At 68.6% G+C, this 42988-nt stretch carries 44 protein-coding genes, 1 pseudogene and 1 riboswitch (1 of these 46 cut by a window edge); of the genes and pseudogenes, 26 read left to right on the top strand and 19 right to left on the bottom strand.

What is annotated here, in order from left to right:
- Positions 1–208: 208 nt before the first annotated feature.
- Genes Pth03_RS31625 through Pth03_RS31605 form a run of 5 tightly spaced genes read right to left on the bottom strand, consistent with a single transcriptional unit; the run spans position 209 to position 4676 of the window.
- A complete protein-coding gene (locus Pth03_RS31625) occupies positions 209–970 on the bottom strand; it encodes a class I SAM-dependent methyltransferase (RefSeq protein ID WP_203948091.1) in 762 nt (253 codons plus the stop codon).
- A gap of 52 nt (positions 971–1022) precedes the next feature.
- The gene (locus tag Pth03_RS31620) at positions 1023–1613 is read right to left on the bottom strand and encodes a GTP-binding protein (RefSeq protein ID WP_203948090.1); all 591 of its coding nucleotides are present in this window, start codon (positions 1611–1613) and stop codon (positions 1023–1025) included.
- Complete coding sequence (locus Pth03_RS31615) at positions 1594–1944, bottom strand: DUF742 domain-containing protein (RefSeq protein ID WP_203948089.1); 351 nt, start codon at positions 1942–1944, stop codon at positions 1594–1596. The genes Pth03_RS31620 and Pth03_RS31615 overlap by 20 nt, the downstream gene beginning before the upstream one ends.
- Positions 1934–2365: a roadblock/LC7 domain-containing protein gene (locus Pth03_RS31610; protein ID WP_203948088.1), complete on the bottom strand. Its 432-nt coding sequence runs from the start codon at positions 2363–2365 to the stop codon at positions 1934–1936. The genes Pth03_RS31615 and Pth03_RS31610 overlap by 11 nt, the downstream gene beginning before the upstream one ends.
- On the bottom strand, positions 2346–4676 hold the full coding sequence (locus Pth03_RS31605; RefSeq protein WP_203948087.1) for a sensor histidine kinase: 2331 nt from the start codon (positions 4674–4676) through the stop codon (positions 2346–2348). Before Pth03_RS31605 ends, Pth03_RS31610 begins: the two co-directional genes overlap by 20 nt.
- A gap of 684 nt (positions 4677–5360) precedes the next feature.
- On the opposite strand from Pth03_RS31605, the gene Pth03_RS31600 reads away from it, so the two are divergent.
- The 6 genes from Pth03_RS31600 (at position 5361) to Pth03_RS31575 (ending at position 11510) form a co-directional block, all read left to right on the top strand.
- Positions 5361–5954, top strand: coding sequence for a hypothetical protein (locus tag Pth03_RS31600; RefSeq protein WP_239119506.1), 594 nt, complete (start codon positions 5361–5363; stop codon positions 5952–5954).
- A 38-nt stretch (positions 5955–5992) separates the two neighbouring features.
- Positions 5993–7147, top strand: coding sequence for a sensor histidine kinase (locus Pth03_RS31595; RefSeq protein WP_239119505.1), 1155 nt, complete (start codon positions 5993–5995; stop codon positions 7145–7147).
- Positions 7144–7812 (top strand): response regulator, encoded by a 669-nt coding sequence (locus Pth03_RS31590; protein ID WP_203948085.1) that lies wholly within the window; start codon positions 7144–7146, stop codon positions 7810–7812. The genes Pth03_RS31595 and Pth03_RS31590 overlap by 4 nt, the downstream gene beginning before the upstream one ends.
- A 34-nt stretch (positions 7813–7846) precedes the next feature.
- On the top strand, positions 7847–8491 hold the full coding sequence (locus tag Pth03_RS31585) for a class I SAM-dependent DNA methyltransferase (protein WP_203948084.1): 645 nt from the start codon (positions 7847–7849) through the stop codon (positions 8489–8491).
- 44 nt (positions 8492–8535) lie between these two features.
- Positions 8536–9168: a LysE family translocator gene (locus Pth03_RS31580; RefSeq protein WP_203948083.1), complete on the top strand. Its 633-nt coding sequence runs from the start codon at positions 8536–8538 to the stop codon at positions 9166–9168.
- Positions 9169–9338: 170 nt separating this feature from the next.
- Positions 9339–11510, top strand: coding sequence for a transglycosylase domain-containing protein (locus Pth03_RS31575; RefSeq protein WP_308442396.1), 2172 nt, complete (start codon positions 9339–9341; stop codon positions 11508–11510).
- Positions 11511–11591: 81 nt separating this feature from the next.
- On the opposite strand, the gene Pth03_RS31570 is transcribed toward Pth03_RS31575, so the two are convergent.
- From Pth03_RS31570 to Pth03_RS31560, 3 genes are read right to left on the bottom strand one after another with little or no spacing between them, the layout of a single operon-like run.
- Positions 11592–12248, bottom strand: coding sequence for a response regulator (locus Pth03_RS31570; RefSeq protein ID WP_203948081.1), 657 nt, complete (start codon positions 12246–12248; stop codon positions 11592–11594).
- Complete coding sequence (locus Pth03_RS31565) at positions 12245–13393, bottom strand: sensor histidine kinase (RefSeq protein ID WP_239119504.1); 1149 nt, start codon at positions 13391–13393, stop codon at positions 12245–12247. The genes Pth03_RS31570 and Pth03_RS31565 overlap by 4 nt, the downstream gene beginning before the upstream one ends.
- 59 nt (positions 13394–13452) lie before the next feature.
- Positions 13453–13638, bottom strand: a complete 186-nt coding sequence (locus Pth03_RS31560) for a hypothetical protein (protein WP_203948080.1) — start codon at positions 13636–13638, stop codon at positions 13453–13455.
- A 171-nt stretch (positions 13639–13809) separates the two neighbouring features.
- On the opposite strand from Pth03_RS31560, the gene Pth03_RS31555 reads away from it, so the two are divergent.
- The gene (locus tag Pth03_RS31555; RefSeq protein WP_203948079.1) at positions 13810–14094 is read left to right on the top strand and encodes a hypothetical protein; all 285 of its coding nucleotides are present in this window, start codon (positions 13810–13812) and stop codon (positions 14092–14094) included.
- A 61-nt stretch (positions 14095–14155) separates the two neighbouring features.
- On the opposite strand, the gene Pth03_RS31550 is transcribed toward Pth03_RS31555, so the two are convergent.
- Positions 14156–15019: a DUF72 domain-containing protein gene (locus tag Pth03_RS31550; RefSeq protein ID WP_239119503.1), complete on the bottom strand. Its 864-nt coding sequence runs from the start codon at positions 15017–15019 to the stop codon at positions 14156–14158.
- 72 nt (positions 15020–15091) lie between these two features.
- Positions 15092–15180, top strand: a riboswitch (SAM riboswitch).
- 11 nt (positions 15181–15191) lie between these two features.
- On the opposite strand from Pth03_RS31550, the gene Pth03_RS31545 reads away from it, so the two are divergent.
- From Pth03_RS31545 to Pth03_RS31530, 4 genes are all read left to right on the top strand, one after another.
- Positions 15192–15806, top strand: coding sequence for a GNAT family N-acetyltransferase (locus Pth03_RS31545; protein ID WP_203948078.1), 615 nt, complete (start codon positions 15192–15194; stop codon positions 15804–15806).
- An 87-nt stretch (positions 15807–15893) separates the two neighbouring features.
- The gene (locus Pth03_RS31540; RefSeq protein ID WP_203948077.1) at positions 15894–16820 is read left to right on the top strand and encodes an SPFH domain-containing protein; all 927 of its coding nucleotides are present in this window, start codon (positions 15894–15896) and stop codon (positions 16818–16820) included.
- 2 nt (positions 16821–16822) lie between these two features.
- Positions 16823–17077 (top strand): type II toxin-antitoxin system antitoxin, encoded by a 255-nt coding sequence (locus Pth03_RS31535; protein ID WP_203948076.1) that lies wholly within the window; start codon positions 16823–16825, stop codon positions 17075–17077.
- 14 nt (positions 17078–17091) lie between these two features.
- Positions 17092–17736 carry a GOLPH3/VPS74 family protein gene (locus Pth03_RS31530; protein WP_203948075.1) on the top strand — a complete coding sequence of 215 codons (645 nt, stop codon included), beginning with the start codon at positions 17092–17094 and terminating at the stop codon, positions 17734–17736.
- A gap of 6 nt (positions 17737–17742) precedes the next feature.
- Here Pth03_RS31530 and Pth03_RS31525 read toward each other — a convergent pair whose 3' ends face one another.
- Entirely contained in the window at positions 17743–18039 is a 297-nt protein-coding gene (locus tag Pth03_RS31525) for a nucleotidyltransferase family protein (protein ID WP_203948074.1), read from the bottom strand.
- 201 nt (positions 18040–18240) lie between these two features.
- Entirely contained in the window at positions 18241–18846 is a 606-nt protein-coding gene (locus Pth03_RS31520) for a TetR family transcriptional regulator (RefSeq protein WP_203948073.1), read from the bottom strand.
- A gap of 88 nt (positions 18847–18934) precedes the next feature.
- Here Pth03_RS31520 and Pth03_RS31515 point away from each other — a divergent pair, with 88 nt between their 5' ends.
- Positions 18935–19792: an oxidoreductase gene (locus Pth03_RS31515; RefSeq protein WP_203948072.1), complete on the top strand. Its 858-nt coding sequence runs from the start codon at positions 18935–18937 to the stop codon at positions 19790–19792.
- A 37-nt stretch (positions 19793–19829) separates the two neighbouring features.
- On the opposite strand, the gene Pth03_RS31510 is transcribed toward Pth03_RS31515, so the two are convergent.
- Positions 19830–20771: an SDR family NAD(P)-dependent oxidoreductase gene (locus Pth03_RS31510; RefSeq protein ID WP_203948071.1), complete on the bottom strand. Its 942-nt coding sequence runs from the start codon at positions 20769–20771 to the stop codon at positions 19830–19832.
- Positions 20772–21028: 257 nt separating this feature from the next.
- On the opposite strand from Pth03_RS31510, the gene Pth03_RS31505 reads away from it, so the two are divergent.
- Positions 21029–21601, top strand: a complete 573-nt coding sequence (locus tag Pth03_RS31505; RefSeq protein WP_203948070.1) for a TetR/AcrR family transcriptional regulator — start codon at positions 21029–21031, stop codon at positions 21599–21601.
- Between the two features lie 49 nt (positions 21602–21650).
- Here Pth03_RS31505 and Pth03_RS31500 read toward each other — a convergent pair whose 3' ends face one another.
- Complete coding sequence (locus Pth03_RS31500; protein WP_203948069.1) at positions 21651–22211, bottom strand: hypothetical protein; 561 nt, start codon at positions 22209–22211, stop codon at positions 21651–21653.
- A gap of 312 nt (positions 22212–22523) precedes the next feature.
- Positions 22524–23642 carry an aldo/keto reductase gene (locus Pth03_RS31495; protein WP_239119502.1) on the bottom strand — a complete coding sequence of 373 codons (1119 nt, stop codon included), beginning with the start codon at positions 23640–23642 and terminating at the stop codon, positions 22524–22526.
- 103 nt (positions 23643–23745) lie between these two features.
- On the opposite strand from Pth03_RS31495, the gene Pth03_RS31490 reads away from it, so the two are divergent.
- The 3 genes from Pth03_RS31490 to katG all read left to right on the top strand — a co-directional run bounded on the left by Pth03_RS31490 (position 23746) and on the right by katG (position 27523).
- Positions 23746–24678 carry an AraC family transcriptional regulator gene (locus Pth03_RS31490; protein WP_203948068.1) on the top strand — a complete coding sequence of 311 codons (933 nt, stop codon included), beginning with the start codon at positions 23746–23748 and terminating at the stop codon, positions 24676–24678.
- Positions 24679–24820: 142 nt separating this feature from the next.
- Entirely contained in the window at positions 24821–25258 is a 438-nt protein-coding gene (locus tag Pth03_RS31485; RefSeq protein WP_203948067.1) for a Fur family transcriptional regulator, read from the top strand.
- 33 nt (positions 25259–25291) lie between these two features.
- The gene (gene katG / locus Pth03_RS31480) at positions 25292–27523 is read left to right on the top strand and encodes a catalase/peroxidase HPI (protein ID WP_203948066.1); all 2232 of its coding nucleotides are present in this window, start codon (positions 25292–25294) and stop codon (positions 27521–27523) included.
- 50 nt (positions 27524–27573) lie between these two features.
- Here katG and Pth03_RS31475 read toward each other — a convergent pair whose 3' ends face one another.
- Positions 27574–28413, bottom strand: a complete 840-nt coding sequence (locus tag Pth03_RS31475; protein ID WP_239119501.1) for a helix-turn-helix transcriptional regulator — start codon at positions 28411–28413, stop codon at positions 27574–27576.
- A 66-nt stretch (positions 28414–28479) separates the two neighbouring features.
- Here Pth03_RS31475 and Pth03_RS31470 point away from each other — a divergent pair, with 66 nt between their 5' ends.
- Entirely contained in the window at positions 28480–28617 is a 138-nt protein-coding gene (locus Pth03_RS31470) for a hypothetical protein (RefSeq protein WP_203948065.1), read from the top strand.
- A gap of 62 nt (positions 28618–28679) precedes the next feature.
- Complete coding sequence (locus Pth03_RS31465) at positions 28680–30830, top strand: hypothetical protein (protein ID WP_203948064.1); 2151 nt, start codon at positions 28680–28682, stop codon at positions 30828–30830.
- A gap of 11 nt (positions 30831–30841) precedes the next feature.
- On the opposite strand, the gene Pth03_RS31460 is transcribed toward Pth03_RS31465, so the two are convergent.
- Positions 30842–31429, bottom strand: a complete 588-nt coding sequence (locus Pth03_RS31460; RefSeq protein WP_203948063.1) for a hypothetical protein — start codon at positions 31427–31429, stop codon at positions 30842–30844.
- A 172-nt stretch (positions 31430–31601) separates the two neighbouring features.
- On the opposite strand from Pth03_RS31460, the gene Pth03_RS31455 reads away from it, so the two are divergent.
- Together Pth03_RS31455 and Pth03_RS31450 are read left to right on the top strand one after the other, a co-directional pair.
- Positions 31602–32750, top strand: coding sequence for a sensor histidine kinase (locus Pth03_RS31455; RefSeq protein WP_203948062.1), 1149 nt, complete (start codon positions 31602–31604; stop codon positions 32748–32750).
- Complete coding sequence (locus Pth03_RS31450) at positions 32747–33427, top strand: response regulator (protein WP_203948061.1); 681 nt, start codon at positions 32747–32749, stop codon at positions 33425–33427. Before Pth03_RS31455 ends, Pth03_RS31450 begins: the two co-directional genes overlap by 4 nt.
- A gap of 64 nt (positions 33428–33491) precedes the next feature.
- Here the strand turns inward: Pth03_RS31450 and Pth03_RS31445 are convergent, their stop codons facing one another.
- Entirely contained in the window at positions 33492–34670 is a 1179-nt protein-coding gene (locus Pth03_RS31445; protein WP_203948060.1) for a right-handed parallel beta-helix repeat-containing protein, read from the bottom strand.
- A 412-nt stretch (positions 34671–35082) separates the two neighbouring features.
- Here Pth03_RS31445 and Pth03_RS31440 point away from each other — a divergent pair, with 412 nt between their 5' ends.
- On the top strand, positions 35083–36198 hold the full coding sequence (locus tag Pth03_RS31440) for a VanZ family protein (RefSeq protein ID WP_203948059.1): 1116 nt from the start codon (positions 35083–35085) through the stop codon (positions 36196–36198).
- 101 nt (positions 36199–36299) lie between these two features.
- On the opposite strand, the gene Pth03_RS31435 is transcribed toward Pth03_RS31440, so the two are convergent.
- On the bottom strand, positions 36300–36752 hold the full coding sequence (locus Pth03_RS31435) for a hypothetical protein (RefSeq protein WP_203948058.1): 453 nt from the start codon (positions 36750–36752) through the stop codon (positions 36300–36302).
- A gap of 738 nt (positions 36753–37490) precedes the next feature.
- Here Pth03_RS31435 and Pth03_RS31430 point away from each other — a divergent pair.
- Entirely contained in the window at positions 37491–37724 is a 234-nt protein-coding gene (locus Pth03_RS31430) for a hypothetical protein (protein WP_203948057.1), read from the top strand.
- A 204-nt stretch (positions 37725–37928) separates the two neighbouring features.
- Positions 37929–38994, top strand: a pseudogene (locus Pth03_RS31425) (IS630 family transposase).
- A gap of 83 nt (positions 38995–39077) precedes the next feature.
- Here the strand turns inward: Pth03_RS31425 and Pth03_RS31420 are convergent.
- Positions 39078–39662 carry a dihydrofolate reductase family protein gene (locus Pth03_RS31420; RefSeq protein WP_203948056.1) on the bottom strand — a complete coding sequence of 195 codons (585 nt, stop codon included), beginning with the start codon at positions 39660–39662 and terminating at the stop codon, positions 39078–39080.
- Between the two features lie 147 nt (positions 39663–39809).
- Between Pth03_RS31420 and Pth03_RS31415 the strand changes: the two genes are divergently transcribed.
- The 3 genes from Pth03_RS31415 to Pth03_RS31405 all read left to right on the top strand — a co-directional run.
- On the top strand, positions 39810–40862 hold the full coding sequence (locus Pth03_RS31415; protein WP_239119499.1) for a sigma-70 family RNA polymerase sigma factor: 1053 nt from the start codon (positions 39810–39812) through the stop codon (positions 40860–40862).
- Between the two features lie 116 nt (positions 40863–40978).
- Positions 40979–41512, top strand: a complete 534-nt coding sequence (locus Pth03_RS31410; protein ID WP_203948055.1) for a GNAT family N-acetyltransferase — start codon at positions 40979–40981, stop codon at positions 41510–41512.
- Positions 41513–42051: 539 nt separating this feature from the next.
- Positions 42052–42988, top strand: the 5' portion of a protein-coding gene (locus tag Pth03_RS31405; RefSeq protein ID WP_203948054.1) for a serine hydrolase domain-containing protein. It continues 191 nt past the right edge of the window; the window shows 937 of its 1128 coding nt (coding positions 1–937); it begins with the start codon at positions 42052–42054; its stop codon lies beyond the right edge, outside the window.

Genomic DNA, 42988 nt, shown 5'->3' with positions numbered 1-42988 from the left:
GACGCCGCCGAACACCCACCACCGGAACGACCACCACCGGACCGCCCCACAGCGGAGACCCACCCTCATAACAAGGCGGAATACGGGCGAACGGCCCGTAAAAGGTCCTTGGCTGCCGCCCCACCGCCCATCAGGAAGCCGACCCGGCTACCTCGTCAGGGCTGCGCGACGGACCGCTTAGGTGCGGCGGGCAGGCGCGACGGGCCACCTAGGCGCGGCGGGCGAAGATGGCATACGCCTCGCCGCGGGTGTGGACGGCCCCGCCGAACACCTCGATCGTCTCCCGCAACGCCTGGTTGAGCACGGCGAGACGATCGGGCCCGAGCCGCTGGTGGTCGCTGAACGTGCCCGCCAATCCCACCCATTCGTCGGCGGTCAGCGTGCGCTCCCAGTGGTATGTCCGCGTCTCGACCGAGGAGAACTCCTGGCTCTCGGCGAAGGGGTCGTCTCCGTCGATCTTCTTGTCGGGGCCGTGGGCGTGGGTGGACGCCGTCGGAGCGTGTTCCTTGTAGACGGTCTCCAGTGCGGAGGCGAAGGGCTCGTCCACGAAGTTGTAGGTCCAGAACCGGACGATCGTGCCGCCGGAACGCAGGAGCCTGGCGGCCTTGGCGACGCCTGGAAGGGGGTCGATCCAGTGCCACGCGCTCCCGCACGTGATCAGGTCGAATCGCCGGCCGGCGTCTTCCCAGCTCTCGAAAGGCGCGATCTCCACCGGGATCCCGTGACTCCTGGCCACGCCGGCCATGCGCTCATCCACCTCGACGCCGAGCACGGACAGCCCCCGCTCGGTGAGGGGGACGGCGACCTTGCCGGTGCCGCACGCGACGTCGAGCACGTCCGCCGGGCGTAACGCGACGAGATCGTCGACCAGAGCAGCGGGGCATCGCGGGCGATAGCGGTCGTACTCCTCGACCACCGAGCCGAACGACAAGGCGCGGACGCGATCGAGATAAAGCTTTTCCGAGGTCACCCCAGCGATGCTAGGCGCTGGGCCGTACGCGCTCTCACCCGGCCGGGGCCCCTCAGACGGTGACCACGCCCTCCACCGCGTAGGTGACGAGCGTCGTCAGCACCTCCTTGACCGAGGCGCGGTCCCGCACGTCGGTCAGCAGGACCGGGGTCGCCGTGCCAAGGCCGAGGGCTCGCCGCACCTTCTCCGGCTCGTGCCGCTTGGCCCCGTCGAAGCAGTTGACCGCGACGACGAAGGGAATGCCGCGTTGCTCGAAATAGTCCACGGCCGGGAAGCAGTCCTGTAAGCGCCGGGTGTCGGCGAGCACGACCGCACCCAGGGCGCCGACGGACAGTTCGTCCCACATGAACCAGAACCGGTCCTGCCCCGGGGTGCCGAACAGGTACAGCCACAGGCCGTCGCGGATGGTGATGCGACCGAAGTCCAGGGCGACGGTCGTCGTGGTCTTCGACTCCACTCCGGACGTGTCGTCCACGCCGATGCCGCGGTCGCTCAGCAGCTCCTCGGTGTGCAGCGGCCGGATCTCGCTGATCGCTCCGACCATGGTCGTCTTGCCGACCCCGAAGCCGCCCGCGATGAGGATCTTGATCGCCAGCGCCGAAGCGGCTTCGCCCGTCGCGGCCTCAAAGGCTGCGTAGCCCATGCAGCACTTCCCTGTAGATGCGTTCGTCGATCGTCTGTGCCGCCGGTTTCGGGCGGTCGATGGCCACGAAGCCGTCCCGGCGCAGATCTCCGAGGATCACGCGGGTGATGTTGAGCGGCAGCTTGAGGTGGACCGCAACGTCGGCCACGGGAGTGGGCCTGCGGCACAACGTCAGCACGGCGAGGTGCTCGGGGATCAGTTCCGCCGGCTCGAACGGCATGCCGATGGTCGTCACGATGGCCACCAGGTCGAAGGCCTCTCCCTGCGGGCGCGCGCGGCCACCGGTCAGCCCGAAGAGTCTGATCAGAGGCCCGGGGTCCTCACTTGTCACGGCCCGGGCCGTTCCAGGCGGGTGAGGGAGCCGACCCCCTCGGCTGCGTGGACAGGTGCTCGCCCACCCTCTTGACGAGGAGGGCCATCTCGTAGGTGACCATGCCGAGTTCGGCGTCGCCCGCGGCCAGTACGGCCAGGCGTGCGCCCTGCCCCGCCGCGGTGACGAACAGGAAGCCGCCCTCCAACTCGATGATCGTCTGCCGTACGCCGCCGAGCCCGAAGTGCCGCCCGGCTCCCTGCGCCAGGCTGTGGCTGCCCGCCGAGATGGCCGACAGGTGCTCGGCGTCCTCCCGGGTCAGCCCACGCGAGCCGCCCATGGCCAGCCCGTCGGAGGACAACACGATCGCGTGCCGGATGGCGGGGATGCGCTGGGTCAGGTCGTCGAGCAGCCAGTTCAGTTCATTTCTGGAGTCGGGCATCGGGGTGTCCGTCCTTTCGGTTCGCCGCGTCTTGACCTTGCTCCACCTGGCTACGGCCGTGCTGCCAGCCTCGTTGCATGGCCGACATCAGCTTCATGAGCTCTTCTGGAGATCGTGAGGAGACGTCCTGCTGGTCGCGTGAGCGCACACCGCGGAGCTGGGGAGCCAGGTTGGCCTGAGGAATCCGCATGGGCAGGCCGTCCAGGTCGTCGTCGCCGGGCACGGACGGGTTCCACTCCTTCTGCTCCTGAGTGACGGAGGCGCGGACCGGCGGATGTTCGGGCGCCGCGCTGAGCGCCCGCGCAGGCCGGCTGTCGTCGGGCAGCGTGCTCCGCGCCACCGTCTGACGCGACCACATGTCATACGACGTCGTGCTATGCGAGGTCCTGGCGTGCGACGTCGTGGTGTGCGAGGCCGTACGCGATCCAATCGGGTGCGCCGTCTGCGTGAACGAGACGGGCTCCTGCGGTCTGGTCGCGGCGGACGGCGAGTCGGGGGAGGCGAGCAGGCTCAACGGCAGCAACACGATCGCGGTGGTGCCGTCGTACGGCGACGGCCGCAGCACGATCTTGATGCCGTGGCGGGCCGCCAGCCGGGACACCACGAAGAGGCCGAGCCGGTCGCTGTCGGCCAGGTCGAACTCGGGCGGCTCGACCAGCCGGGCGTTGAGCCGTTCGAGGGTGGCCTGGCTGATCCCGAGTCCCCGGTCCTCGACCTCCAGGGCGAACCCGTTGGCGGCCAGCGTGCTGCGGATCTGGATGGTCGTGTCGGGCGGCGAGAAGACCGTGGCGTTCTCCACCAGCTCGGCGATGAGGTGGATCACGTCGGTGACCGCCGCACCCACGAGGAGCGGGGCGTTCTGCATGGGGGCCACGGTGACGCGGGTGTAGTCCTCGACCTCGAGTACGGCGCTGCGCACGACGTCGAACAACGGGACCGGGTCGCGCCACATGCGGGCGGGGGCCGAGTCGGACAAGATGATCAGGTTTTCGGCGTGCCGCCGCATGCGCGTGGTCAGGTGGTCGAGCTTGAAGAGGTCTTCCAGAGTCTCCGGCTCGTCGACCCGGCGCTCCATCGTGTCGAGGAGGCTCAGCTGACGGTGCAGCAGCGCCTGGTTGCGCCGGGCGAGGTTGAGGAAGACCTGGCCGACGCCCTTGCGGAGCGTGGCCTGGCCGACGGCCGCCTCGACGGCGGTGCGCCGTACGGCGGAGAAGGCGTGCACGACCCTGTCGACCTCGGCGGTGTCGGAGGGGGCCAGGTCGGGCGCCTCGGTGGCGGGATCGACGTCGTCGCCTCTGCGCAGCCGTTCGACCAGGCGGGGCAGACGTTCCTCGGCGAGCTCCACCGCCGAGCTCTGAAGCCGCCGCAGCTCCCCGATCATCGACCGGCCGAACCGGTAGGACAGTGCGAGCGACAGAAGCACCGCGACCAGCCCGAGAACGAGGACCAGGCCGATCCGCCAGTACGCCGACGTCTTCTGCGCCTGCTGCTCCGCGGCCGCCCGGGTCAGCTCACGCTGGGTGTCCGCGTTGATCGTGTTGAGGACGTACTCGGCGTCGCTCTTCCACTCGACGGGGTCCACCGGCGGCGCGCCGTTGGTGTCCCACACGAAGAGCCGGTCCTCCACGGACACGAGCCGCTGGTAGGAGTCGCTCTGCATGAGCGTCTGGTAGTGCGTGCGCAGGTCGGGGCTCATGTCACGGTCGGCGTTGGCCAGGATGAGCCTGCGGCTGGTCATCGCGGCCACGAACGAGGCCCGGTCGGTGGGGGTCATCTTGTGCCGCACCAGCGTGCTGGTCAGCACGGCATGCTCGCGCCCGAGGTATTCGGCGGTGGCGCTGTAGGCGGACATGCCGCGCACTGCGCGGTAGGACGACACGTCGCTCAGCGCGTCGCGGTCGCTGAACTGCTGGTTGGCGAGGCTGATGAGGTTGTTGTACCCCTCGATGATCTTGATCGGAGGGTTGAGCCTGCCGTCGTCGGCGGACTCGCGCAGGTAATGCACTCCGTCCAGCGCTCCCACCAGGGTGCGCACCGCGTCAGGGGTCTCGACGGAGCCGTCCTCGGTGACCGTTCCGATCACCTGGCGCAGGCGCTCCACCTTGCCGTCGGTGACCCGGCGCTGCTCCGCCAGGGCCTGGTCGGCACCGGTGCCGTGGGGCGCGGCAGCGGAGAGCTGACGCTCCCGCTGAAGCTCGACGATCAACTGCAGCACCGGCGATCCGATGGCCTCCCAGCGGTCCTGGGTCTGCGAGACGTCGGCGATCTCCTGGACGCTGGAGTAAGCGACGAATCCCCACAATATGATCATGGAGATCAACGGAAGCAGGAGGATTCTCAGGAGCTTTGTGCGAATCGGCGAAGGCGAGGTCATCAATCAGGTCCAATTCCGCGCACATCAGTACGCCGTAAACCGGCCATGATCTTGGCCGCCCCCCTGGTAATGCATGCCACTGCTGATGCGCCTGTGGTTGGTCCACTATGCCCAGGCGACAGGGGGACTTCAAGCATCAGATACGAATAAATCTGCTCAGATTGATCGAGGCGAGCCCTTGCCAAGCCCGCCTCGACCAGGCCGCCCGATCGTGTTCACGGAGCCACCGGTCAAGGTGTGATGAGCGTGCTGGTCAACCATGTTTCCCGATGTGGAGGGAATTCCACCGGCTGAGTCAGTCGTCCCGCGGAAGGCGATTCGAGCGGGCGATATGCCGTTTTGCGAATATTGAGCCTATTTCGGCCTTTTAGAGCGGAAACGTGCCACTCAGACCCTCGGCGAGCGGCGTAGGACGTGGCCGCCGTGCCGGCCTCGGCACTGCCGACTCCCTGCGGCAGCACTTCAGCCGCAAGGTGGGCGTGACGCCGAGCGCCTATCGCGCCACCTGGAGACGCGACCGGGCAAGCACCGCAGACGGCCGCGCACTCCCTCGTGAGAGCGAGGCCGGAGTTCACTCCTTCCGGCGATTTCTTCAGGGCCGGAAAAATCCAGCATTGAGGCATGAGCGAAACCTCCCTGAACTCGCGCGTCGCGTTCGTCGCCGCGCCCCTGCTCGTGCTGGCGTACGGAGTGATCCGGATCCTCGACGGGCTCGACGGCAGCCGAGGCCCCGGCCTCGCCTGGACCACCGGTCACCTCGCCTTCGTGGCGGCCATGCTCCTGTTCGTGTCCACCTTCGTGCAGATGCGGCGGATGGCGGGCCGTACCACCCTGTCCACGGTCAGCGCCACGGCCGGGATCCTCGGCATCGCCGCTCTGATCACGCAGTTCACCATCGACATGGTCGTCGGTTTCATGTCGCCCGACCACGCGCACATGGGCGAGCTCTTCGAGCGGATCCAGTCGGTGCCCGGCGTCCTGATCCTCGTCTACACCGGCGTTCCGCTGCTGTTCTACGTGGGCCAGCTCGCCATCGTCGTGCAGCTCGCCGCCCAGGGCCGGGTCAAGGCGTGGACGCCCCTGCTGGTCCTGCTCGACCTCGTGCTGCCCTTGGTCGACAAGGACCTCATCCCGATCGGCGCCCTGTGCCTGCTCGCCTCCTTCGCGCCCCTCGCCGGACAGGTCTCCCGTACGGCCAGGCCCGTCTCCGTCTGATGGCCGGCGGACGAGGAAGATAGGCTGCCGTGTCCGTCATGCCGCTTCTCGCTCCGGTTCGCAGCCGGTTGCGAACCGTGCCGCCGCTCTGGCTGGACACGGCACTGGCCGTACTCGTCATGGTCGTGCAGTTGTGGCCGCTCGTCTCCCGCACGAATCTCGACGGCGGACCGTGGAGCCCCTGGGCCTACGTGATCGTCGTCGCCTCCGCCCTGCCGCTGGTCTGGCGGCGACGGGCGCCGGTGACCACGTTGCTGGTCACCCTCAGCGCGACCGCCCTCTACGACTACGTCGGCCAGGTCGCCGCGCAGCCGATCTGGTACGGCGGGCTCGTCGCGACCTACACCGTCGCCGTCTACTCGCCGCGGGTGCGCGGCCTGGTGATGCTCGTCGTCACCATCGCCGGTGGCCTGCTCCTGGTCGGCTCGTCCGACACCGCGTTGCGCGGCGTCGTGCTGTTCGTCGCCGCCTACGCGATCGGCCGCGCCACCGCCACATCGCGTGCGTACGCCGTCGCACTCGAGGAACGCGCCGCCCGGCTGGAACAGGAACGCCACGTCGAGGCCGAGCGGGCCGCCGAACGCGAACGGGCCAGAATCGCCCGCGACATGCACGACATACTCGCCCACGCCGTCAGCCTCATGGTGGTGCAGGCCGAGGCGGGCCCCGTCGTGGTCAGGACCGACCCGGCGCGTGCCGAGCGGGCCTTCGACGCGATCGCCACCGCCGGGCGCGACGCCATGGTCCAGCTCCGCCGCACCCTCAGCGTCCTGAAGGAGGACGCGGGAACGCGCGCGCCCCGCCCCACCCTCGACGACCTGGCCACGCTGGCGGCCCAGGCCTCCGGCAACGGGCTCGACGTGGTCTTGTCCGCCTCGGGCGAGCCCCGGCCGCTTCTTCCCGACATCGAGGTCGCCGCCTATCGGGTGGCGCAGGAAGCGCTCACCAACGTGGTGAAGCACTCCGGCGCCGCCCGCGCCGACCTCCGGCTCACCTGGCAGGACGACAATTTGATGATCAGCGTCACCGACGACGGCCGCGGCTCGGGCGCGGCCTTCCCCTCCGGCGAGAACGGGCTCATCGGCATCCGCGAGCGGGCCGCCGCCCTGGGCGGCTCCGCGACCGCAGGGCCGCGCGCCGACGGTCCAGGCTTCCAGGTGCTCGTACGGCTCCCGCTGGCGGGGTCGGCATGACCGTGCGAATCGTCGTCGCCGACGACCAGGAGCTGGTCCGCGCCGGTTTCACCATGATCCTGGAGGCCCAGCCCGGTTTCGAGGTCGTCGCCGAGGCGGCCGACGGGGCAGAGGCGGTCGCGGCCGTCCGCGAACACCGGCCCGACGTGCTGCTCCTCGACATCCGCATGCCCACCATGGACGGCATCGAGGCCGCGGGGATCGTGTGCGCGGAAAGCGACTGCCGGGTGCTCATGCTCACGACGTTCGACCTGGACCACTACGTCTTCGACGCGTTGCGCGCGGGCGCGAGCGGGTTCCTGCTCAAGGACGTGCGCCGCGACGACCTCGTGCATGCGGTGCGGGTGGTCGCGGCCGGCGAATCGCTGCTCGCGCCCACGGTCACCAGGAAGCTGATCGCCGAGTTCACCGCCATGGCGGCCGGCCGGCCCGCGGTGCCGCCCTCCGAACGCCTGGCCGTACTGACCGGGCGGGAGCAGGAGACGCTGCGGATGATCGCGCGCGGGCTGTCGAACGCGGAGATCGCCGCAGCCATGGTGGTCAGCGAGCACACCGTCAAGACGCACGTCAGCAACGTCCTGACGAAGCTCGGGCTGCGCGACCGCGTGCAGGCGGTCATCACCGCCTACGAGACCGGCCTCACAGTGCCCGGCGGATCGGGATAGTGCGCCTGACGCGCTGGGCGTACTGTGCTCGGTCATGACCGAAGCCGCCTATCTGCAGACCACCCGCGCGTTCTATGACGCCATCGCCGTCGACTACGCCGAGCTCTTCAAGGACGCCCTCCCCAAGCCGCTGGACCGTGCGATGATCGCCGCGTTCGCCGAGCACGTGCTGGCCGGCGGGGCCGGTCGGGTGGCCGACCTCGGCTGCGGCCCCGGCCGGGTGACCGCCCATCTGCACGCCCTCGGGCTGGACGTCTTCGGCGTCGACCTGTCGCCCGCGATGGTCGAACTGGCCCGCCGTACGCAGCCGGGCCTGCGGTTCGACGAGGGTTCGATCACCGACCTGGACGTGCAGGACGCGACTCTGGCCGGCGCCGTCGCATGGTATTCGATCATCCACACGCCCCAGGAACGACTTCCCGCCGTGCTCACCGAGTTTCACCGGGTGCTCGCACCGGGTGGGCACCTGCTGCTCGCCTTCCAGGTGGGAGACGAGCCCCTGCACCTGGACCGGCCGTTCGGCCACGCGGTGTCGCTCGACTTCCGCCGCCTGTCCCCCGACCTGATCTCCGAGTTGCTCAGAGATGCCGGTTTCACCGTCTTCGCCAGCCTGCTGCGAGAGCCCGGCGAGGACGAGAAGGTTCCGCAGGCCTATCTCCTGGCCCGCAAGACAGCCTGACCCGTCATGCCGCATTCGGGTGGGTTCGGCTACGGTAGCCGTACGTGGATGTCTACGCGTCGATCGCTTCATTCGCCCTGGTTGTGGGCCTGCTCACGATAACGCCTGGTCTCGACACGGCGCTGATTCTCCGTACGTCACTGCTCGCCGGCCGCAGGGCCGCCTGGGGCGTCGTGCTCGGCATCCAGATCGGAACGCTGACCTGGGGCCTGCTGACGTCGGTCGGCCTGTCGGCCCTGCTCGCCGCCTCGCACCTCGCCTACGAGGTGCTGCGCTGGGCTGGCGTCGCCTACCTCGTCTGGATGGGCGTCCAGATGCTCCGCACAAAGCGCGACGCGGACGACGACGCCCCACAGCCGGAGAGCCCGGAAGGAGGGAGGTGGTGGCCGGCGTTCCGCCGCGGCCTGCTGACCAACCTGCTGAACCCGAAGGTGGGCGTCTTCTATGTCGCGATGCTTCCGCAGTTCATGCCGGACGGCGTGCCGCACGCCGCGATGGGTCTCCTGCTGGCGGGCGTGCACGTCTGCGAGGGACTGGTGTGGAGCACCCTGCTCATCGGCTTCGCCGGCCTGGTCCGCGGCTGGTTGCGCAAGCCGTCCGTGAAGCGGGGCCTCGACCGCCTCACGGGAGTGATCGTGATCGGATTCGGCCTGCGGCTCGCCGTGGAGCAGTCGTGACGCACAGCGTGCCAATGTGATTACTCACAGAGGACGTTCAGGCGAGATAGTCACATAAGCCACTCAAGCCCAATAACCTGGAGTGCATGCCAACACGGGGGACAATTGGGTTAAGAGTTGGTCGAGCCATCGCGCTTCTTCTGACACTCGGGATCGCCGCGGGCATCGTCGTGGCAGCGATATCGCTGCCCGCGGTGGGCGGTGCAGGGGTCGGAATCCTCACCGCGTCCAACGACCTGAACATCAAGCCGGAGGACCTCCAGGAGCCTCCGCTGCCTGAGCGGTCCACCGTGCTGGACGCGAACGGCCACCAGATCGCCCAGTTCTACGACCAATACCGGGTGAGTGTGCCGCTCGACAAGGTCGCCGACGTCATGAAGACGGCGATCATCTCGATCGAGGACTACCGCTTCTACGACCACGGGCCGATCGACATCGAGGGGACGATCCGCGCCTTCGTCAAGAACGCGACCTCGGGCGGGGTGGCCCAGGGCGGCTCCAGCATCACGCAGCAGTACGTCAAGCAGGTGCTGCTCAACAAGGCCACGACGAAGGCCGAGCAGGATGAGGCGCTCGCGCCCAGCTATAGCCGCAAGCTCAACGAGCTGCGGTACGCGATGGGCATGGAGCAGAAGTACACCAAGGACCAGATCCTGGGGAAGTACCTGAACATCGCCTACTTCGGGGCGGGGGCCAACGGAGTGCAGGCGGCGGCCAAGCGGTTCTTCGGGGTGTCGGCCGAAAAGCTCAACCTGGCCCAGGCGGCCACGCTCGCCGGGGCCGTGCAGCAGCCGAACAACACCGACCCCTCGGCGGGCAAGGCCAGTCAGAAGCGGCTGCTGGAGCGGCGCAACACCGTGCTCGACCGCATGGCGGAGCTCAAGAAGATCACGCCGCAGCAGGCCGCGGCGGCCAAGGCCAAGCCGCTCGGCTTCAAGAACACCCCGCTGCCCGGCGGGTGCGAGGCCAGCAAGTACCCCTACTTCTGCATGTACGTGCGGGATGACATCCTCACCAACCCCGTTTTCAGTGCGTTCGGCAAGACGGCCGATCAGCGCGACCAGTTCCTTAAGCGCGGCGGCCTGACCATCAGGACGACGATCGACCCGAAGATGCAGGCAGCGGCCGACAAGGCCATCAAGGCGCGTGTCTTCGCCACCGACAACCCGGTCGCGTCCGAAGCGCTCATCCAGCCGGGCACCGGGCAGATCAAGGCGATGGCGGCCAGCCGCAAGTACGGCACCAGCACGAAGAAGAAGGAGATCTCCTACAACGTCGTCGCCAACTCCGCACACGGCGGCGGCACGGGCTTCCAGGCCGGTTCGACGTTCAAGGTGTTCACTCTGCTCACCGCCCTCAAGCAGGGCTGGAAGCTCAACGACGGCATCCAGAGCCCCGCCGGATACCAGGCGCCCAGCTATTCGGCCTTCAAGAACTGCCAGGACCAGAGCGTCGGCGACCCGAGCCACACCGTCATGAACGACGAGGGATCGGGCGGGTTCAAGACGCTGCAGACGGGCACCTGGCAGTCGGTCAACACCTTCTTCGTGTCGCTGGAGCAGAAGGTCGGCCTCTGCAACGTGGTCAAGACCGCCAGGTCGCTGGGCATCCAGCGCGCCGACGGCGGGGATCTGCAGCAAGTCGAGACCTTCACGCTCGGCGTCAACGAGATGGACCCGGTGACGGTCGCCGCCGCCTACGCCACCATCGCCGCGCGGGGTCAGTACTGCCCGCCGCAGGCCATCACCTCGGTCACCGACCGCAACGGCAAGACCACGACGTACCAGCCGAAGTGCAAGGCGGCCCTCGACCCGGCGGTCGCCGACGCCGCCGCGAACATCCTGACGGGCGTCTTCGGCCCGCAGGGCACGATGAGCGCGGTCGGAGGCATCGGCCGTGACGCGGCGGGCAAGACCGGCACCAGCGACGACTTCTTCTCGGCGTGGTTCGCCGGGTTCACCCCCGACCTCGCCGGCGCGGTCAGCCTCGGCGACCCTCGCGGTGCGACCAAGCACAGGCTGGCGGGCGTGACCATCGGCGGCCACTACTACGGCGAGGTCTTCGGAGCCGACATCTCCGGCCGCATCTGGAAAGACACCATGGTCAAGGCCTTGAAGGACACTCCGGAGTCGCAGTTCCATCCGATCGACAGCGCGCGCTTCGGCGGTTGCGGCACCGGGTGCGCCCCCCAGCAGAACACCCCGCCGGTCGGCGACGGCGCCGGCAACGGGCAGGACAACGGCCAGGGCAACGGCCAAGGAACGGGTCAGGGCACGGGTCAGAACCCTGGGCAGAACCCCAAGCCGGGCGGCCTGAGGAACGACGTCCCCGGCACCCACTGAGCCAATCAGGAAGCCCAGGCCACCGATCGTGGCCTGGGCTTTCGCATGTCCGCCGACGTCGATCAGACGGCCAGGCCGCCGTCAGGCGGGCCCCACGATGCGGTTCTCCCAGGCCCACGCGGCGATCTCAACCCGGTTGCGCACGCCGAGCTTGGCCTGGATGCCGGACAGGTGGCTTTTGACCGTGCTCAGCGAGATGAACAGCTCGGCGGCGATCTCCTGGTTGGTACGGCCTCTGGCGATGGCCCGCACGACTTCGATCTCCCGTTCCGACAGCGGGCGCGTCTGGGCGCCTGGGGCCGGTGCTCCGGCGAAGGCCAGGCGGCGCAGCAGCCGCAGGGTGACCGACGGCGAGATCAGGGCGTCTCCCGCGGTCGCCGCCCGCACCGCCTCCACGAGCAGCCCGGGGCCGGCGTCTTTCAGGATGAAGCCGACCGCACCGCCGCGGAGCGCGCCGTAGACGTATTCGTCGAGGTCGAACGTGGTGACGACGACCACCCGAAGCGGATCGGGCACGCCCGGGCCGGCAAGGGCGCGGGTGACCTCGATGCCGTCGAGCCGGGGCATGCGGATGTCCACGAGGCATACGTCGGGGCGAAGCCGGCGCGCGAGGTCGACCGCCTCGGCGCCGTCGGCGGCCTCCGCGACCACCTCGATGTCGGGCTGGTCTTCCAGAATCAGCCGCAGGCCTCCGCGCACCATCGCCTGGTCGTCGGCCAGCAACACCCTTATGGTCACCGGCGCTCCCGTGTGATGACGGGCAGCGTGGCGAGCACGGCCCAGCCTGCCTCCGCGCGTGGTCCCGCGCTCAACGTGCCGCCGAGCGCCTCGACGCGTTCGCGCATCCCGGCCAGGCCGTACCCGCCGCGATGGTGACCGCGGGCGGGGACCGGCGGCGCGTCGTCGGCGACCTCGACCGTGACGGCCTGGCCGTCGCGGGCGACGGCGACCGTGACCAAACGGGCGTGCCGGGCATGGCGGGAAACGTTGGTCAGCGACTCCTGGACGACCCGGTAGACGGTGCTGGTCACCTCCGGAGGCCACGACGATTCGTCCTCGTCGCCGGGCTGGCTCAGGCGCACCTCGGGGCCGTGGCCGCGGAAACGTTCGACCAGGTCTGCGAGCCGTTCGGGGCCCGCCGTCACGGAGGCCGCGTCGTCCGCGTCGCGTAGCAGGCCGACGACGCGGCGCATCGCCGACAACGCGTCCGACCCCGCGGCCTCGATGCCCGCCAGGGACTCCGCCAGCTTCTCGGGGTGTCTGCGGGCGACGATCTGGGCGGCCTGTGCCTGGACGACGATGCCGGTGACGTGGTGGGCGACGACGTCGTGCAGTTCCCTGGCCAGTGCCAGGCGCTCATCGCGGCGCACCTTCTCGGCGGTCGTACGGCGGTGCGCGTCGAGTAGCCGCAGAAGCAGCCCTGCTGTGAGGGCGGCGAGCCACCCCGTGACGTTCAGCTCCATCACGGCAGGGACTCCAGCAGACCACGAGTGGGCGGTGAGCAGGCTGCCCGCCGCCACCACGACCCCTCCGGCGGCGACGGCCACGGCCGAGCGGCCGGGAAGCACTCTGACCGCGGAGCCGACGAGCACCGACAGGCCGAGGGCCATGGCGGGGCCGGGCTCCCCGGGCAGATGGGCAAGCCAGGCGACGACGACGGAGGCGGCCGCCACGACCAGACCGGCGGCCGCCGCCAGCCTGCGGTCGCGCCGCCGTACGAGTGCGAGTGCCCCGACCACCAGCCCGGCCGCGAAGTCGAAGCCCCAGTACCTGCCGCCCCAGCTGTCGGCGATCAGGAACGCCCAGAAGGCGAGCACCACCGCCAGCGCGACGCCGAGCCCCGCGTCGGCCGCGATCGCGGTCCGCCCAGCGCGAACATTCACACGGATCAGGCTACGAGGTGCGCGCTCGCACCGGACCAGCCGAAAGTACGGTCGGCACGCTAGGCCACGTCTTTGCGGACCGCCCGCCACACGCCCGCTGCCATCGGCGCGACGATCGACAGGAGCGCAGACACGGCGAGCCGGACGGCGTCGCCGCCGGTCATGTGCCCGGCGGCCGGCGGCGCGGCGGCGGTCACACGGATCTTCGCAAAGCTGGGAACCGACAACCGGGTACTGGTCGCCATGAAGGTGCGTTGACGCCGGTCTGCTGTGACCGCGTTGTTGGAGCTCCCACCTTTGTGGTGCTGCGCGGAGTTCCGGCGAACAGTGCCGGGAATATCGCATATGACCGTTTCGGACTGGCCATGCCGCCATCCAACGATCATGCGGGTGGCCCCCGTTCGGGAGGAGACCCAATGCGTAACACTGCGCGATTCATGCTGCTCGGAGCGGCGCTCATCTCCGTCGTCGGCCTCGGAGCCGTCGAGACGGCGCAGGCCTCGACTCCGTCCTCGATCACTGCGCCCGACCCGTACCACCAGGGATATCGCGAGGGCTACACCCAGGGGATGCGGGACGGCCGCACCGACTGCCGCCACGGCTACGCCCCCCGCAAGCATCTTCGGCGGGCGGTACCCACCCAGTTCGCGAGCGGCTGGATGACCGGCTACGACAGAGGGTTCCATCGCATGTGCAGGTGAGCCGGCCTGACAGCCGGTACGGCCCCGCCCCGCGCGAGCCGGGCGGGGCCCCCACGCGCGGCTAGAAGAGGGTGAGCTCGGACGATTCGGGCTCGGCGGACATGGGCTCGGGCAGCGGCTCCAGCTCCGGCAGTAGTGCACGTACCTCGTCGTGGAAACGGCGGGCGAGCATCAGCGCGTCGGCGTTGTCGGGGGTGTGGACGAACACCGTCGGCGAGCGGCCCTCGCGCAGCCACCCGGCAGCCACGTCGACCCAGTGCCGCCAGCCTTCGACCGTGCGCTCCACGGAGTCCCGGCCGAGGTAGCGGATGATCGGACGGTCGGTGAGCGCGGACGACCGGCGCGGCACGCGCGGTTTCTTCGTCCACGCGTCTCGTTCGGCGTCGCTGGTCGGAGGGCTCTCGAAGAGGGTGACCGTGTCGAACGGAATCCACTCGGCGCCGACGCCGGCGAGAACCCTTTCGAGGAGTCCCGCGGCTCGCGGGTCGTCGAAGAACGCGCGATGGCGCACCTCGACGGCGTACCGGTGCGACCGGGGGAGCCCCCGGAGGAATCCCGCCAGCGCGCCCAGGTCGGCAGGGCCGAACGATCCGGGCAGCTGGATCCACAGGGCGTGCGTGCGCGGCCCGAGCGGTTCGACCGTCTCCAGGAACGATCGGAGTTGGTCGTCCGCGCCCGAAAGACGGCGCTCATGCGTGATCGGCTTGGGCAGCTTGAGCACGAACCGGAACTCAGGGCCGGTCTGCCCCGCCCACGACTCCACGGTGCTCTTCGCCGGCGTCGCGTAGAACGTCGTGTTGCCCTCGACGGCGTTGCACCAGGTCGCGTACGCCCGCAGACGCTCACCGGGAGGAAGCGGATGGGGCAGGAAACGCCCCTGCCACGGCGTGTGCGTCCACATCGCGCATCCCACATGAAGCCGCATGGCCTCGACGTTATCGGCCCCGGCTGACCGTTTGACGCCGATCTTCGGGCCGCGGGAGGATCACTGCTCCGAGTTTCATCCAGAGGATCCGAGGGACCTGGCCCGGCGACGGTCCGGCAACCTGCCCACGGGCAAGGTGCCAACGCCAGGAACGATGAGAAGGAGTCCCCCCATGGCCGCCTCGCTTGATGTGCCCGTGCTCACCGGATCACTCGTCCGGCTGGAGCCGCTCGCGATGCGTCACGCGCAGGATCTGGCCAGGGCCGCGGAGGAGGACCGTTCCTCCTACGCCTTCACCCTCGTCCCCCGTGCCGACGAGATCGAGGCGTACATCGAAGGCCAGTTCGCTCGTAGAAGCGCAGGGCTGACGCCGTTCGCCCAGGTGCGGGTCCGGGACGGGATGGCGGTGGGCTGCACCGCGTTCTGGGATCCGCGCACATGGCCGGGCCGGGACGACCTGTGCGCCATCGAGATCGGCTGGACCTGGCTCGCGGCGTCGGCCCAGGGCACCGGAATCAACGCCGAGGCCAAGTTCCTTCTCTTCACGTACGCGTTCGAGACGCTCGGCGTAGCCCGGGTCGACCTGAAGACGGACGCCCGCAACATGCGGTCACGCCGCGCGATCGAACGGCTCGGCACACGATTCGAAGGCGTTCTGCACAGTTGGTCGCCTTCGTGGATGCCCGGCGAAGAGGGCACGTTGCGCGACTCTGCGATGTTCTCCGTGGTCGCCGCAGACTGGCCGGCCGTGAAGTCGGCGATGCACGCCCGCGTCTCCAGCAGGTAAGACAACCCTCCTTCTCACAGCGACGGGGCTCCTCTGGCAAAAGTGATATCACTTTGCTAGATTCTCGATAGACCCTGAGGAGGAGTCATGACAGATACACAAATCTCCGTCGACATGCCGACCCCGAAGATCGACGAGCGGACGGCACGGGCGGCCGCGGGATGGCCGATGCTGACGCTGGTCCTGGTGAGCCTGCTGGCCTTCATCGTGTTGATCCCGGTGGGGATCATCGTCACGGTCCAGCACAGCAGCGGCGCCGGGGTCGCCCTGCTGGTCGTTGCGGTGCTGCTCTTCCTGGCGGCCTGCGTCCTCGCCTCCGGGCTCACCGCGGTCGCGCCCGGCGAGGCGCGGGTGGTCCAGCTGCTCGGCCGCTACATGGGTACGGTCCGCACCCCCGGCCTGCGGTTCGTGGTCCCCTTCACGCAGAAGCGCCGGGTCTCGACCCGGATCCGCAACCACGAGACCGACGTAGCCAAGGTCAACGACGCCGACGGCAACCCGATCGAGATGGCCGCAGTGGTGGTGTGGCAGGTCGAGGACACGGCCAAGGCCGTCTTCGAAGTCGACGACTTCGTGGAGTTCGTCGCGTTCCAGACGGAGACCGCGGTCCGGCACATCGCCGGCAGCTACCCGTACGACGCACACGACGACATGCTCTCCTTGCGCCAGAACGCCGACGAGATCACCGCACGCCTGTCGGCCGAGATCCAGACCAGGGTGGCGTCGGCCGGCGTCAAGGTCATCGAGTCGCGCATCACCCGCCTGGCGTACGCCCCCGAGATCGCGCAGGCGATGTTGCGGCGTCAGCAGGCGGGAGCGGTCGTCGCCGCCCGCCAGCGGATCGTGGACGGCGCCGTCGGCATGGTGGAGGCCGCCCTTGCCCGGCTCGACGAGCACGACGTGATCGAACTGGACGAGGAGCGCAAGGCCACGATGGTCAGCAACCTGCTCGTCGTCCTCTGCGGTGACCGCGACGTGCAGCCAGTGGTCAACACCGGCTCCCTCTACCGCTGACCGTGGCGACCGAACGCAAGAGCATCCTGCTCCGCCTGGATCCTGCGGTGCACGACGCGCTGGCCCGCTGGGCCGGTGACGAACTGCGCAGCACCAACGCACAGATCGAGTTCCTGCTCCGCCGGGCGCTGGCGGACGCGGGAAGGCTCCCCGGCGGCGCCGGCCGTATCCCCAGACGTGGCCGGCCGCCGAAGACCGAGGTCCAGACTTCTGAGACACCGGAATCCGAGACCGGAGCGCCATCCAACGGCGATTGAGAGGAAGGCAACCCGTGGACGTTCCCCGCTCCCTGCCGGCGCAGCTGTACCTGTTGAGCTACGACTTCCGCAAACAACGGGTGATCACGCGCACCCGGTTCCCCTACCTCCTGCGCGCCGCGGCGCTCACCGATCTGCTGCTCGACGGACGGATCGCCGACGACAGGGGCAAGGTGCGCGTCGTGAGGGACGAAAGCTTCGGTGATCCGATGCTGGACGGCCTGCTGCGCCAGCTCGCCGCGTCGCGACCCCGGACATGGCAGCACTGGATCGGCAAGGACCACCGTGCGACGGCTCAGGCCGTACGGGACGAACTGGAGACCGGGCGGTGGATCCGGGTGGAGCTGAACCAGCCGTTCCTGATCTTCAACAGGACTTACGTGCGGGTACGGGACACCCGCGTGGTCAAGCGGCTCTCGTCGCAGGTCTCCACCGCCCTGACCGGCCCGATCTCCCGTGTCGGGGCACGGGACGCGGCACTCGTGGCGTTGGCGGCCGCGGGAGAGGTCGGAACGGTGCTCCCCAGGGCCAAGCGAACGGCGTACAAGCAGCGCATCAATCAGCTCACCGACCAGGGCGGGCCGGCCGCGCCGGAGTTGCGCAAGGTCATCCGGCAGCTCCGCGCGGCCTCCATGGCCGCGGCGAGCGCCGGCGGCTGAGCGGCGTCACGCTGCATACAGCACCTGAGCATCGTGGAGGACTTGGTCTCGGATGACCCAGTGGAGACCTTCCTTGGAGACCACATCGACCTTACGGCCAAGCAGATCCTCCAATTCCTCCTGGAAACCGAAGAACTCAATCCCGATGTCGTTGCCCGGTTTCAAAACGTAGAGGAGGTCGATGTCACTCTGATCTTCGTCTTCGCCACGCGCGACTGAGCCGAAGACAGCCAACTCGGCAACGCCGTACTTCTCACATAGTCTGACCAGCTGCGTGTAGACGGTTGTGAAGTCAACGCTCATGAGACCTCCCACCTTTCCGTGCTGTCACGTCAGCCGTGTTGCCGCACGAGATCGTTCCGCATGACCACCCGCCGGACGGTGGGCCGACTGACCTCCTCGTCCCGGCCGGCCCACGGGACGCGAGAGGTGCGCAACTTGGGGTACGCCGCACGCGGCTCGACCGCGACCCAGGCGACCTCGAGCGAAGGCCTCGCTCCGGATTCAGCTCGGGTCGGTGATGCGCCGTACGGCTTCGGCGAGTGCGGCGCGGTGCTCGGCCAGCCGCTCACCGGCCAGCGGATCGTCGCCTGCGGCGGCGTGCAACCCGGGCGGTGCGCTCAGCCAGCTCTCCGTCAGCCGGAGCACCATCGCGAACAGGTCCAGCGCCGGGATGCGGTCGCTGACCTTGCCGGCGCGCTGGGCCGCCGCGACGGCATCGACCTTCACCTGATAGCTCGCTCGTTCGGCAGCCGTCGGGTCCGCACGCTCGAACGTGCGCCACGCCGCCAGGCGTCGCGTCTGCGGGTTGGCCAGCATGTAGTCGAACCTCGCCACGGCGAACGCGCCGAGGTCCTCCGGCGTGAGCGGGACCGCCTCGGCCAGCGCGGCGATCTGACGCTCCAGGACGGCTCCGAAGAACTTGTCCTTGTCGCCGAAGTACACGTAGATCATCCGCTTGTTGGTGTCCGCCCGCTGCGAGATGCGGTCGATGCGCGCGCCGGCGAAGCCGTACTCGGAGAACTCCTCTGTCCCCGCGGCGAGAAGAAGTTCCCTTGTCGCCGCAGCGTCCCGGGGGCGGCCCTTCTTGGCTTCACTCGTCACGGCCATAGGTCGAGGGTAACAGAAGTAACCAGTCGTTGACTTATCTCGGAGAGTGTGTAACTATACGGTTACTTACTTATCGAGAAGGAGCATCATGCCTCTCCAGACCATCACCCTTGCCGAGGACCTGACGATCACCCGCATGGGCTACGGCGCCATGCAGCTCGCGGGCCCGAACGTCTTCGGGGAGCCCCGTGACCGCGCGGAGGCCCTCGCCGTACTCCGCGAAGCGGTCGAGTCAGGTGTCACCCACATCGACACGGCCGACTTCTACGGTCCCGTGATCACGAACCGGCTCATTGAAGAGGCACTCCACCCCTACGACGGCATCACGATCGCGACGAAGGTCGGAGCCCGCCGTGGCGAGGACGGCGCCTGGATTTCGTCGCTCGACCCCAAGGACCTCCAGGCGCAGGTGCACGACAACCTCGACCACCTCGGCGTGGACGCCCTCGACCTCGTCTACCTGCGGCTCGGCTCCCACGACGGCACGACGGAGGACTCCCTCGAAGCCGAGTTCACCGCGCTCGCCGAGTTGCGGCAGAAGGGCCTCATCAAGCACCTCGGTCTGAGCGGCGTCTCGTCGGTTCAGCTGACGGAGGCTCAGGGCATCGCCCCGGTGGTCGCGATCCAGAACCTGTACAACCTCGTCAACCGCCAGGACGACGAACTGGTCGCCCGTGCCGCCCGCGAGAACATAGCGTTCGCGTCGTTCTTCCCCCTCGGCGGGTTCAGCCCGCTGCAGTCGGACGTCCTGCATTCGGTCGCGGCCCGACTCGGGGCGTCACCCCAGCAGGTCGCGCTCGCGTGGCTGCTGCAGCGGTCGAGCACGTCGGTCGTGATCCCGGGCACCTCGTCCCGCGGGCACCTGCGCGAGAACATCGCCGCGGCAGACCTGGTGCTGCCGGCTGACGCCGTCGCCGAGTTGGACGCCATCGGCACCCAGGCCTGAGCGGCGGCATCACCCACCCGGGAGCCGGGGCCGCCGCTCAGCGCAGAAGTGCGATCGATACGTCCCAGAGGCGCGCGGCGTCGCCGACGTCGAGGGCGTGGGGACGCACGCCCGTCTCGGGGCCGGGATCCGTTGTGAGTTCGGCCTCATTGCAGTCCTCGAAGTAGCGGCCCGTCACACCCTCCACGAGTGGCGAGGCCGCCAGGAGGACGGACGTCGCCGCACCCTGTTCCATGGTCTTCCAGGGGTAGTTGTCGAAGATCTCCTGGATCTCGGGGGTGATGTTCTCCAGCTGATGACGCTGGAGATTGGTGCGGATGCCGCCCGGCATGAGGGCGTTCGCAGTGATGCCGTCGCCTGCCCACCGCTTGGCCGCTTCGACGGCGAACAGCACGTTGGCGGTCTTGGACTGCCCGTAGGCGAGCCAGGGCTCGTAGGCGCGGCGTTCGAAGTGGATGTCGTCGAAGACGATGGGCGACGTGCGGTGGCCGTTGGAGCTGACCGCGACGACGCGTGCGCCGCCGGCCTCGGCGAGAGCGCGGTGGAGGCCGAGGGCGAGATCGAAATGGCCGAGGTGGTTGGTGGCGAACTGCAGTTCCCAGCCTTCGGCGGTCCGGTGCAACTCGGGGAGGGCCATGATGCCGGCGTTGTTCACGAGGATGTGCAGCGGGCCCTGCCACCTACCGACGAACTCGGTGACGGACCTGCGGTCGGTGAGCTCGAGCGCCGCGGCGGCGACCCCGGTGTTGCCGGTCTGGGCGGTGATGCGCTCGGCGACCTGCCGGCCCGCGTCGGCGTTGCGGACCGCGAGGGTGACCTCTGCGCCTGCGGCGGCGAGCGCGCGGGCGGTCTCGGCGCCGATCCCGGAGGCTCCGCCGGTGATGACGGCGCGCTTGCCGGTCAGGTCGACGCCGTCGACGATCTCGGTGCTCGTGCTCTCGAAGCCGTACGGCGTCGTGAAGCGAGCGTGGTTGTCCATGTGTGCTGATTCCGTTCGCGTCTGCGCTCTGTGCTCGGCCGGGAGCGGTCGCGCGCAGAGCAGTACGATCTAACCGGAATGGATTCCGGTTCTTCAACATTAAGCGGAATCAATTCCGGTTGTCCACCGCGCCCGGCGGAACCCCTGGACACGGGCCGGGCCTGACCAGGGGCGCACGGCCGGTGTCGCGGGTTCACCGTATGATGACAACCGGAACCGATTCCGGATAAAACCTGTGCCGACCTGGAGGCCGAGTCGTGAGCGAACGCGCAGGACGCGGGCCACGCGCCGATGCGCTGCGCAACCGCGCGCGACTGCTCGCGGCCGCGTCGAACCTTTTCGTCGAGCGCGGGCCGGACGTTCCGTACATCGACATCGCAAAAGAGGCCGGGGTCGGCGTCGGGACGATCTATCGGCATTTCCCGACGCGGGAGGCCCTCATCGAGGCCGCCTACCGCTCCGAACTGGATGCGGTGTGCGAGGCGGCTCCCGAACTGCTCGGCTCCCTGCCGCCCGAACAGGCGCTGCGCACGTGGATGGACCGCTTCATCGACTACATGACCACGAAGATCGGCATGGGCGAGGCGATCCGAGCGGTCATGACGGCGGGAGGCAACCCCTATGCCCAGAGCAGGGACCGCCTCGACGCCGCGCTGGAGACCTTGCTCGCCGCAACTGTCGAAGCCGGCCGCACGCGCATCGAGATCGAGGCGGACGACGTGCTCATGTCACTCAGCGGCATAGCCATGGCAGCCGGCGCCCCCGACCAGCGCGAACAGGCGTCGCGAATGATCGATCTGCTCTTCGAGGGACTCCGCCGGCACGACTGACAATCCGGACAGTGGGAAGTTTGGGCTTATTCGCCCGGGAGCATCGTCCTCACTGGTTCGCGGACGCCAGCCGGGCGGCTCGTTTCGCCATGGACGGCTGGAGCTTCAACACGAGTCGATAGAGACCCCGCATCTGTGGAGGGTGTTCCTCCCAGTAGCTGAGGGCGTGACGAACCATCTCTTCTCCGCAGACCTTCGCCACCCTGCGGTCCAGCCCGTACATCCGCTGTCTCAAGGCGTACGGACTCATCACGACGACGACTGCCACAACTGCGATGAGAAGCGGAATGAACGAGTCGTACAGAATGACGAACGGGGCCACCAGGGTGCCGATCACAAGACCTATGACAAGGGCGCGCCTCATTGACACGCCGTCCTTACGGACGTGTTTGGCATCGGAGGCCGCGACAACCCACGCGATATCCGCATCCTGCAGACGCTCCGGCAACGCGTCGAAGGTGTCTCCGACGACGATCAACGAGTACTTCCCGCGTCTTTTCAGAATGCAGTCCGCTCCCTCTGGCGGCTCGCCATGGATGACGGCAGGGGGCTTGACACCGAACAGCCGGGACATCTCCTCAACGCGAAGACGAATCTTGTCCATATCCACCAGGCCATCTTCGAGGCCGCAGATCACGCTGCGATCGCGGCCTATCGACGGCACGCGAAACCGAGCGCCCGCCCGGGTCCATCCGATCGTGCCGACATCCGGACGTTGGTCCCGCCCGAAGGGGAGTTCGGACCCGGGCGCCACGGTGTCCCGCTGATCGTGCTGGCTGTGGCCTACGCACGCCACACCTGGGGACCTGGGCGGCTGTGGGTGCGGCTCCCATTCGTGCAGCGGCACCGCTGGATGATCTGACTTACCGCACTCGGCCACGCGAACAGGATCGGCGGACTGCGGTCCGCCGATCCTGTCTGCTCAGTAGCGGACGTCGCTCTGCAGCAGTGGCGGATACACGGTGGAGGTCTCGCCGTCGACGGTGGTCCCGGCGAACTGCAGCATCGCCCGCAGCGCGCCGTGCATCGGTGCCGGGTAGCTCAAGGTGGGGGCCGATACCTCGTCCAACATCCGCAGGTGTTCCGGGCTGAGGGTCACCTCCAGGCCGGCGAGGTTGTCCTCCAGATGGTCCACGCGCCGGGCACCCAGGATCGGTACGACGGTGCCTTCGCGGGCGCGCAGCCACGCCAGCGACACCGCCGCCGAGGTGGTCCCGAGTTCGTCGGCGACCGCGGCGACGGCGTCGATGACGGTGTACTCGGCCTCGCTGGGGCCGCCCACGTACGCCGTACGGACGGAGTCGGCGACCTCGGTGCCGCGCCGATATTTGCCCGACAGGAAGCCGTTCTTCAGCGGGCTCCACGGAACCAGCGCCATGCCCTGATCGAGCGCGAGCGGGGCGAGTTCGCCCTCGACGGTACGGGCGAGCAGCGAGTACTCGACCTGCAGCGCGATGAGCGGGGTCCAGCCCTTCAACAGCGCCATGGTCTGGGCCTGGGCGGTCACCCAGGCGGGTGTGTTGGAGAACCCGATGTAGCGGATCTTGCCCGCTCGGACGAGATCGTCGAGAGTGCGCAGGGTTTCCTCGATCGGGGTGTGACGGTCCCAATTGTGCAACCAGTACAGGTCCAGGTAGTCGGTCCGCAGTCGGCGCAGGGTCTCGTCGAGCTGGGCGATGATCGAACCGCGGCCCGCGCCACCCCCGTTGGGGTCCCCGGGGAAGAGGTTGAAGAAGAACTTCGACGCCAGCACGACGTGCTCACGCCGTCCGGGATGGGCGGCGAACCAGTCGCCGAGGATCTTCTCCGAGTGCCCGTTCGTGTAGAAGTTGGCGGTGTCGATGAAGTTCCCGCCGAGGTCCAGATAGGTCGAAAGGATCTTCTCCGACTCCTCGACGCTGCATCCGGCGCCTCCGGGATCCTCACCGAAGGTCATGGCGCCGAGGGCGAACGGACTGACCCGCAGCCCGGATCGGCCGAGGGTGACATAGTGGTCGAGCGGCATGATCGTGCTCCCGTGCGTGTCGGAATTCGTCACCATCATGCAAGCGTGAGCCGGGTGACCCCCGGTAGACCGATACACGCCAGGTCTTGCACAATCCTCTTCGCTTTGTGCCGATCGGGCTTGCCTTGCGTCGTCGCTGATGCTTCCGTGGAGTGTGCGCACCGCCCCCGACCTCCTGGACGAGATCCGCGGCCTCATCACGGCCCATGTCCGACCGGATCTGCAGACGCCGATCGACGGGTTGCTGTTGTCGAAAGTCGAGACGGCGCCGTCGGACCATTCGCTCACCGAGCCGCTGCTGGTCGTCATGGCCCAGGGCGGCAAACGGCTCCTGCTGGGCGACCAGGTGTACGAGTACCAGGCGGGCCAGATCCTGCTGGTCACCGCCACCCTGCCCGTCACCGGCCACTACATCGACACCAGCGCACAGACCCCGTCGTTGGGCATGGGCCTGGTGCTCCGGCCGGCCGCCATCGCCCCGCTGATGCTGGAGGTCCCGGCCGGACGATGGTCCCGCACCACGGCCGGCCCACCCGCGATCGCGACCGGCGATGCCGGCCCCGACCTGCTCGACGCCGCGGCCCGAATGCTGCGACTGCTCGACCACCCCGAAGACGCCCCCATACTCGCTCCGATGATCGAGCGAGAGCTCCTCTGGCGGCTGCTCACCGGCCCTCACGGCGGCGTGATCCGCCAGATCGGCCTGGCCGACAGCGGTCTGTCCCACGTCAACGGGGCGATCCGCTGGATCCGCGACAACTACGCCGAGCCAATGCGGATCTCCGACCTCGCCCGGTTGGCCGGAATGAGCCCGTCGGCGTTTCACCGGCACTTCCGCGCCATCACGGCCATGAGCCCACTGCAGTTCCAGAAACGCATCCGGCTCCAAGAAGCCCGCTCGTTGCTGGCCGCCCGTCCCGGCGATGTCGCCGGCGTCGGACATCTCGTCGGCTATGACAGCCCCTCGCAGTTCAACCGCGAGTACCGCCGCCTGTTCGGAGCCCCACCCGGCCAGGACTCCGCACGTCTCCGCGCGGACACCGTCCCGCACGACATCCGGCACCTGCCCTGACCCCTGGGCTCAGACACACACGCATCTCGTAGAAGACCGGGAACGCAGGTCACATCGGGCTAACGTCGTCCGACACATCACACAAACTTGGACCATTCATTGTCTTGGATGGTTCGTGTTTATGGCTGTAGTGTTTGGCGCCATGACCGCACCCACGTCTTCGACCGTCGCCGAGGAACTGCGCGGGGCGGGCCTGCGGGTGACGGCTGCCCGCGTCGCCCTGCTCGAGACCGTCCGCGACGGTGCCCACCTCGACGTCGAGGCGATCGCCTCCGGGGTGCGCGATCGCGTCGGCCATGTCTCCCTTCAAGCCGTGTACGAGGCCCTTCATGCGCTCACCGCGGCGGGACTCGTACGCCGCATCGAACCGGCCGGCAGCCCGGCCAGGTTCGAGGGGCGCGTCGGGGACAACCACCACCACGTCATATGCCGGTCGTGCGGTGCCGTCGCCGACGTCGACTGCGCTGTCGGCCACGCTCCCTGCCTGACTGCCTCCGACGACCACGGTTTCTCGATCGACGAGGCCGAGGTCGTCTACTGGGGCCTGTGCCCCGACTGTTCCACCGCCCGCAGTTCCTGAGCACCGTGATCCGCAGAGTTTGGAAGGATTCCCATGTCTGAGAACCATGATGAGATCGTCGTAGAGGCGAAGACGGAGGGCGAAGGCGGCTGCCCCGTCGCGCACGGGCGCGCCTCGCACCCGACTCAGGGCGGCGGAAACCGCCAGTGGTGGCCGGAGCGGCTCAACCTGAAGATCCTCGCCAAGAACCCCGCCGTGGCCAACCCCCTCGGCGAGGAGTTCGACTACGCCGAGGCCTTCAACTCCCTCGACCTCGCGGCCGTGAAGCAGGACATCCTGGAGGTGCTGACGACCTCGCAGGACTGGTGGCCGGCCGACTTCGGCCACTACGGCCCGTTCATGATCCGTATGGCGTGGCACAGCGCGGGCACCTACCGGATCAGTGACGGCCGCGGCGGCGCCGGTGCCGGTCAGCAGCGGTTCGCCCCCCTCAACAGCTGGCCGGACAACGGCAACCTCGACAAGGCCCGCCGTCTGCTGTGGCCGGTCAAGAAGAAGTACGGCCAGAAGATCTCGTGGGCCGACCTCATGATCCTCACCGGCAACGTCGCCCTGGAGTCGATGGGCTTCAAGACCTTCGGCTTCGCCGGCGGTCGTGCGGACGTCTGGGAGCCCGAGGAGGACGTCTACTGGGGCCCCGAGACCACGTGGCTCGGCGACGAGCGTTACACCGGCGACCGCGAGCTGGAGAGCCCCCTCGGCGCGGTCCAGATGGGCCTCATCTACGTCAACCCGGAGGGCCCCAACGGCAACCCGGACCCGATCGCCTCGGCCCGTGACATCCGTGAGACGTTCCACCGGATGGCGATGAACGACGAGGAGACCGTCGCCCTGATCGCGGGTGGCCACACTTTCGGCAAGACCCACGGCGCGGGCCCGGCGGACCACGTCGGCGTCGCTCCCGAGGGCGGCGCGATCGAGGATCAGGGCCTCGGCTGGAAGAGCAGCTACGGCACCGGTAAGGGCGCCGACGCGATCACCAGTGGCCTCGAGGTCACGTGGACCAGCACGCCGACCCAGTGGGGCAACGGCTTCTTCCACAACCTGTTCGCCTATGAGTGGGAGCTGACCAAGAGCCCCGCCGGTGCGAACCAGTGGGTGGCGAAGGCCGGCGCCGGCGCCGGCACCATCCCCGACGCCTACGACGCGTCGAAGAGCCACGCCCCGACGATGCTGACGACCGACCTCGCCCTGCGGTTCGACCCGGTCTACGAGCAGATCTCGCGCCGCTTCTACGAGAACCCCGACGAGTTCGCGGACGTCTTCGCCCGTGCGTGGTTCAAGCTGACCCACCGCGACATGGGCCCGGTCGTGCGCTACCTGGGCTCGGAGGTTCCGTCCGAGACGCTGCTGTGGCAGGACCCCCTCCCCACGGTGACGCACGAGCTCGTCGACGCCGAGGACGTCGCCGCCCTCAAGGGCCAGATCCTCGCCTCGGGCCTGTCGGTGTCTCAGCTCGTGTCCACCGCGTGGGCGTCTGCCTCGTCCTTCCGCGGCAGCGACAAGCGCGGCGGCGCCAACGGTGCGCGCATCCGCCTGGAGCCGCAGCGCGGCTGGGAGGTCAACAACCCCGACCAGCTCGCCACGGTGCTGCGCACTCTGGAGGGCATCCAGGAGTCGTTCAACGCGTCCCAGTCCGGGGGCAAGCAGATCTCGCTGGCCGACCTGATCGTGCTGGCCGGTGCCGCTGCCGTCGAGCAGGCCGCCAAGAACGCCGGTTACGACGTCGAGGTCCCCTTCACGGCGGGCCGCGTGGACGCGTCGCAGGAGCAGACCGACGTGGAGTCGTTCGCCGCGCTCGAGCCGGCCGCCGACGGGTTCCGCAACTACCTCGGCAAGGCCAACCGCCTGCCCGCCGAGTACCTGCTGATCGACCGGGCGAACCTGCTGACCCTGAGCGCCCCCGAGACGACGGTCCTCGTCGGTGGCCTGCGCGTCCTGGGCGCGAACTCCCAGCAGTCGCAGGTCGGCGTCTTCACCGCGACCCCCGGGTCCCTGACCAACGACTTCTTCGTCAACCTGCTCGACCTGGGCACGACGTGGAAGGCGACGTCCGAGGACCAGACCACGTTCGAGGGCCGCGACGCCGCCACGGGCGAGGTCAAGTGGACCGGCAGCCGCGCCGACCTCGTCTTCGGTTCGAACTCCGAGCTGCGTGCGCTCGCGGAGGTCTACGCGAGCGATGACGCGAAGGAGAAGTTCGTGCACGACTTCGTCGCGGCGTGGACCAAGGTGATGGACCTCGACCGGTTCGACCTGGTCTGATCATGTGACGTCCAGGTCGGCCCGTACCGGCCGACCTGGACGTCCCTCCGCTAGTGGTTGACCTTGCTCAGTTCGGCCAGTGCGCGCTCGGACGGGGTGCCGGGCTCCGCCTGGCCGACGATGAGTTTCTGGCCGGGGACGCTGTTGATGTCGAATACCTCGAACTGAAGAGTGATCAGACCGACTTCAGGGTGACGGAAGCGTACGGCCGGGTTGGTCTTGGTCTCCACATCGTGGCGAGCCCATATCCGGCGAAACTCCGGGCTCTCGGCCGAAAGTTCTTCGATCAACTCTCGAATGGACGCGTCGTCCAAGTCCGGCCCGGCCACTGCCCGCAAATGTGCCACCTTGGCACAGGCCTCTTGTTCCCAGTCGGGATAGAACTCGCGTGACGCGGGGTTGAGGAATTGCATCCGTATCAGGTTGTCGCCGTGAACCAACCCTGCGTAGAGGGCGACCGCCAGCGGATTTCTGGCCAGCACGTCCCACCGGCGATTCACCACGAACGCCAGCACGTGATCGGACCCCTCCATCAACTGCAACATGTCCGGACGGATGCGATCCGCCTCGCCGGACGGCCCGTGGTGGTGTTCCCGGGGGCGAGCGAGATCATGGAGATGCGCGGCGGCCTCAGGGCCGAGCCGCAGGACTCTCGCCAGGGCGTCGATCACCTGATCGGACGGCTTGCGTTCTCTTCCCTGTTCCAGCCGGACGTAGTAGTCGATGCTGACCCCGGCCAGCATGGCCACCTCTTCGCGGCGTAGCCCTGGCGTCCGGCTGCGTTCGTCAAAACGTGTAAGCCCCACCTGATCAGGCGTCGTGACCTTGCGCCGAGCGCGGAGGAACTCACCGAGTGGGCTTCCCCCCATGGTGACAAAGTACGTCGTCACGACTCAGGGAAGCCTGGGTGCGCTACACCCAGGGTGTACGGACTACCAGTCCCAGGACCGAGCTCGATGAAGGGCCGGCCGGTCAGCATGCCGATCTTCCTCGGCCTGCGTTCTTGCGCCCTTTTCGCCCAAGCCGGATGGCGCCGGTCCACGACCTACCCTGTGGGCGGCGGCTACTCCGCCATGGAGCTCACCGCCGTCTGACGCCATCGTCAGGGCTAGGCTGACCCCCGATCACGCCGGATGACGGGGAAGGACGACGACGGATGACGGTGGCCGCCCTCGACGGCATTGACGACATCGACTGGTCCTCCCTCGGTCACGCGTACGGCTCGGCCGCGGACGTGCCGCAGACATTGCGGGACGCCGTCGGCCAGGACGAGGAACTGGCCGGGGAGGCCACCGAGCACCTGTTCGGCAGCATCTACCACCAGGGCACGCTGTACTCGGCGACACCATGGGCCGTGCCCTTCGTCGCCCGGCTTGCCGCTGATCCCGGCACCCCGAGGCGCGAGGGCCTGGTGTTCCTGCTCGGTTCGATCGCCACGACGGGTGACGCCGCCCCGCAGGTGCTCGCGGACGTGCGTACGGCCCTGGCCCGCGAGACCCGGCGGTTGCTGCCGCTGCTGGACGACCCGGATGTCAAGATTCGGCACGTCGCCACCTACCTGCTCGGCAACCTTCCCCCTGAGTCCGCGGCCGAGGTGGTGCCCGCGCTACGGACGCGGCGGAGGCGCGAGAGGTCGTCACGCGTGCTGGCGGGCCTGCTGGCCGCGGCCGGCCGTCTCGACCCTCCAGGCAGCGCCGCGTGGTTGGCCGACGAGTTGTCACCGGACAAGCCGTCCGCCGTCCGAGCCGGCGCGCTGTGGGCGATCGCCGACGCCGCGCTCCCGTGGTCGGACGCGGCTGCCGAGGCGGTCGTCGACTGCTGGCTGAACGGCGAGCCGCTGAAGAACTGGGTCTGGTCGGACGACCCCTTCAGGGACATCGTCGCGCGGATCGGCAACGTGCCGTTCTCCGATTTATGCCGCACGCTGTTCGAGCGGGGAACGGCCGAATCCGCCCGGGCAGCGATCGACGCGACCTACGAGCGATGTGTGCGGTCGCGCTCCGCCCGCGAGGAGTCGGGCCCACTGCTGGCCCTGGGGATCGACCACCCCGACCTCGCCGTCCGTGTCGCCGCCGCCAGGGCGATAAGGGACGTGCCCGCGGCTGCTCCGGCGGCCGCCGATTCCCTCGCGGCCTATGTCGCCGACCCGCCACCCGCAGCCGTCGAGGAAGTGAACTCGAACGAGGCGCGGTTGTTCGGCGCGGGCCTGGAGATCCTCATTGCCCTCGGCGATCCGCGCTGGCGCGAGCCGCTCACGACCGCGCTCACCGCGGGCCGGATCGCCCCCGACGTCCTGGGACTGCTCATCGACACAGGCGTGACCTGCGACCCCGGCCTGCTCACAGCGGTGCGGCGACGTCTGGCGACGCTGCCTCCGGAGTGGTCGGCGCAGGGTGGGGGCTACAACGCGCTGCTCGCCAGGAACCGGTGGCACAACGAGCTGAACAATCTGACCCGGCTGCTGCGCCACTGGGGTCCGGACGCGGCCGACGCCGTGCCGGAACTCATCCCGCTCATCCCGTACGACCAGTGGTGGACCGTCCAGGCGCTCACCGCGATCGGCCCCGCGTCCGCGGCGGCGGTGCCCGCGCTGACCCGGGTCCGCGACGACCCGGAGGCGTCCTGGCGGCGTCGCCTCCAATGCGCAGAGGCGCTCGCCGCGGTCACCGGGGACATCGGCCAGATGAGCGCCTGCGTCGCCGAGGCCGCCTCCGGCGGCGAACCCGTGGCGGCGGCGCGGACGGCGCTGCGTCACGGACTGCCCCTGGACGGTCTTCTTCCCGCGTTGCGCGACATCGCCGCCACCCCAGCAGGCGACGACGCGTCCGTCGTCCAGGTCCGGATCGAGGCGGCCCGGCTGCTGCTGGACGCCGGTGAGACCCACGCGCCCCTCCGTGCTGCAGCCGACGCGCTCGACAGCGGCAGACACGTGGCGGATGCGGCCGTACTCGCCGGCCTGATCGGACCGGCCGCCGCGGATCTCGTTCCGCGGCTGCGGGACCTGCTCGACGACCGTCACGACTTCGCCGACGCCGCGCTGGCGATCCGCCGCGTGACCGGCGAGGCCGCACCGCTCGTCGATGCCGTACGGCGGCGCCTCGCGTGGACAGGAGCCGGGAAATGGGTTGTCGAGTCGCTACGGGAACTGGGGGAGGACGCCGCCCCGCTCCTGCCCGAGCTGCGTGAGCTGGCCCACGGCGATGCCCGGATACCAGGCGGCGGCGTCTACGGCCGGCAGGCCCGCCAGGACGATGAGGAACGCCGGCAGCTCCTCACCGTCTTGGCAGAACTGGCCCCGATCTCCTAGCCGCTCACGGGTCAGCGGCGGCGGGCCAGCACGGAGATCGCGATCGCCAGCAGCACGAACCTGGCCGGTAGCGGGGCCAGCATCAGGACCCCGCCGATGATCGTGAGGATGGAGCCGAACCGGCCCGCGCCGGCTCGGCGCAGGGCGATGCCCAGCAGAATGCCGCCGGCGGCCAGCACCAGGAATGATGCGATGTAGCCGGCCTGAACGGTGTCGATGCCGGTGACAAGTTCGGGCGCCACACGAGCCAAGCCGGGCAGGGCGAAGAGTTGCGTCCACTGCCCGCCCGCCACCAGCGCCGTGCCGGTCGCCGCCGCGAACCACGCCACGAGTCCGAAGCCACGCCTCAGCGCTGGATACCGTATGGCGAGGCTCATCAGCCCGAAGCCCATGAGAACGAGCGCCACCAGTCCCGCGAGGGTCGAACCGAGCCCAGCCGGCGAGGTGGCCATCTTAAGATCGTCGCCGCCGGTCATGGCGATCGCGACGGCGAAGAGTATGACGCCCACGGCGCCTGCCGGGCCCGCCCAGAGCGATGCCGTACGCCAGCGGTCTTCCACCGGCGTGACCTGCTGCGGCGTTGTCAGCGCGTCAGTCATCGCATGTCTCCTTCCTGCACCGCGGCGCCGTGCCGCGGTCGTGGGTCGGAACGTATGCGGCGCGTCGCGCGCCAGACGTCCTGCGGCGGAGGTGAACATCTACTCCGCGAGGAGGAGGCGGATCCGCCGCGCGGAGGCGGCGGCGGGAACAGTACAGGTCTAGCCTGCGATCATGGCTGATGAGGTGTTGGATCGCTCCCGCCGGTGGACGCGCTACGCCTATCCACTCGCCGGTTTCGCACTGGGCGGGATCGGCGTGGTGCAGTTGATGGCCGAAGCGTCCAGCTTTCCATGGCTGGGTCTGAACCTGATCGCCGCGCTCGTCAACGGGTGCTCGGTGGCGCTGCTCCGGCGCCAGACCCTCGTCGGCACGCTCGGCGTGAGCGGCGTCATCGCGGTCATGGCCGTGACGCGTGGCGTGCCGGTCTTCGCGTCGTTCGTCGGCGCGGTTTTCACCGCGCTCACCATCGCCCGGTACGGCAGCGCACGATCGGCGCTGGTCGGCTATCCCGCGCTCGTCGCCGCCACCGCCGTGGTGGCTGTTCGCGAGGTGACCGCGGGGACGGACAGCCTGTTCAACGTCGTCTACCCCATCGTGTACTTCGGTGGTGCCGGGCTTCTTGGATGGCTGGCGCGGCAACGGGCCGCACAGGTGCGCGCGGCGGCCGAGTACGCCGCGGCGCTCGAACGTGAGCGGGTCTACCTGGCCGAGATCGCCGCGGCACAGGAACGCACCAAGATCGCACGAGATCTGCACGACGTCATATCCCACGGCGTGAGCCTCATGGTGGTGCAGGCCGAGGCGGCCCGTGAGGTCCTGGCCACCGGTCCGGAGCACGTGGGACCGGCGTTGGACGCGATCTCGGCGGCCGGTCGTGCGGCGATCGGGGATCTGGGCCAGATGCTCGGCGTCCTGCGGCGCACCGGCGACGGCGCACACATCGCGACCCTGCTGGCGCCGGTACGGGCGGCAGGCATCACGGTGGATCTCGTTGAGACCGGGACTCCTCCAGATGACCAGGCCGTACGGACAGTCGCGTACCGGATAGTCCAGGAGGCCCTGACCAACACGATGAAGCACGGGCGCGCTACCCATGTCACCGTGCGAGTCGAGTATGGGCGCCAGATCGTTCTAGTGGAGGTTCTCGACGACGGGGTGGCCGGCGGGACACCTGACGGTGGCGGGGTCGGCCTGGTCGGAATGCGAGAACGCGCGGAAGCTCTCGGTGGTGACGTCGAGGCGGGGCCTCGTACCGACGGACCCGGGTTCCGGGTCCAGGCCCGCCTCCCCGTGCCGGCATCCGGAATGGTGACCGCGTGATCCGGGTGGTCCTCGCCGACGACCAGGAGCTGGTCCGGGCCGGTTTCCGGATGATCCTGGAGGCACAACCGGACATCGAGGTCGTCGCCGATGTCGAGGACGGCGATGCGGCCGTACGGGAAACGCTGCACCACCGACCGGACGTCGTGCTTCTGGACGTGCAGATGCCCGGAACGGGGGGTCTCGAAGCAGCACGACGGATTCTCGCCAACCCGCGCGTGGAGACCCGGGTCGTCATGCTGACCACCTTCGACCTCGATGAATACCTGTACGCGGCGCTCAGTGCCGGTGCGAGCGGATTCCTGCTGAAGTCGTCGCCGCGTGCGCATCTCCTGCACGCGGTCCGCACGGCGGCGACCGGCGGAGCCCTGCTCGACCCGTCGTTGACCCGGCGGCTGGTCGAGCGGTACGTCCACCGTCCGCCGGCAGCCGTCTCCGGCGGAGTTCCGGCTCCGTTGGCCGCCCTCACCGCCCGCGAGCTGGACGTCTTCCGCGGGCTCGTCCGGGGACGGTCCAACGCCGAGATCGCGGCAGAGCTCTTCCTCGCGGAGACGACCGTCAAGACGCATGTCGCAGCCGCGCTGCGGAAGCTGAACCTCCGCGATCGCGTGCAGGCGGTGATCGTCGGCTACGAGTCGGGCTTCATCCAGCCAGGCGACCCTGCCGACCCGGCCTGAGCGGCTCCGATAGGGCCGGGTCCCTGGCGGGGCCGCTCCTGCTAGAGGCGAGTTCTGCGTGTCGTCAGTTGGCGGACACGTGGACGGCGACGCCCGGGAAGACGTTCTTCCGGCCGCTCACCAGCTTGACCGGGCCGGCGGTGTAGATGCCGAAGTGGTCCTTGCTGATCACGTTGCCACTGATCTCGATCGACAGCGGCGCGGCGGTGCCGACGAGGACACCGGTGGTCTGGGTGTCGGCGGGGGTGACGTCCGTGTCGCCCTTGACGTTGTTGATGCCGATCTTGTTGCCGCGGATCACGTTGCCGTTGAGGTCCTGGCCGGGCACGTGACTGTGCACGGTCACGCCGGACATGCCGTTGCCGCTGATGGAGTTGCCCTCGACGGTGTTGTCGTACACCGCGCCGCCCGGAAGGGGGGTGGCGATCACCACACCGGCACCTCCGCCGTTGGCGCCGTTGCCGGTGATCCGGTTGCCGGAGACGACATTGCCGTAGACGCCGGCCACGGACGGGGCGGGCTTGCCGCCCGGCGCGGCCGCCGGGTTGTGACCGACGACGGTGACGCCGCAGGCGTAGAGGTTGTCCGTGACGACGTTGCCCGCGATGCGGTTGTACGCGGCCGGGCCCGTCTCGTCACTGATCAGAATGCCGCCGCTGTTGTCGGTGCTGACGTTGTCCTTGAGGGTGGAGTGGGAGCTGCCCATCAGGTGGATGCCCTCACCGCAGTCTCCGGGGACGCCGCCCTGCGCGGCGCACGCCGGGTAGTCGTTCGGAACGGCGCCCGTCGGCAGCCCGCCCAGGTCGTTGTGGGAGACGACGTTGTCCTTCAGCGTGACGTAGTCGGCGCCGTTGACGAGGATGCCTTCCCCGATGGCGTTCTTGACGGTGAAACCGCTCACCGTCACGTGGTCGGCGGTGACCGTGATGCCGTTGATCACCTTGGTGGCGTCGATGGTGGCCTTCGACCTGCCCTGCAGCGTCAGCGGCTTCGTGACGGCGACGTCCTCGTTGTAGGTGCCGCCGCAGACCACGACCGTGCCGCCGCTCGCGACCGCGGCGATCGCCGCGTTGATCGTCCGGAAGGCCGCCGGCCCGCAGTCCTTGGCGTGCCCACTCGCATTCGCCGAGACGTACACCGTGTGAGGCGCGGCCGTCTGCGCCTGGGCCGCGGTCGCGACGAGCGGAACGGCCAAGAAGGCGGTCCCGAGAGCGAGAGTGGCCAGTCGTCCAGTTGTACCCATGTGATGTTCCCCCTGTGCGATGCCGCACTGCTGGATGGATGTATCCGAGGGGGGCGCCCCGATGCTTGACGTTTCAAGTAAACATCGGTCGTGACGCTAACTCTCAAGTCACACAAGTAGGCATATACCTCACGAACCACGGCCTAACGCTGGACAAACGGACGTATCGGGATAAAGCGCACATAAGGGCGTGGTCCGCTCGTGGCCACGTGTAGCGGGTGCCCCCGCCTCCAGCCCTCATCCGGCCATGGGCAGCCGAGCGGAACAGCGGTCGTGACGTCGGCCGACACCGGCCCCCGGAACCTCGCATCAAAGCCGCGAAACGGGATGAACTAGATTGCACGATCGATACGGCCCGGCGATCAGGCCTGTTCGGGACAGACCGCAAACAAGTTCGAAACGGAGTCGATCGTTGTCCGACCGGCTGTTGCCCGCCGTACCCGCGCTGATCGGCGGGACACTGCTCGCCGTCGTCCTGCTCGTGCCGTTCGTCTTCCACAGCTACCGGCGGCGCGGCGAGGTGGGATTCGGTCCGGCGCTGCTCGCGTTCGGCTTCCTGATTTACGGACTCGCGCTGGTCGCCTACACGTTGCTCCCGGTGCCGCGGATCGACGGTGCCTGGTGTGCCGCGCACACGGCGACGAGTCACCCGCAGCTCGACCCGCTGCGGTTCCTCGACGACATCGCGCGGGAGCAGCGGACACCGGGACTGCGCGGGCTGCCGGCGAATCCGGCGGTGCAGCAGGTCGTGTTCAACGTGGCGTTGTTCGTCCCGCTCGGCGCGTACGTCCGCCACCACTACCGGCGAGGTGTGGTCGCCACAGTGCTGACGGGAACCGCGGTATCGCTGCTGATCGAGGTCACCCAGTTCACCGGGGACTGGTTCCTCTTCCCATGCCCCTATCGGCTGTTCGACGTGGACGACCTGCTTGCCAACAGCCTCGGCGCGGCGGTCGGCGTCATGTTCTCGCCACTGCTGCACCTGGTCTACGGACGGCATGCCGCCCTCCCCGCGAACGTCGCGCGTCCGCTCACCGCCGGGCGGCGGTTACTGGGGATGCTGGTGGACCTCGTCGCGGTCTTCCTGCTCGGCGGAGTCCTCGCCAGGGCTTTCGATCTGATCGTCCGCTACGGCTTCGGCGTCCAGGTGGCAGATCAGCCGTGGGGCGCCCTGGCGAACTCCGCGCTGAACCCCTGGTTGCCTGCGGTGCTCCTGCTCGCCCTCCCCTCACTGGGGACGGACGGCGCAACCCTGGGTCAACATGCCGTACGGCTACGCCGGACCCGCAAAGACGGCATCCGGCCCGGTGTCCGGATCGTCCCCGCGCTGCTGTTCGGAGGTTTCGGCTACTGCCTCCTCGTCGGGCTCGCCCCTTTCGTCCCGGCGGCGGGCGGGTCAGCCAATCTGCTGCTGCTGACCTGCCTGGTGCTCGCCCTGCCGCGGCCACACCGGGGGTTGTCCGGGCTGGTCTCCGGGCTGACCGTCACGGACTCACGCCGCCACGGCAAGAGGCCTGGGGGCTCCTGATTCCCACGCGCAAAGCCGGGTGGGCGACCGCTGCAAGGCGAAATCGCCCCGCGAACGGCCGCCCACGCCTGACCTTGGGTCAGTCAGAGGGGGCTACCCTCCTAGTCCTCCTCCTCTCCGAACCGCTCGTGGATGGTGACCCGCTCGCGCGGACGCTCCTGCATCACCCGCTCGCGAATCGGACGCTCCTCCATGAGTCGCTCGCGGACCGGACGCTGCTCCATGAACCGCTCGCGCATGGGGCGCTGCTCGATCAGCCGCTCGCGGACCGGACGCCCTTCCGAGAACCGCTCGCGGAGCGGACGCTCCTCCATGAACCGCTCGCGCATCGGACGCTCTTCTCTGAACCGCTCGCGGAACGGACGCTCCTCGCGGAACCGCTCGCGCTCACGGAACGGGCGCTCCTCGCGGAACCGCTCGCGGAGCCGCCGGTCCTCCCGGAACCGCTCGTGCATGCGGCGCTCTCGGTACCGCTCGCGGTAGCGCCGGTCCTCGCCGTACCGCCTGTGCTCCCTGGCACGGTCAGGGCGTGGCGGGGGCTGCACCGGCGTCACCGAAGCCGCCTTTGCCGTGCTGAGCGTCGTTGTCGTGTACATCGAGTTCGCGCTGGCTGAGCTGGCCGGCGCCTGAGTAAGCCCAAGCGCCAGGGCCCCGAGCACTGCAGCGCCTAACGGCACCAACAAACGGTTTTTGGGCATGATGCCTCCTCCCCGCATCGCCTTGACCTGCAGCGATTGCGGATCTACATCAATCGTGGGCATCGAAATCCGGGCACGTCTAGATAAGTTGGCGGCTATTGAGACGACAGAACGGCCATTTAGTAGAGCGGCATGACTTTGTGTTGCCTCTCACCCGAACCACCTTGCAATGGGTTGTGATCCACCTGCGAGAGCGATTGCGTTCCGATCAGCCGGCAGGGGCGTGCGGCGGCCACAGAAGCCTTCCGACAATGTCGCCGATTTCCTTGCCTGTCATTTTCCGCACCTGTGGCTCCGCACTGAACCCCCCGGGGAAGCGCCGCCCAGGCGCCCGCCGGCGGAACGAATCCACAGCTCGAGGGCTCGCACTGGCCAACCGGTGTGCAATGCCGAATTTCTCCGGCGAATTCGAATAATCATATTCATGTAGCGATGCGCCAGAAATGATTTTTGCCTACGACTGGGAGATTCCGCCTGATACTGCGATTAGTCTGAGAAATGTTCAGCGCCGCATCGGCGTATCCCGAGACATGGAACCGGCGCTCGCCTCCCCGGCAATCGGGGTTCGGTCCTCACCTCAGGGAGTGATCTCTGATGCTCAAGCGTTTATTCTTCGCCGTCACGCTGGCGGCGTCCACGCTCCTCGTCACCGGCGCCGCGCAGGCCTCCGACCAGAACGTCTGTGCGGCGGTCAAGCAGGTCGCCCCCACCTCCACCACGGCCCGCCCGGCGCCGTCATGCATGTGGAGAGGCGAGTGCTACATGTGCTACAGCTACAGGAGCGCAAGGTGGGACGTCCAGCATTGCAACGGCGGATCCGAAGGCTGACTCATCGGCGACCAAGAGCTGTTTCTTGGATCAGGTTCGGAGCCAGATGGCTAGTGCTGTGACCGGAAACGATCACCGGGTTCGCGCGTCGACGGCCACGCCGATTGGATGTGAGGACACATCCGGTCGGCGGAGGGAGTCGTGGTGGCAGAACCGGTCAGGGTGCGCAGGCTGACCGATCAGGAAGGGTAGAAACTCCAGCAGATCGTGCGCCGAGGCAGCACCAGTTCGGTGCGGTATCGGCGGGCGATGATGCTGCTGGCCTCAGCGGGCGGTAACACCGTCCCGGTCATCGCCCGTCTGGTCGCCGCCGATGAAGACACCGTGCGGGATGTGATCCACCGGTTCAACGAGATCGGGCTGGCCTGCCTAAACCCTCAGTGGGCGGGAGGCCGTCCCCGCCTACTCAGTGACGACGAGGAAGACTTCGTCGTCCAGACGGCCACCACCCGCCCCGCCAAGCTCGGGCAGCCCTTCACCCGCTGGTCAATCCGCAAACTCGCCGCCTACCTGCACCATCTTCCCGGCCAGACGCTGCGGATCGGCCGGGAAGCCTTACGTGCCCTGCTCACCCGCCGGGGGATCACCTTCCAACGGACCACCACCTGGAAGGAGTCCCCCGACCCGGACTTCGACGCCAAGCTCGACCGGATCGACTGGGCCCTGACCCACCGCCCGGAGCGGACCTTCGCCTTCGATGAGTTCGGCCCGCTGGGCATCCGCCCCACCGCCGGATCCGGGTGGGCCAAGCGCGGCCGGCCGAATCGGCTGCCGGCCACCTACCGGCGCACCCACGGAATCACCTACTTCCACGGCTGCTACGCCGTCGGCGACGACCACATGTGGGGGATCAACCGGCGCCGCAAAGGCATCGACCACACCTGGGCGGCACTGCGCTCGATGCGAGCCGCCCGCCCCGACGGTGGGCCGATCTACGTGATCCTGGACAACCTGTCGGGCCCACAAGAACTGGCGCATCCGCGCCTGGGCCAGCAAGAACAAGGTCGAGTTGTGCTTCACCCCGACCTACGCCTCCTGGGCCAACCCGATCGAGGCGCACTTCGGGCCGCTCCGCCAGTTCACCATCGCCAACTCCGACCACCCGAATCACACCGTCCAGACTCGGGCCCTGCACGCCTATCTGCGCTGGCGCAACGCCAACGCCCGCCACCCCGACGTCCTGGCCGCACAGCGGCGTGAACGCGCCCGTATCCGCAGTGAGAAACGCATCCGCTGGGGCGGCCGGCCACTATCAACGACCGCGGCCTGACCGCCCAACCCGGTGATCATTTCCGGTCACAGCACTAGGGCTGCCAGCAGACTCGGTTAGTCAGAAGATCCAAGAGACAGCTCTCAGGCGTCTCGGACGGGCCGGTAGGTCAGGAAGGCGAGTCCGTCACCGACGGTGTGGGTGTCGATGAGGCGCATGGGCTTGACGCCGCTGGTCTCGCCGAAGAGCCGCTCGCCTGCCCCGACCACGATCGGGTAGGTCATCAGCCGCCATTCGTCGACGAGGTCGTGCTGCGTCAGCGTGTGAACGAGGCGGCCGCTGCCGTAGACGACGATGTCCCCGTCCACCTGTCGCTTCAGCTTCGCGACTTCCTTCACCACGTCGCCCTTCAAGACCGTCGCGTTGCCCCAACCGGGACCTTCGAGGGCGGAAGAAGTGACGACGTACTTGGGCAGGCTTCGCAACCTGTCCGCCCACTCACCGCTGCGAGACGCCCAGCCACGTGCAAGGAAGTACGCATAGCTGCGTCGCCCCAGCAGCAGCGCCTCGGCGCCCATGGCCTCCTCCAACTCGACCTTGGCCCACGCCTCACGATCCTTGTCCCCGATGCACGTGAACCAGCTGCCGCGCCCGAGGCCGTCCTCACCGGTCGGGTCCTGGATGACTCCGTCGAGCGAGACGTTCTCGCTGACGATGATGTTTCCCATGGTGGTGCTCCTTGTCGGTGTTGTCGGCTACCACTGATCCAGACGACGCCACATCCAAAAAAGGGGCGCTCATCGAGCGCCCCTTTCGGTCCCCGGCCGGCGTCCATACAGGGAGAGCGACAAGGGCGCAGGAGAGAGGTGGCCAGAGTGGAGTTGGCGAGAGCCGACCTGATCAGCAGGGCGCGGGCCGGGGACGGCGAGGCGTTCCGGGCGCTGACCGAGCCGCACCGTCGCGAGTTGCAGGTGCACTGCTATCGGATGCTCGGATCGTTGCAGGATGCGGAGGATGTCCTTCAGGAGGTCTTGCTGGCCGCCTGGCGGGGTCTGGCAGGGTTCGACGGTCGTGCCTCGCTACGCACCTGGCTCTACCGGATCGCCACCAACCGATGCCTCGATGCGCTCCGCTCGGCCAGCCGGCGCCCGCCCAAGGAGTGGGACATCCCCGGGGTAGAACCGCCCGAGCCGACCCGGCTCGGCGAGGTCGTCTGGCTCGAGCCGTATCCCGACATCCTCCTCGAAGATGCGATCAATGTGCCGCTCGGCCCGGAGGCCCGCTACGAACAGACAGAGTCCATCTCTTTGGCCTTCGTGACCGCGCTTCAGGTCCTGCCGCCTCGCCAGCTCGCCGTACTCGTCTTGCGCGACGTCCTCGGATTCCACGCCGACGAGGTGGCCGACATGCTGGACACGACCGTCGAATCGGTCAAGAGCGCCCTCAAGCGGGCGCGCGCCGGCCTGCAGGGCCGACGACCCCAGGCCACCGCCCTCGAACCGCCTCCCGCCGCCGGCTCGCCGGCCGAGGAGGCGCTGGTGGCGAAGTTCGTCAGCGCGTACGAGTCCGGCGACATCGACGCACTGGTGGCCCTGCTGACCGACGACGTCTTCATGTCCATGCCGCCGCTGCCCCTCGAATACGAGGGCCTAGAGGTTGTGGCCCGTTTCTGCGCCGGCCTGTTCGGCTCAGGCCGCAGGTACGACCTCGTGCCGACGCGGGCCAACGGTCAGCCGGCGTTCGGCGCCTACCTTCGCGCCCCCACCGGTATCCGGCACGGGACCGGCCTGTACGTCCTCGCTCTACGGGGTGACCGGGTCTGCGCCATGACCCGCTTCGAGAACAGCGTGCTCCCATCGTTCGGGCTACCGCGATCGCTGCCTTCGCCTCCGGAAATCGGGATGAATCCGCACGAATCTCCGATGTGATCCAGGAAACAAACGTAGCCCCGATGGACCAGCGGCAGCCCTCCGAGGCACGGCCTCACGGGGCTGCCTCGCGCGCGGAGCGGTTGACTGCATGGCCGGCTGACTAGTGTGATGTTGTGACCAAGAACTTCACGGTATCCACGGCTTCTGCGGACGACGGGTATGCGCTGGGCGAGATCCATGCGGCGTCCTGGACGGCGGCCTACGCCGGTTTCTTCGCCCCGGAGTTCTTCGCTCAAGCGGTGGAACACCGGCGGACCAAGTGGCACGACGTGTTGGCCAAGGGAGGAGAGGACAGCGTCATGCTCGCCGTACTGAACGGGCGGCCGCTGGCCTTCTCCTACTTCGGTTCCTCGCCGACACGGTCACGGTCAGCGGAGATCTTCGGCTTCTACGGCCATCCGGATGGGTGGGGCACCGGTGTCGCAAGCGCCCTGATGACCGCCACCCTGCGCCGGATCCGCGAGGCCGGCGTCGACGAGGTACACCTTTGGACGCTGCGTGGCACACCCCGCTCACGCAGCTTCTATGCCAAGAGCGGCTTCACGGAGTCAGGTGCGGTACGTGGTCACGACTTCGGTGACGGCAATCCCATCGAGCAGGTCGAATACGAACTCACCTTCTCGACTGCGGCAGGCCTCTTGGCGTAGTCGAGAAGGTCAAGCTCTGCTCCGCGCGACGACGACCGGCGAAGCGGCCGCGACAGCCGGAAGCGGCACTCGCGGAATCCCGGGACGACCCGGGTTCCGCCGAGCAGGTCGTAGGGCGTTCTGGTCGAAGGCAGGAAAAGGGCGCCCAGCCAGGCGAACATGACGACGTAGACGATGATCGTCAGCACCATCAGAGACACGGGCGGGTTCCCGGGGGCGGTGGCGAAGCCGTACGCCACTGTGTGCCCCAACTCCCACGGGAGAGCGATCTTGGCGGTGTTGCGCAGGAGCGCCAGTCCGACGCACGGACCTCCCCATTGATCGAAGACGTGGTCGACATGGCGTCCCTTCCATGAACGTCCAGGACGCTACCCGAGCGGAGAGGGATTCGCGCGGCCGTACGGCAGGGCTGCGGAAACGGTCACCCCGTGAAGTAGGGGACGCCCTACTCAGAGACGGGTGTGCGCGTGACTGCCCGGCGAGGCCCGGCTGAACAGAATCGGGATCATCCGAATCCCCCGGCATGAAGGCGGCCTCCCATGCACGGCAAGCGTCTCCTCTCCCTCGGCCTCATCACCGCACTCCTGATCGCCGGCACCGCAGGCCCGGCGCTGGCGGTCTCCGAGCAGAGCCGAAACCGGCAGAGCCAGGACCTCCAGCAGCGGCTGGACCGGTTGACCCGGATCGACGGGCTGCCGGGCGCGATCGTGCACGTGACCGATCAGCGCGGCCGTACTGTCACCGTCACCTCCGGCACCGCCGAACTGGGCACGGGCCGCCGCATGGTCGGCCCGGACGCCCGGTTCCGGATCGCCAGCGTCAGCAAGCCGTTCATCGCGGTCACAGTGCTGAAACTCGGCATCGACCTGGACAAGCCCGTCGAGCGCTACCTTCCTGGAGTGCTGCGCGGCACCGGGGAGGGGGCCGCGATCGACGGCAGGGACATCACGGTCAGGCAGCTCCTCCTGCAGACCAGCGGCCTGCCTGAGTTCGCCGACATCGTGGACTGGTCGAAGGGACCGCAGGACTACCTCAAGCTGGCGTTGTCCCGTAAGCCGACCGGTGAGCCGGGCGAGCGGTGGTCCTACTCCAACACCAACTACCTGGTCGCCGGCATGATCGTGGAGAAGGTGACGGGCCGCGACTACCAGGCGGTCACCAGGGAGCAGATCTTCGATTCGCTGGGCATGAAGGACACCTACTGGCCGGAGCCCGGCGAACTCGGCATCCGCGGCCCGCACGCCCACACGTACGGCGTCCACCCGCTGACTCCGGACGCCGGCGTCATCGACGTGACCGAACTGCCCGGCCACGAGTTCGGTCCCAGCGGCGGGCTGATCTCCACTCCAGCCGACCTGAACCGGTTCTGGCGGGGGGTGTTCGAGGGACGGCTGCTGCCCGCGAAGACGGTGCACACCATGATCGCCGGGATGGTGCCGAGCGGGGCCGTCGGCGACGAGTACGGGCTCGGTGTCG

The sequence above is a fragment of the Planotetraspora thailandica genome, assembly GCF_016863335.1.
GTDB lineage: Bacteria > Actinomycetota > Actinomycetes > Streptosporangiales > Streptosporangiaceae > Planotetraspora > Planotetraspora thailandica.
The sequence above is the reverse complement of the archived record's forward strand: the minus strand, read 5'-3'. Positions and strand labels throughout refer to the sequence as shown.

Excerpts from the sequence above, each read along its gene's own strand:
- Pth03_RS31610 (WP_203948088.1), bottom strand. The coding sequence starts at position 2,365 with ATGCCCGACTCCAGAAATGAACTGAACTGGCTGCTCGACGACCTGACC.
- Pth03_RS31545 (WP_203948078.1), top strand. The coding sequence starts at position 15,192 with ATGGCCGCCTCGCTTGATGTGCCCGTGCTCACCGGATCACTCGTCCGG.
- Pth03_RS31555 (WP_203948079.1), top strand. The coding sequence starts at position 13,810 with ATGCGTAACACTGCGCGATTCATGCTGCTCGGAGCGGCGCTCATCTCC.
- katG (WP_203948066.1), top strand. The coding sequence starts at position 25,292 with ATGTCTGAGAACCATGATGAGATCGTCGTAGAGGCGAAGACGGAGGGC.
- Pth03_RS31495 (WP_239119502.1), bottom strand. The coding sequence starts at position 23,642 with ATGGTGACGAATTCCGACACGCACGGGAGCACGATCATGCCGCTCGAC.
- Pth03_RS31485 (WP_203948067.1), top strand. The coding sequence starts at position 24,821 with ATGACCGCACCCACGTCTTCGACCGTCGCCGAGGAACTGCGCGGGGCG.
- Pth03_RS31455 (WP_203948062.1), top strand. The coding sequence starts at position 31,602 with ATGGCTGATGAGGTGTTGGATCGCTCCCGCCGGTGGACGCGCTACGCC.
- Pth03_RS31600 (WP_239119506.1), top strand. The coding sequence starts at position 5,361 with ATGAGCGAAACCTCCCTGAACTCGCGCGTCGCGTTCGTCGCCGCGCCC.
- Pth03_RS31520 (WP_203948073.1), bottom strand. The coding sequence starts at position 18,846 with ATGGCCGTGACGAGTGAAGCCAAGAAGGGCCGCCCCCGGGACGCTGCG.
- Pth03_RS31605 (WP_203948087.1), bottom strand. The coding sequence starts at position 4,676 with ATGATCATATTGTGGGGATTCGTCGCTTACTCCAGCGTCCAGGAGATC.
- Pth03_RS31585 (WP_203948084.1), top strand. The coding sequence starts at position 7,847 with ATGACCGAAGCCGCCTATCTGCAGACCACCCGCGCGTTCTATGACGCC.
- Pth03_RS31420 (WP_203948056.1), bottom strand. The coding sequence starts at position 39,662 with ATGGGAAACATCATCGTCAGCGAGAACGTCTCGCTCGACGGAGTCATC.
- Pth03_RS31510 (WP_203948071.1), bottom strand. The coding sequence starts at position 20,771 with ATGGACAACCACGCTCGCTTCACGACGCCGTACGGCTTCGAGAGCACG.
- Pth03_RS31525 (WP_203948074.1), bottom strand. The coding sequence starts at position 18,039 with ATGAGCGTTGACTTCACAACCGTCTACACGCAGCTGGTCAGACTATGT.
- Pth03_RS31515 (WP_203948072.1), top strand. The coding sequence starts at position 18,935 with ATGCCTCTCCAGACCATCACCCTTGCCGAGGACCTGACGATCACCCGC.
- Pth03_RS31550 (WP_239119503.1), bottom strand. The coding sequence starts at position 15,019 with ATGCGGCTTCATGTGGGATGCGCGATGTGGACGCACACGCCGTGGCAG.
- Pth03_RS31620 (WP_203948090.1), bottom strand. The coding sequence starts at position 1,613 with ATGGGCTACGCAGCCTTTGAGGCCGCGACGGGCGAAGCCGCTTCGGCG.
- Pth03_RS31445 (WP_203948060.1), bottom strand. The coding sequence starts at position 34,670 with ATGGGTACAACTGGACGACTGGCCACTCTCGCTCTCGGGACCGCCTTC.
- Pth03_RS31465 (WP_203948064.1), top strand. The coding sequence starts at position 28,680 with ATGACGGTGGCCGCCCTCGACGGCATTGACGACATCGACTGGTCCTCC.
- Pth03_RS31470 (WP_203948065.1), top strand. The coding sequence starts at position 28,480 with ATGAAGGGCCGGCCGGTCAGCATGCCGATCTTCCTCGGCCTGCGTTCT.
- Pth03_RS31540 (WP_203948077.1), top strand. The coding sequence starts at position 15,894 with ATGACAGATACACAAATCTCCGTCGACATGCCGACCCCGAAGATCGAC.
- Pth03_RS31590 (WP_203948085.1), top strand. The coding sequence starts at position 7,144 with ATGACCGTGCGAATCGTCGTCGCCGACGACCAGGAGCTGGTCCGCGCC.
- Pth03_RS31430 (WP_203948057.1), top strand. The coding sequence starts at position 37,491 with ATGCTCAAGCGTTTATTCTTCGCCGTCACGCTGGCGGCGTCCACGCTC.
- Pth03_RS31560 (WP_203948080.1), bottom strand. The coding sequence starts at position 13,638 with ATGGCGACCAGTACCCGGTTGTCGGTTCCCAGCTTTGCGAAGATCCGT.
- Pth03_RS31490 (WP_203948068.1), top strand. The coding sequence starts at position 23,746 with ATGCTTCCGTGGAGTGTGCGCACCGCCCCCGACCTCCTGGACGAGATC.
- Pth03_RS31460 (WP_203948063.1), bottom strand. The coding sequence starts at position 31,429 with ATGACTGACGCGCTGACAACGCCGCAGCAGGTCACGCCGGTGGAAGAC.
- Pth03_RS31595 (WP_239119505.1), top strand. The coding sequence starts at position 5,993 with ATGCCGCTTCTCGCTCCGGTTCGCAGCCGGTTGCGAACCGTGCCGCCG.